This window comes from Paracoccus sp. S1E-3 (assembly GCF_013868135.1).
Lineage (GTDB): Bacteria > Pseudomonadota > Alphaproteobacteria > Rhodobacterales > Rhodobacteraceae > Paracoccus.
Window position 1 is genome coordinate 1 of the sequence record NZ_JACEMU010000007.1, and the last position, 57,671, is coordinate 57,671.

48 protein-coding genes (1 of these 48 running past the window's edge) are annotated in these 57,671 nt (G+C 66.7%); 34 read left to right on the forward strand and 14 right to left on the reverse strand.

The window, feature by feature from the left end; genetic code table 11:
• The first annotated feature begins 13 nt into the window (after positions 1-13).
• The 6 genes from H1S04_RS10980 (at position 14) to H1S04_RS11005 (ending at position 5,462) form a co-directional block, all read left to right on the forward strand.
• Positions 14-1,144 carry an S-(hydroxymethyl)glutathione dehydrogenase/class III alcohol dehydrogenase gene (locus tag H1S04_RS10980; protein WP_181745478.1) on the forward strand — a complete coding sequence of 377 codons (1,131 nt, stop codon included), beginning with the start codon at positions 14-16 and terminating at the stop codon, positions 1,142-1,144.
• Between the two features lie 26 nt (positions 1,145-1,170).
• Complete coding sequence (locus tag H1S04_RS10985) at positions 1,171-1,677, forward strand: N-acetyltransferase family protein (protein ID WP_370470440.1); 507 nt, start codon at positions 1,171-1,173, stop codon at positions 1,675-1,677.
• Positions 1,667-2,506: an S-formylglutathione hydrolase gene (fghA, locus tag H1S04_RS10990; RefSeq protein ID WP_220185201.1), complete on the forward strand. Its 840-nt coding sequence runs from the start codon at positions 1,667-1,669 to the stop codon at positions 2,504-2,506. The genes H1S04_RS10985 and fghA overlap by 11 nt, the downstream gene beginning before the upstream one ends.
• Positions 2,507-2,617: 111 nt before the next feature.
• Entirely contained in the window at positions 2,618-3,613 is a 996-nt protein-coding gene (locus tag H1S04_RS10995; RefSeq protein WP_181745638.1) for a DctP family TRAP transporter solute-binding subunit, read from the forward strand.
• Between the two features lie 42 nt (positions 3,614-3,655).
• A complete protein-coding gene (locus H1S04_RS11000; protein WP_181745639.1) occupies positions 3,656-4,141 on the forward strand; it encodes a TRAP transporter small permease in 486 nt (161 codons plus the stop codon).
• The gene (locus H1S04_RS11005; protein ID WP_181745640.1) at positions 4,134-5,462 is read left to right on the forward strand and encodes a TRAP transporter large permease; all 1,329 of its coding nucleotides are present in this window, start codon (positions 4,134-4,136) and stop codon (positions 5,460-5,462) included. The genes H1S04_RS11000 and H1S04_RS11005 overlap by 8 nt, the downstream gene beginning before the upstream one ends.
• 90 nt (positions 5,463-5,552) lie before the next feature.
• Here H1S04_RS11005 and H1S04_RS11010 read toward each other — a convergent pair whose 3' ends face one another.
• Positions 5,553-6,446 (reverse strand): glycosyltransferase family 2 protein, encoded by an 894-nt coding sequence (locus tag H1S04_RS11010; protein WP_181745641.1) that lies wholly within the window; start codon positions 6,444-6,446, stop codon positions 5,553-5,555.
• Between the two features lie 173 nt (positions 6,447-6,619).
• Here H1S04_RS11010 and H1S04_RS11015 point away from each other — a divergent pair, with 173 nt between their 5' ends.
• The 18 genes from H1S04_RS11015 to H1S04_RS11100 all read left to right on the forward strand — a co-directional run bounded on the left by H1S04_RS11015 (position 6,620) and on the right by H1S04_RS11100 (position 26,542).
• Positions 6,620-7,639, forward strand: a complete 1,020-nt coding sequence (locus H1S04_RS11015) for a tripartite tricarboxylate transporter substrate binding protein (RefSeq protein ID WP_181745642.1) — start codon at positions 6,620-6,622, stop codon at positions 7,637-7,639.
• 9 nt (positions 7,640-7,648) lie between these two features.
• Positions 7,649-8,095 carry a tripartite tricarboxylate transporter TctB family protein gene (locus tag H1S04_RS11020; protein WP_181745643.1) on the forward strand — a complete coding sequence of 149 codons (447 nt, stop codon included), beginning with the start codon at positions 7,649-7,651 and terminating at the stop codon, positions 8,093-8,095.
• Between the two features lie 139 nt (positions 8,096-8,234).
• A complete protein-coding gene (locus tag H1S04_RS11025; RefSeq protein WP_181745644.1) occupies positions 8,235-9,716 on the forward strand; it encodes a tripartite tricarboxylate transporter permease in 1,482 nt (493 codons plus the stop codon).
• 83 nt (positions 9,717-9,799) lie between these two features.
• On the forward strand, positions 9,800-10,801 hold the full coding sequence (locus tag H1S04_RS11030) for a Gfo/Idh/MocA family protein (protein WP_181745645.1): 1,002 nt from the start codon (positions 9,800-9,802) through the stop codon (positions 10,799-10,801).
• Positions 10,801-12,372: an acyl CoA:acetate/3-ketoacid CoA transferase gene (locus H1S04_RS11035; RefSeq protein WP_181745646.1), complete on the forward strand. Its 1,572-nt coding sequence runs from the start codon at positions 10,801-10,803 to the stop codon at positions 12,370-12,372. Before H1S04_RS11030 ends, H1S04_RS11035 begins: the two co-directional genes overlap by 1 nt.
• On the forward strand, positions 12,372-13,139 hold the full coding sequence (locus H1S04_RS11040) for an enoyl-CoA hydratase/isomerase family protein (protein ID WP_181745647.1): 768 nt from the start codon (positions 12,372-12,374) through the stop codon (positions 13,137-13,139). Before H1S04_RS11035 ends, H1S04_RS11040 begins: the two co-directional genes overlap by 1 nt.
• Before the next feature lies 1 nt (position 13,140).
• Entirely contained in the window at positions 13,141-14,664 is a 1,524-nt protein-coding gene (locus tag H1S04_RS11045; RefSeq protein WP_181745648.1) for an aldehyde dehydrogenase family protein, read from the forward strand.
• 41 nt (positions 14,665-14,705) lie between these two features.
• On the forward strand, positions 14,706-15,962 hold the full coding sequence (locus tag H1S04_RS11050; RefSeq protein ID WP_181745649.1) for an ABC transporter substrate-binding protein: 1,257 nt from the start codon (positions 14,706-14,708) through the stop codon (positions 15,960-15,962).
• Positions 15,963-16,045: 83 nt separating this feature from the next.
• On the forward strand, positions 16,046-16,945 hold the full coding sequence (locus H1S04_RS11055) for a carbohydrate ABC transporter permease (RefSeq protein ID WP_181745650.1): 900 nt from the start codon (positions 16,046-16,048) through the stop codon (positions 16,943-16,945).
• On the forward strand, positions 16,945-17,826 hold the full coding sequence (locus tag H1S04_RS11060; protein WP_181745651.1) for a carbohydrate ABC transporter permease: 882 nt from the start codon (positions 16,945-16,947) through the stop codon (positions 17,824-17,826). The genes H1S04_RS11055 and H1S04_RS11060 overlap by 1 nt, the downstream gene beginning before the upstream one ends.
• A gap of 3 nt (positions 17,827-17,829) precedes the next feature.
• Complete coding sequence (locus H1S04_RS11065; RefSeq protein ID WP_181745652.1) at positions 17,830-18,948, forward strand: ABC transporter ATP-binding protein; 1,119 nt, start codon at positions 17,830-17,832, stop codon at positions 18,946-18,948.
• A gap of 2 nt (positions 18,949-18,950) precedes the next feature.
• Positions 18,951-20,444, forward strand: a complete 1,494-nt coding sequence (locus tag H1S04_RS11070; RefSeq protein ID WP_181745653.1) for a GMC oxidoreductase — start codon at positions 18,951-18,953, stop codon at positions 20,442-20,444.
• Positions 20,441-21,196 (forward strand): 3-ketoacyl-ACP reductase, encoded by a 756-nt coding sequence (locus tag H1S04_RS11075; RefSeq protein WP_181745654.1) that lies wholly within the window; start codon positions 20,441-20,443, stop codon positions 21,194-21,196. Before H1S04_RS11070 ends, H1S04_RS11075 begins: the two co-directional genes overlap by 4 nt.
• A gap of 11 nt (positions 21,197-21,207) precedes the next feature.
• Positions 21,208-22,803, forward strand: a complete 1,596-nt coding sequence (locus H1S04_RS11080) for a GMC family oxidoreductase (RefSeq protein ID WP_181745655.1) — start codon at positions 21,208-21,210, stop codon at positions 22,801-22,803.
• Between the two features lies 1 nt (position 22,804).
• Positions 22,805-23,119, forward strand: coding sequence for a Dabb family protein (locus H1S04_RS11085; protein WP_181745656.1), 315 nt, complete (start codon positions 22,805-22,807; stop codon positions 23,117-23,119).
• Between the two features lie 3 nt (positions 23,120-23,122).
• On the forward strand, positions 23,123-24,289 hold the full coding sequence (locus tag H1S04_RS11090) for a dihydrodipicolinate synthase family protein (RefSeq protein ID WP_181745657.1): 1,167 nt from the start codon (positions 23,123-23,125) through the stop codon (positions 24,287-24,289).
• Complete coding sequence (locus H1S04_RS11095) at positions 24,286-25,293, forward strand: LacI family DNA-binding transcriptional regulator (RefSeq protein ID WP_181745658.1); 1,008 nt, start codon at positions 24,286-24,288, stop codon at positions 25,291-25,293. The genes H1S04_RS11090 and H1S04_RS11095 overlap by 4 nt, the downstream gene beginning before the upstream one ends.
• Positions 25,286-26,542 carry a glycerate kinase gene (locus tag H1S04_RS11100; protein WP_181745659.1) on the forward strand — a complete coding sequence of 419 codons (1,257 nt, stop codon included), beginning with the start codon at positions 25,286-25,288 and terminating at the stop codon, positions 26,540-26,542. Before H1S04_RS11095 ends, H1S04_RS11100 begins: the two co-directional genes overlap by 8 nt.
• On the opposite strand, the gene H1S04_RS11105 is transcribed toward H1S04_RS11100, so the two are convergent.
• From H1S04_RS11105 to H1S04_RS11125, 5 genes are all read right to left on the reverse strand, one after another.
• Positions 26,526-29,660: a multidrug efflux RND transporter permease subunit gene (locus tag H1S04_RS11105; RefSeq protein WP_181745660.1), complete on the reverse strand. Its 3,135-nt coding sequence runs from the start codon at positions 29,658-29,660 to the stop codon at positions 26,526-26,528. The genes H1S04_RS11100 and H1S04_RS11105 overlap by 17 nt on opposite strands.
• Before the next feature lies 1 nt (position 29,661).
• Entirely contained in the window at positions 29,662-30,882 is a 1,221-nt protein-coding gene (locus H1S04_RS11110) for an efflux RND transporter periplasmic adaptor subunit (RefSeq protein ID WP_255435583.1), read from the reverse strand.
• Positions 30,883-31,043: 161 nt separating this feature from the next.
• Complete coding sequence (locus H1S04_RS11115) at positions 31,044-32,339, reverse strand: cytochrome c (protein ID WP_181745662.1); 1,296 nt, start codon at positions 32,337-32,339, stop codon at positions 31,044-31,046.
• On the reverse strand, positions 32,336-32,911 hold the full coding sequence (locus H1S04_RS11120; RefSeq protein WP_181745663.1) for a (2Fe-2S)-binding protein: 576 nt from the start codon (positions 32,909-32,911) through the stop codon (positions 32,336-32,338). The genes H1S04_RS11115 and H1S04_RS11120 overlap by 4 nt, the downstream gene beginning before the upstream one ends.
• Positions 32,911-35,706: a xanthine dehydrogenase family protein molybdopterin-binding subunit gene (locus tag H1S04_RS11125; protein WP_220185203.1), complete on the reverse strand. Its 2,796-nt coding sequence runs from the start codon at positions 35,704-35,706 to the stop codon at positions 32,911-32,913. Before H1S04_RS11125 ends, H1S04_RS11120 begins: the two co-directional genes overlap by 1 nt.
• A gap of 222 nt (positions 35,707-35,928) precedes the next feature.
• On the opposite strand from H1S04_RS11125, the gene H1S04_RS11130 reads away from it, so the two are divergent.
• From H1S04_RS11130 to H1S04_RS11175, 10 genes are all read left to right on the forward strand, one after another.
• On the forward strand, positions 35,929-36,387 hold the full coding sequence (locus tag H1S04_RS11130) for a (2Fe-2S)-binding protein (RefSeq protein ID WP_181745665.1): 459 nt from the start codon (positions 35,929-35,931) through the stop codon (positions 36,385-36,387).
• Between the two features lie 3 nt (positions 36,388-36,390).
• Positions 36,391-38,637, forward strand: a complete 2,247-nt coding sequence (locus tag H1S04_RS11135; protein WP_181745666.1) for a xanthine dehydrogenase family protein molybdopterin-binding subunit — start codon at positions 36,391-36,393, stop codon at positions 38,635-38,637.
• A 123-nt stretch (positions 38,638-38,760) separates the two neighbouring features.
• On the forward strand, positions 38,761-41,034 hold the full coding sequence (locus tag H1S04_RS11140) for an NADP-dependent malic enzyme (RefSeq protein ID WP_181745667.1): 2,274 nt from the start codon (positions 38,761-38,763) through the stop codon (positions 41,032-41,034).
• Between the two features lie 136 nt (positions 41,035-41,170).
• Entirely contained in the window at positions 41,171-42,430 is a 1,260-nt protein-coding gene (locus H1S04_RS11145; RefSeq protein WP_181745668.1) for a urate hydroxylase PuuD, read from the forward strand.
• 66 nt (positions 42,431-42,496) lie between these two features.
• On the forward strand, positions 42,497-42,883 hold the full coding sequence (locus tag H1S04_RS11150; protein ID WP_181745669.1) for a YkvA family protein: 387 nt from the start codon (positions 42,497-42,499) through the stop codon (positions 42,881-42,883).
• Between the two features lie 394 nt (positions 42,884-43,277).
• Positions 43,278-44,747 (forward strand): mannose-1-phosphate guanylyltransferase/mannose-6-phosphate isomerase, encoded by a 1,470-nt coding sequence (locus H1S04_RS11155; RefSeq protein ID WP_181745670.1) that lies wholly within the window; start codon positions 43,278-43,280, stop codon positions 44,745-44,747.
• A complete protein-coding gene (locus H1S04_RS11160) occupies positions 44,747-46,111 on the forward strand; it encodes a phosphomannomutase (RefSeq protein WP_181745671.1) in 1,365 nt (454 codons plus the stop codon). The genes H1S04_RS11155 and H1S04_RS11160 overlap by 1 nt, the downstream gene beginning before the upstream one ends.
• Before the next feature lie 938 nt (positions 46,112-47,049).
• Positions 47,050-47,484 carry a MarR family winged helix-turn-helix transcriptional regulator gene (locus tag H1S04_RS11165; protein WP_181745672.1) on the forward strand — a complete coding sequence of 145 codons (435 nt, stop codon included), beginning with the start codon at positions 47,050-47,052 and terminating at the stop codon, positions 47,482-47,484.
• Positions 47,481-49,130 (forward strand): MFS transporter, encoded by a 1,650-nt coding sequence (locus H1S04_RS11170; RefSeq protein ID WP_181745673.1) that lies wholly within the window; start codon positions 47,481-47,483, stop codon positions 49,128-49,130. The genes H1S04_RS11165 and H1S04_RS11170 overlap by 4 nt, the downstream gene beginning before the upstream one ends.
• Positions 49,130-50,206, forward strand: coding sequence for an HlyD family secretion protein (locus H1S04_RS11175; RefSeq protein WP_181745674.1), 1,077 nt, complete (start codon positions 49,130-49,132; stop codon positions 50,204-50,206). Before H1S04_RS11170 ends, H1S04_RS11175 begins: the two co-directional genes overlap by 1 nt.
• A gap of 69 nt (positions 50,207-50,275) precedes the next feature.
• Here the strand turns inward: H1S04_RS11175 and gndA are convergent, their stop codons facing one another.
• The 8 genes from gndA to H1S04_RS11215 all read right to left on the reverse strand — a co-directional run.
• Entirely contained in the window at positions 50,276-51,691 is a 1,416-nt protein-coding gene (gene gndA, locus H1S04_RS11180) for an NADP-dependent phosphogluconate dehydrogenase (RefSeq protein WP_181745675.1), read from the reverse strand.
• Positions 51,692-51,952: 261 nt separating this feature from the next.
• A complete protein-coding gene (locus H1S04_RS11185) occupies positions 51,953-52,372 on the reverse strand; it encodes a VOC family protein (RefSeq protein WP_181745676.1) in 420 nt (139 codons plus the stop codon).
• A gap of 88 nt (positions 52,373-52,460) precedes the next feature.
• A complete protein-coding gene (locus H1S04_RS11190; RefSeq protein ID WP_181745677.1) occupies positions 52,461-53,123 on the reverse strand; it encodes a dihydrofolate reductase family protein in 663 nt (220 codons plus the stop codon).
• Between the two features lie 93 nt (positions 53,124-53,216).
• Complete coding sequence (locus H1S04_RS11195; RefSeq protein WP_181745678.1) at positions 53,217-54,455, reverse strand: RNA polymerase sigma factor; 1,239 nt, start codon at positions 54,453-54,455, stop codon at positions 53,217-53,219.
• Entirely contained in the window at positions 54,439-54,816 is a 378-nt protein-coding gene (locus tag H1S04_RS11200) for a YciI family protein (RefSeq protein ID WP_181745679.1), read from the reverse strand. The genes H1S04_RS11195 and H1S04_RS11200 overlap by 17 nt, the downstream gene beginning before the upstream one ends.
• Before the next feature lie 56 nt (positions 54,817-54,872).
• Positions 54,873-55,295, reverse strand: a complete 423-nt coding sequence (locus H1S04_RS11205; protein WP_181745680.1) for a YciI family protein — start codon at positions 55,293-55,295, stop codon at positions 54,873-54,875.
• Between the two features lie 106 nt (positions 55,296-55,401).
• Positions 55,402-55,806, reverse strand: coding sequence for a hypothetical protein (locus tag H1S04_RS11210; protein WP_181745681.1), 405 nt, complete (start codon positions 55,804-55,806; stop codon positions 55,402-55,404).
• 86 nt (positions 55,807-55,892) lie between these two features.
• Positions 55,893-57,671 carry the 3' portion of a M10 family metallopeptidase C-terminal domain-containing protein gene (locus H1S04_RS11215; protein ID WP_370470457.1) on the reverse strand. It continues 1,527 nt past the right edge of the window, so only the last 1,779 of its 3,306 coding nucleotides appear in the window; its start codon lies beyond the right edge, outside the window — the gene reads right to left on this strand; the stop codon is at positions 55,893-55,895.

A 57,671-nucleotide genomic window follows, 5' to 3' on the forward strand; every position in this document is an offset into this window, starting at 1 on the left:
AAGGAGAATCCAGATGAGAACCCGCGCCGCAGTCGCCCTGGAGCCCGGCAAGCCGCTGACCGTCATGGAGGTGAACCTCGAGGGCCCGAAGAAGGGCGAGGTTCTGGTCGAGATCAAGGCGACGGGCATCTGCCACACCGATGAATTCACCCTGTCCGGCGCCGATCCCGAGGGCATCTTCCCCTCGATCCTCGGGCATGAGGGCGCGGGCGTGGTGCTGGAGGTGGGCGAGGGCGTCACCTCGCTGAAGCCGGGCGATCACGTGATCCCGCTTTATACGCCCGAATGCCGGCAATGCCCGTCCTGCCTGTCGCGCAAGACCAACCTGTGCACGGCGATCCGGTCGACCCAGGGCCAGGGGCTGATGCCCGACGGCACGACGCGGTTCTCGATGCTGGATGGCACGCCGATCTATCACTACATGGGCTGCTCGACCTTCGCCAACCACACGGTGATGCCGGAAATCGCGCTGGCCAAGGTGCGCGACGACGCGCCTTTCGACAAGATCTTCTATATCGGCTGCGGCGTCACCACCGGCATTGGGGCGGTCATCAACACCGCCAAGGTCGAGATCGGCGCCAAGGCGGTGGTCTTCGGTCTGGGCGGCATCGGGCTGAACGTCATTCAAGGGCTGAAGATGGCCGGGGCCGACATGATCATCGGCGTGGACCTGAACAACGACAAGAAGGAATGGGGCGAGCGTTTCGGCATGACCCATTTCATCAATCCCAAGGAAATCGAGGGCTCGGTCGTGCAGGCGATCGTCGATCTGACCAAGACGCCCTTCGACCAGATCGGTGGCGCGGATTACAGCTTCGACTGCACCGGCAACGTGAAGGTGATGCGCGACGCGCTGGAATGCACCCATCGCGGCTGGGGGGTCTCGGTGGTGATCGGTGTGGCGCCGGCGGGGGCCGAGATCAGCACCCGGCCGTTCCAGCTGGTCACCGGCCGGGTGTGGAAAGGCACCGCCTTCGGCGGCGCGCGCGGCCGCACCGATGTGCCGACGCTGGTCGACTGGTATATGGACCACAAGATCGAGATCGACCCGATGATCACCCACACGCTGAAGCTGGAAGACATCAACAAGGGCTTCGACCTGATGCATTCGGGCGAATCCATCCGCTCGGTGGTGGTGTATTGATGGCGGCTGACGCGAAGCCTGCGTCCGTGCGCATCCGTCCTGCCGAATCGCGCGATCACGACGCGATATGGTCCATTCTGGAGCCCGTCTACCGCGCCGGCGAGACCTATGCCGTCGATCGCGACATCACCCGCGAGGCGGCGCTCGCCGACTGGTTTGCCGCGCCTTTCAGCAGCTTCGTGGCCGAGCTCGAAGACCGGGTTCTGGGGGTCAGCCATGTCGGCGCGAACCGGCCCGGCGGCGGCAACCATATTGCCAATGCCAGTTTCGCGACCCTGCCGGCCGCGCGCGGGCAGGGGGTGGCGGGGGCACTGATCGGCCATGCCAAGGCCTGGGCGCGCGAGCAGGGCTTTCGCGGCATGCAGTTCAATTTCGTGGTCGCGACCAATGACGACGCCGTGCATTCATGGAAGAAGGCCGGGTTCGCGGTGGTCGGCCGCCTGCCCGGCGTGTTCCTTCATCCCACGCACGGCTATGTCGACGCGCTGGTGATGTATCACGACCTGACCAAAGGAGATATCAATGAGCCTTGAAACCCTCAGTCAGAACCGCAGCTTCGGCGGTATGCAGGGCGTCTATCGTCACGCCTCGGATGCGACGGGCACCGACATGACCTTCGCGCTCTATCTGCCGCCGGCGGCGGAAAAGGGGCCGGTGCCGGTGCTGTGGTATCTGTCGGGGCTGACCTGCACCCATGAAAACGCGATGACCAAATCGGGCGCGCAGGAACATGCCGCGCGAGAAGGGATCGCGCTGATCTTTCCCGACACCTCGCCGCGTGGCGAGGGCGTGGCCGACGATCCGGCCTATGATCTGGGGCAGGGGGCCGGCTTCTATGTCGATGCGACCGAAAGTCCATGGGCGCCGCATTTCCGCATGTGGGACTACATAACCCGCGACCTGCCCGGGGTGGTCTTTGACGCCTTCCCGCTGAACCGGGACGCGCAAGGCATCACCGGCCATTCGATGGGCGGCCATGGTGCGCTGACCATCGCCATGACCATCCCCGAGACCTATCGCAGCCTTTCGGCCTTCGCGCCCATCGCCAACCCGAGCGAATCCGACTGGGGCCGCAAGCAACTCGGCGCCTATCTCGGGTCGGACCCGGAAAAATGGGCGCCCCATGATGCGACCCTTCTGATGCGCGACAGGGGGTATCCGGGCGAGGTGCTGATCGATCAGGGCACGTCCGACCAATTTCTCGATCTGCTGCGCCCCGAGGCGCTGTCGGCGGCAATGGCGGCGCGGCGCCAGCCTTCGGTGATGCGGATGCAGCCCGGCTACGATCACAGCTATTTCTTCATCCAGACCTTCATGGGCGATCACATCCGCTGGCATGCCGAGCGGTTGCATCAGGTCTGACCTGTCGGGAAATACGCCTTGTATACAGGCGCCGCTTCGGTCCATCTTCCGTGTCGGATGGACGGGCCGGAACGCAGATCCGGCCCGCCAAGCGGATCAAGGGAGGAAAACATGACCATCACCCGCATCAGCCTTGCAGCACTCGCGGCGTCGGCCATCATGGCGATCGCGGCGCAGGCGGAAACGCTGCGCCTGTCCCACAACGTCGGCGACACCACGACATGGCAGCAGGGGGCCGAGAAATTCGGCGAGCTTCTGTCCGAAAAGACCGGCGGCGCTTACGATGTGCGCGTCTTTCCGAATGCGCAGCTGTCGGGCGGCGACCAGATGAAACAGGCCGAGATGGTCGGCCGCGGGGCGCTGGATCTGGTGGTCACCTCGGCCATCAACGTGACCCCGCTGGTGCCCGAAATGGCCGTGTTTTCGCTGCCCTACATGTATAGCGACTATGCGCAGGTCGATGCCACCACCCAAGGGCAGGCGGTCAAGCCGCTGGAGGCGATCCTCGATCAGAAGGGCATCAAGGTGCTGGCCTGGGGCGAAAACGGCTTTCGCGAGCTGACCAACAACAGCCGCCCGGTGAAATCGCCCGCCGACATGAAGGGCCTGAATATCCGCGTGGCCGGGCCGATGTATATCGATGTGATGAACGCGCTCGGCGCTAATCCGCAGCAGATGCAATGGTCGGAAACCCTGACCGCGCTTCAGCAGGGCGTGGTGGATGGTCAGGAAAACCCGATCGGCGCGGTGATCATCCCGCAGCAGGTCTATGAGATGCAGAAATATCTGACCACCTGGCATTATTCCTATGACCCGCTGTTCCTGGGGATCTCAAAGGCGAAATGGGACAGCCTCGACGCCGAGACGCAGGCGAAATTCCAGGAAGCCGCAACCGAGGCGATGGCCTTCCAGCGCCAGATCAGCCGCGAGGGGACCGACAAGGGCGTGGCCTTCCTGAAGGAAAAGGGCATGGAGGTTTACGAACCCACGCCTGAAGAGCTGGCCGCCTTCCGCGAAGCGACCAAGCCCGCCTTCGACACCTGGGCCGCCAAGGTCGGGCCGGATCTGGTGAAATCCTTCCAGGACGCGGTGGCCTCGGCCCAGTAATCGGCAGGGCGGGGCGCAGGCCCCGCCATCACGGGGAACGCCATGCGCTTCATCTTCAACGAGGCCGAAAAGATCATCTGCGCGGTGATCTTTCTGGGCATGACCGGCATCGGCTTTGCCAATGTCTGCGTGCGCTATCTGACCCATTACTCGCTGGCCTCGACCGAGGAACTGCTGACCAACGGCTTTCTGTTGCTGACCGTGTTCGGCGCCGCCATCGCCGCGCGCCGGGGCGAGCATCTGGCAGTCACCCTGCTGGCCGACCGGCTGCCCCGCCCGCTGCGGCGCGCCGTGTTCCTGCTGGCGGTGGCGCTGTCGGTGCTGCTGCTGGCGATGTCGGCCTGGTTTTCGTGGCAGGCGCTGGTGAACCTGTGGGGCAATGGCATGAAGTCCTATGCCCTGCAAATCCCGGCCTGGTATTATCAGGCCGCCGTTCCCTTCGGTTTCGCGCTGATCATCCTGCGCTATCTGCAATATGCCGACGACGTGCTGCGGGGGCACGCGCCCCACGAGGTCCCCGATGTTTGAGGCGCTGTCCCAGATCCCCGCCGGGACGCAGATGATCCTTGCCTTCTTCCTGCTGATGGCGATCGGGATGCCGGTGGCTTTCGCGCTGGGGCTGTCGGCGCTTTATGCGATGTGGGTGATCGGCTTCGGCTTCGATCTGGCCGGCGATCTCATCGCGGCGGGCATCGCCAAATATTCGCTGCTGGCGATCCCGTTCTTCATCCTCGCCGGATCGCTGATGGGATCGCTGGGCATCGCCGAGCGGATGATCCGCTTCTTCCGGGTGCTGATCGGCGACCTGCCGGGCGGCATGGGCGTGGTGGGCACTGTGGTCTGCCTGTTCTGGGGCGCGGTGTCGGGGTCCGGCCCGGCATCTGTCGCCGCCATCGGCCCGATGCTGATCCGCGCGATGGAGGAGGACGGCTATTCCCGCCCCTTCGCCGCCGGGCTGGTCAGCACGGGCGCGGCCTTTTCCATCGTCATCCCGCCCTCGATCGGGCTGGTGATCTATGGGGTGATCGCCGAGACCTCGATTTCGGATCTGTTCATCGCCGCGATCATTCCCGGCATTTTCATGGGGCTGATGATGCTGGCGGTGCTGCCTTTCGCGAAACGCGGGCAGGGGCGGGCGGCGCTGGATCGGCTCAGCCCCGATCCCCTTGCGGGGCTGCCTTACGGGGCGCGGCTGTGGCAGAGCTTCAAGGCCAGTTTCTGGGGGCTGATGACGCCCGCGGTGATTCTCGGCGGGATCTATTCGGGCATCTTCACCCCGACCGAGGCCGCATTGGTCGCCACCGTCTATGCGCTGCTGGTGGGCGGGCTGATCTATCGCACGCTGACCGTGCGGGGCCTGTATGAATCACTGGCCGATGCGGCGGCGTCTTCTGCCGTGGTGATGCTGGTCGTGGCCTATGCCAGCCTGTTCGGCTGGGTGGTCACGGTCGAGGATCTGGTCGGCAGCTATTCTGCCGCCCTGCTGGGCCTGTCCGATAATGGCGCGGTGATCCTGATCGTCATCATGCTGATCCTGCTGATCGCGGGCATGTTCATGGATGCGGTGACGGTGATGTTCATCTCGCTGCCGATCTTCATGCCGGTGGTGCACGAACTGGGCTGGAACCCGGTCTGGTTCGGGGTGCTGCTGATGGTCAACCTGGCGATCGGGCTGATCACCCCGCCGGTCGGCATCAACCTTTACGTCGCGGCGAATGTGACCCGGCTGTCGATCGAACGCGTCGCGCGCGGCGCGTTGCCGTTTCTGCTCGCCAGCCTCGTCGGGCTGGTGGTGGTCGCCATCTTCCCCGAGATGTCGCTGTGGCTGATGCGGAAGCTGGGCGGATAGGCGAGGACAGGAAAGCCCGGACGGGGCGCGCGCAAGCGCCGGGCCGGCCATCCCGCCGCACTTGCCACGCCGGGCGATTTCGCGGTCGGGCTAATGCCCGGCATCCTCGGGCGGGAAACGGCGGATCATACCCTGTTCCGCCGCCTCCTGCAGCGTTGCGGGATCGAGGCAGAACATCCGTTCATAGATCGGCCGCAGCCCCGCGGCGCCGTCGGCTGCGTATGCGTTCCTGAGCAGCCGCGCGATCTGGCGCCGCTCGCGCCCCATCCGGGGCGTCTTCACGCTGCCATCGATTCTGCCGACATGTTTGCGGTGCCAACTGTCCAGCACTCGGCAGTCGTAATGCCGAAGCCACAGACCCGGCACCCTTACCGGGGCGAAGGGGCTGCGGCCGGCATGATTGTGCAGCGGCATCTCGGTCAATTCGGGGGTGCCATGGACGCGTGTGAAGGATTTGCCATGCGTGTGGCCCCAATAGCCCGCAACGCTCAGCCCGGCCAGATCGCCGAGCTTGCCGCCCCAGAAGGCGGCGCGGGCGTCCGCATCGCGGTCCTGCGTCTTGAACCAGGGGGTGGCGACGATGTCGGTCTCGCTTTCGGGCGGGCGATCATAGACGGCCTCGATCGGGGGGACCGAGACCGAAAGGACCTGGTCGGGCAGCGCCGCCAACAGCGCGGATACCGGGGTTTCGGACCACAGATGCTCGTCGATGTCGCAGCTGAAGATCCAGTCCGCCGCCGAACGGGCGCGGGCCTGCGTGGCGTTCCATTTCTGCCGCAGCTCCAGCCCTTCGGGCCGTGCGCCGGCCCAGTAGGCCGGATTGCAGACCGTGATCTCGACCGCATCATCGTCGAACAGGTGAACATCGGCGGGATCATCGTAATACAGGAAGATCCGCGACGCCCCCATGGCCTTGTAGCGGCGGATGAACAGGCTGATGGCCTCGCGCGTGTCCTTGGCGGTCACCACCACATCCCAAGTCATCTTGGCTTTCCCTTTCAATTGGTCCGCGCAGGGGTCGCCGATCTCTGCCGCGAATTGCCCGCGGGTTCAACCGCATATGCTGCGGGGGTGAAATCGCGCAATCGCGTTGACCGAATCGCCGCGCCCCTCTACTCGGTTGGACCGGTCCAAATGACGGTCAGGGAGGAACAGGGATGAAGCGGGATTTGATCGGGGTCAGCAACAGCGCCAGCGGTGGATTGGCCTTCACGCGCCGTGCGGCGCTTGCCGCGGCCGCCGCTTTCGCCCTTGCCGCCCCCGCATTCGCGCAGGATTGGCCGACCGGGCCGGTCCATGTCTATGTTGGCTTTCCGGCGGGCTCCTCGCCCGATCTGCTGGCACGCATCATCACCGAGCCGTTGTCGCAGAAGCTGGGCCAGCCGGTCGTGGTCGAAAACAAGCCCGGCGCGGGCGGGGTGATCGGCGTCCAGCAGATGCTGGCGGCAGGCCCGGACGGCCACGCTTTCGGCACCACCATCAACGGCCCGCTGACCACCGCCGGACGGCTGATGCCCGATCTCGGCTATGATGTCGCCAAGGACATTCAGCCGGTGGCGCTGATCGCGACCTCGCCGCTGGTGCTGGCGGTGGCCGGCGATGCCGAGGCCACCGATCTGGCGGGCTTCATCGAACTGGCCAAGGCCGAGCCGGGCGCGCTCAGCTACGGATCGGTCGGGCAGGGATCGGGCGCGCATCTGACGGCCGAGCTGTTCAACGAAGCCGCCGGGATCGAGATGCTGCATGTTCCTTTCACCGCCTATGCCGAGGTCACCACCTCGATCATCGGGCGCGAGATCGACGCCGGCTTCATGGCCCCCTCGGCGGCGCTGCCGCATGTGGCCTCGGGCAAGCTGAAGATGCTGGGCGTGACCTCGGCCGAACCTTTCGCCCAGATCCCCGATGTGCCAGTGATCGCCGGGAACGCCGGGATGCCCGCCGATTTCCAGGCCGAGCTGTGGAACGCCTTCATCGCCCCCGCCGGCACCGATCCGAACGTGGTCGCGCGGCTGAACACCGAAATCAACGCCATCCTTGCCGATCCCGAGGTGCAGAAGAAACTGCTGGATATGGGCTGGCAGGCGGCAGGCGGCACGCCCGAGGATCTGGCCAAACGCATCACCGACGACACCCGGATGTGGGGCGCGGTGATCGACAAGGTCGGCACCGCCAAGTAAGGCCGGGGGATGCACAGGGATTGGGCGGATATCTGGGGCGGCGGCGTGCTGGCCCTGCTGGGTGCGGGCGTTGCCGTTCATGCCGGGCTGACCCTCGATTTCGGCACCCTGCGCGCCATGGGGCCGGGCTTCTTCCCGACCGTGCTGGGCGCGCTGCTGGCGGTCCTGGGCGCGGCGGTGGCGATCCCTGCATGGGGTCGCATGGCCGAAACGCCGCACATCGCCTGGGGCGACGCGGCGGCAGTGATCGCCGCAATTCTGATCTTCGGCCTCGGCATGAATCGGCTGGGCATCCTTCTGGCCTGTTTCGCCGCCGTTCTGATCGCCAGCGTTCCGGCCCCGCACTCGGGCTGGCGCTGGCGCATCCTGCTGGCGGCCTGCGTCACCGGGCTGGTCTGGCTGGTCTTCATCGCCGGTCTGCGGATGACCATCCCCATCCTCCCGAGGTTGCCATGACTCCCGCCAACCTTCGCCCCACCGCGCAAGCTGCCCTTCCAGCCGCGCCCCGTCACCGCGGCCGCTGGCGAAGGATCCGTATCGGCGCAGCCTTGCAATTGGCCGTCTGCGGCCAGCTTTCCACCTGCCGGAGCGTGCCATGACAGCGTGGGAGGGCCTCGCGCATGGCTTCAATGTGGCCCTGCAGCCCGACGTGCTGGCCTATTGCCTGCTCGGGGTGACGCTTGGCACCTTCATCGGCGTGCTGCCGGGGATCGGGGCGATGGCGGCGATCTCGTTGCTGCTGCCGATCACCTTCTATATCAGCCCCGAGGCCGCGCTGGTGATGCTGGCGGGGGTGTATTACGGGGCGCAATATGGGGGGGCGGTGGCGTCCATCCTGCTGCGGCTGCCGGGCACGCCGCAATCGGCCGTCACCACGCTGGACGGCTATCCCATGGCGCAGCAGGGGCGTGCGGGCGTCGCGCTGTTCGTGTCGATGGTGTCCTCCTTCGCGGGCTCCATGCTGGGCATCGTGGTGCTGGTGGTGCTGGCCGGCTGGCTGAGCGAGGCCGCCACCGCCTTCCGCTCGGCCGAATATGCGGCGATGATGGTCCTGGGGCTGGTCGCGGCGTCGACCATCGGGTCGGACCGGCCGGCCAAGGCCTTCGCCATGGTCACGCTGGGGCTGATCCTCGGCTGCGTGGGCACGGATGTGAATTCCGGGGCGCAGCGTTTCACCTTCGGCATCCCCGAGCTGATGGACGGCATCAACCTTGTCGCGCTGGCAATGGGTCTGTTCGGCGTGGCCGAGGTGATCGGCAATATCCGCAATGCAGAACGCCATGCCGCGCCCGAGCGTGTGACCTTCCGCCAGATGATGCCCAGCCGCGACGACCTGAAGCGCATGCCTGCCGCCACCCTGCGCGGCACCGCGCTCGGCAGTTTCTTCGGCGCGCTGCCCGGCACCGGATCGACGCTGTCGTCCTTCCTGTCCTACGCGGTCGAGCGCCGCGTGGCCCGCCACCCCGAGCGTTTCGGCAAGGGCGCTGTCGAGGGCGTCGCAGGTCCCGAGGCCGCCAATAACGCCGCCGCCATCACCGCCTTCGTGCCCACACTGACGCTGGGGATTCCCGGCGATCCGATCATGGCGCTGATGCTGGGGGCGCTGGTGATCCATGGCATCCAGCCCGGTCCCGAAATGCTGACCGCGCGCCCTGACATGTTCTGGGGGCTGGTCGTCAGCTTCGGGATCGGCAACCTGCTGCTGCTGATCCTGAACCTGCCGCTGATCGGGATCTGGGTGTCGATGCTGCGCATCCCCTTCCGCTATCTGTATCCGGCGATCCTGATTTTCGTCTGCCTTGGCGTTTATTCGGTGCGTGGATCGGCCTTCGACATCGCCACCGTGGCGGTCGTGGGGCTCTGCGGCTATCTGCTGGCGCTGGCGCGTTTCAGCCCGGCGCTGCTGCTGCTGGGCTTTGTCCTCGGCCCGCTGATCGAGACGCATCTGCGCCGCGCCATGCTGATCTCGCGCGGGGATCCGATGGTGTTTCTGGAACGCCCCATCGCCTGCGCCTTCGTCATCGCGAGCGTGCTGCTGATTGGGCTTTCCATCTTCCAAAACCTGCGCCGCCGCTGAACCTCATCTCGGCGCTTGACCGAATCGCGGCGCTTCCTTATCGAATTGGAACGGTCCAAAGATCGGTGAGGGGGAGTTTTGCGATGAAATGGGGTCTGATCGGGGCGAGCGCGATTGCCGAGGGGCGGATGATCGGCGCTTTGCGCGGCAACGGGGATGAGGTCGTGGCGGTCCAAAGCTCTGGCCAGACCCATGCCCACCGTTTCGCGGCCGAGAACGACATCGCTTTCGCCACCACCGGGATCGAGGATCTGCTGGCCCAGCCGGGGCTGGATGCGGTCTATATCTCGTCGACCAACGAAAAGCATTTCCCGCAGGCCATGGCGGCGATCGCGGCGGGCAAGCATGTGCTGTGCGAGAAGCCGCTGGCGATGACCGTGGCGGATGCCGTCACCATGGTGCGCGCGGCGGAAGAAGCCGGTATCACCTTTGCCACCAATCACCACCTGCGCAACGCCGCCAGCCACCGCGCCATCCGCGATCTGCTGAAGGACGGCGCGATCGGCGAGGTGCTGAGCGCGCGGGTTTTCCACGCCGTGAACCTGCCGCAGGCGCTGCAGGGCTGGCGCGTCGACAATGCCGGCGCTGGCGGCGGCGTCATTCTGGACATCGTCGTCCATGATGCCGATACGGTGCGCTTCCATCTCGACGAAAACCCCGTGGATGTGGTGGCCATGACCACCGCGCACCGCATGGGGCAGGGCGTGGAAGACAGCGTGATGTCGGTCTGGTCCATGCCCTCGGGCGTGCAGGTGCAGGCGCATGAAAGCTTCACCCACGCCCATGCCGGGACCGGCATCGAGTTCCACGGCACCGAGGGCTCGATCTTCGCGCGCGATGTGATGACCCAGCAGCCGATCGGAGAGATACTGATCCGCCGGGGTCTGGATTATACCCCCGTCAGCTTCGAACCCGAGGATCTCTATGCCCGCTCCGTCCGGCTGTTCGGGCAGGCGGTTGCGGGCCAGGGCCGCCCGGCGGCGGATGGGCGCGACGGGGTGGCCTCGCTCGCGGTGGCCGAGGCGGTGGCGCAAGCGGCGCGCACGGGCACGCGCACGGCGGTGAATTATGGGGGATTGCTGTAATGTCGAAAGTCGTGTCCGGCGCGGAAGCCGCCGCCCGCATTCCCGATGACGCGGTGATCAGCGTCAGTTCGTCCTCGGGGCTGGGCTGCCCGGATGCGGTTCTGGCCGCCATCGGCGCCCGCTTCGATGCCGAGGGCCATCCGCGCAACCTGACCACGCTGCACCCGATTGCGGCGGGCGATATGTATGGCGTCAAGGGCGTCGATCACATCGCCAAGGACGGGCTGCTTTCGAAAATCGTGGCGGGGTCCTATCCCTCGGGGCCGTCCTCGCTGCCGATGCCGGAAATATGGCGCATGGTGGTCGAAAACCGGGTGGCCGCCTATAACGTGCCCTCGGGGATCATGTTCGACATGAACCGCGACGCCGGCGCGCGCCGGCCCGGCGTGCTGACGCAGGTGGGCCTTGAAACCTTCGCGGACCCGATCCGCGAGGGCTGCGCCATGAACGAGAGGGCTGCGGCCGAACCCATCGTGTTCCGGCGCGAGTTCAACGGCGAGACCTGGCTGCATTTCCCCAATATCATCCCCGACGTCGCCATCATCCGCGCCACCACCGCCGATGAGCATGGCAACCTGACCTATGAACACGAGGGCGCCTATCTGGGCGGCATGGAACAGGCGATCACCGCGAAGAACCATGGCGGGCTGGTCATTGCCCAGGTCAAGCGCGTCACCGCGCGCGGTTCGCTGCGCCCCCATGACGTGCATGTGCCGGGCCATCTGGTCGATCTGATCGTGGTCGATCCCGATCAGCGCCAGACGACTGAAACCCCCTATGATCCGGCGATCTCGGGCCAGATCATGCGGCCCTGGGACAGCTTTACACTGGCCGAATACGGGGTCGAGAAGGTCATTGCCCGCCGCGCCGCGATGGAGCTGAAGCGCGGCCAGACGGCCAATCTGGGCTTTGGCATTTCCGCCATGGTGCCGCGCATCCTGCTGGAGGCGGGCCACCCCGAGGCGGTGACATGGGCCATCGAGCAGGGTGCGGTGGGCGGCATGCCCCTGACCGGCTTTGCCTTCGGCTGCGCGTCGAACGCCGATGCCTTCGTGCCCTCGCCGCAGCAATTCACCTATTTTCAGGGCGGCGGCTTTGATCTGTCCTTCCTGTCTTTTCTGGAGGTGGACGTGGAGGGCAATGTCAACGTCTCGAAGCTGGGCAAGAAGCCTTACCTGACAGCAGGTTGCGGCGGGTTCGTCGACATCACAGCCAATGCGCCCGAAATCGTCTTCTCGGGTTTTTTCGAAGCCGGCGCCGATCTGGACCTGACCGAGGAAGGGCTTCGCGTCCGCACCCCCGGTAAATTCACCAAGATGGTCGAGGCCGTCGAGCATGTCACCTTCGCCGGTCAGCGCGCGCTGCGGCGTGGCCAGAAGGTGCTTTATATCACCGAGCGCTGCGTGATGCGGCTGACCGATCAGGGCCTTGTCGCCACCGAAATCATGCCGGGGATCGAGGCCGAGCGTGATATCGTGCAAGCCTCGCAAGGCCGGGTGAAGGTGGCCGATAACGCGGTGGTGATGCCCAAGGCGCTGCTGTCGACCTCGGCCATGGGGCTGGATCTGTGATGGCCTCGCTGGATCTGACCGTCGATGGCGGCATCGCCAAACTGATGCTGAACAACCCGGCGCGGTTGAATGCCTTCACGCCCGACATGCTGGCGCAGCTGGAAAGCCATTGCGCCGCGCTGGAACGCGACCCGGACGTGCGCTGCGTGATCGTCGCGGGCGAGGGCGAGCGCGCCTTTTGCGCCGGTGCCGACATCACCGCCTGGGCGCCCCTGTCGCCCTTCGATTTCGCGCGGCACTGGGTCAGGGACGGGCACCGGATCTTCGACCGGCTGGCGCGGCTGTCCAAGCCCACCATCGCGGTGATCCATGCCCATGCCTTCGGCGGCGGGCTGGAACTGGCTGCCTGCTGCGACATCCGGGTGATGGGAAGCGCGGCGACGCTGGCGCTGCCGGAAAGCCAGGTCGGGATCGTGCCGGGCTGGTCGGGCACGCAGCGGCTGGCGCGCCTGCTGCCGGAACCGATGCTGAAGGAAATGGCGCTGTTCGGCCGCCGGATCAGCGCCGAGCGCGCGCTGTCCTGCGGTTTCGTGGCTGAGGTGGCCGAGATGCCCTTCGCCGCCGCGCTGGAGATTGCCGGGAAGCTGCTGACCACCTCGCCCCGCGCCACCGAGGTCGCCAAATACATGATCCACGCCGCGGCCGGCGAGGATCGCGACGCGATGATCGAGGCGCTTGGCTCGGGCATGATCGCCGCCAGCGCCGACAAGGCCGAAGGCGTCACCGCCTTCACTGAAAAACGCAAACCCGTCTTTCCGGGGAAATGACATGACCGACATGACCGTAATCGCCGCCTCTGGCGCGCAACTTCCCGAATCCTTCGCCGGACGCCATCTGATCGACGGGGCGTGGCTGGACAGCGCGGACGGCGCCAGTTTCGAGCGCATCTCGCCCTCGCACAGGGTGGTGGTCAGCCGCTCCGCCAAGGGCGGCGAGGCCGAGGTGCTGGCCGCCATCGCCGCCGCCCGCGCGGCTTTCGATCAGGGCGACTGGCCGATGCTGGCTGGCAAGGACCGTGCGGCGCTGCTGAACCGGGTGGCCGATCTGATCGACCGCGACCGCGAACGCATCGCGCTGATCGAGGTGCTGGAATCGGGCAAACCCATCGCGCAGGCGCGTGGCGAGATCGAGGGTGCCGCCGATCTGTGGCGCTATGCCGCGGCGCTGGCGCGCACCGTTCATGGCGACAGCCACAACAGCCTCGGCCCCGATATGCTGGGGGTGGTGCTGAAGGAACCGATCGGGGTCGCATCCATCATCACGCCGTGGAATTTCCCCTTCCTGATTGTCAGCCAGAAGCTGCCCTTCGCATTGGCGGCGGGCTGCACGGCGGTGGTCAAGCCGTCGGAAATGACACCCTCGACTACGGTCATCCTTGGCGAATTGCTGATCGAGGCCGGGTTGCCGGCGGGGGTGGTCAATATCGTGCTGGGCTATGGCGATCCGGTGGGGGCGATCATGTCTTCGGACCCGCGTGTCGATATGGTCAGCTTCACCGGCTCGACCGCCGTGGGCAAGCGGATCGTGGCGGCGGCCTCGGCCACGCTGAAGAAGGTCTCGCTGGAACTGGGCGGCAAGAACCCGCAGGTGATCTTCCCCGATGCCGATCTGGATGCGGCGGCCGATGCCATCGCCTTTGGCGTCTATTTCAATGCCGGCGAATGCTGCAATTCGGGCAGCCGCATCATTGTGCATCAGGATGTGGCCGAGGATCTGCTGGACCGGGTGGCGAAGCTGTCGGCGAAGGTGCCCTTCGGCGATCCGCTGAACGAGGCGACGCAGGTCGGCGCCATCATCTCGGATGCGCATCTGCAGAAGATCGACGGCTATGTGCAGCAGGCCAAAGCTGATGGCGCGCGGGTGCTGACCGGCGGCGAAGCCCTCGCGGTGCCGGGTCTCGGCGGCCAGTTCTATGGTCCGACCGTTGTCGCGGGCGTCACCCCCGACATGGCGATCGCGCGCGAGGAGGTCTTCGGCCCGGTCCTGTCGGTGCTGACCTTCCGCGACGAGGACGAGGCGATTCGTCTGGCCAATGGCGCCGCCTATGGCCTGTCAGCCGGGGTCTGGAGCCGCGACATCCACACCTGTCTGAATTTCGCCCGCAAGGTGCAGGCCGGGACCGTCTGGACGAACACATGGATGGACGGCTTTGCGGAAATGCCGTTTGGTGGGGTCAAGGAAAGCGGCCTCGGGCGCGAGCTGGGCCGCTATGGGCTGGAGGAATACCTGGAGGTCAAGACGGTCCAGATGCGCGTGGCGCGGGGCCGCAGCCCTTGGGTGAACGACGGCTGACGGGCCAACCGTCGGCACAAAACGCAAAAGGGGAGGATACCATGCGTTTGAAACTGAAACTGGCGACCACCGCGGCAATGGCGCTTGGCCTGACGGCCGGGATGGCCGTGGCTGAGGATGTGGAAGTCCTTCACTGGTGGACCGCCGGGGGCGAGGCCGCGGCGCTGAACGTCCTGAAGGAGGATCTGGCCGGCAAGGGCATCGGCTGGAAGGACATGCCGGTCGCCGGTGGCGGCGGCGAGGCCGCAATGACCGCGCTGCGTGCCCGCGTGACCGCCGGCAACCCACCGACCGCCGTGCAGATGCTGGGCTTCGACATCCTCGACTGGGCCAATCAGGGCGACGTGCTGGCCAACCTCGACGAGGCCGCGGCGGCCGAGGGCTGGGACGCGGTGATCCCGGCGGCGATCCAGAAATTCGCCAAGCCGAACGGCCACTGGATCGCGGCCCCGGTCAATGTCCATTCGACCAACTGGGTCTGGGCCAACAAGGCGGTTCTGGACGAACTGGGCATCGCCCAGCCGACCACCTGGGACGAATTCATCGCCGCCCTTCAGAAGGTGAAGGATTCGGGCAAGGTTGCGCTCGCCCATGGCGGTCAGCCCTGGCAGGAAGCGACGATCTTCGACAGCGCCGTGCTGGCCTCGGGCGGCCCGGAATTCTATCAGAAAGCGATGATCGATCTCGATCCCGAGGCGCTGAACTCGCCCGAGATGGTCGCCGCCTTCGACAAGATGGCGCAGCTGCGCGGTTTCGTCGACGACAACTTCTCGGGCCGGGACTGGAACCTCGCCTCGGCCATGGTCATCAATGGCGAGGCCGCCTTCCAGATCATGGGCGACTGGGCCAAGGGTGAGTTCCTGCGCGCGGGCAAGAAACCGGGCACCGATTTCCTGTGCTTCCGCGTGCCGGGGACCGAAGGCGTCGTGACCTTCAACAGCGACGAATTCGTCATGTTCAAGCAGAAGGATCCGGCCGCACAGGCCGCGCAGATGGAAATGGCCAAGGCGGTGGAATCCCCCGGCTTCCAGTCGGCCTTCAATATCGTCAAGGGCTCGGTCCCGGCGCGCACCGACGTGTCGGACGAAGGCTTCGACGATTGCGGCAAGCAGGGCATCAAGGACCTGAAAGCCGCGTCCGAGGCCGGCACGCTGCTGGGCTCGATGGGCCATGGCCACGCCAACCCGGCGGCGGTGAAAAACGCGATGTATGATGTCATCACCGCGCATTTCAACGGCGAATACGACAGCGCGCAGGCCGCCGAGGAACTGGCCGCCGCCGTCGAGGGCGCCCAGTAATCGCATCGGCTGGCGGCGGCCCCCGCGGGTCGCCGCCAGCGCGGGCCGCGCCCGCATGTCACGTCAAGGGGGAGGGGGGAAACATGGCCCGGTCAGTCCGCGCGCCAAGGGATCTGCGCACCGTTCTGCAGGATATCCTGCCGAAACTGGTGCTGTCGCCGTCATTGGCGGCGATGCTGGTCTTCGTCTACGGCTTCATCATCTACACGGTCTTTCTGTCCTTCACGAACAGCAAGATGCTGCCCAGTTACGACCTGATCGGGCTGGACAATTATGTCCGCCTGTTCGGCCTGTCGGCCTGGACCACGGCGCTGATCAACCTGGCGATCTTTGCCAGCCTGTATATCACCATCTGCATCGCCATCGGGCTGCTGCTGGCGATTTTCCTCGACCAGAAGATCCGGGGCGAGGGGGTGCTGCGCCCGATCTACCTCTATCCCATGGCGCTTTCCTTCATTGTTACCGGGACGGCGTGGAAATGGCTGCTGGATCCGGGCATCGGGCTGGAAAACACCATGCACCTGTGGGGTTGGGACAGCTTCAAGTTCGGCTGGATCAAGGACCGCAATTACGCGATCTATACGCTGGTGATCGCGGCCGTCTGGCAATCCTCCGGCTTCGTGATGGCGATGTTCCTCGCCGGCCTGCGCGGCATCGACAACGAGATGCTGAAGGCCGCGCAGATCGACGGCGCGTCGAACTGGCAGCTGTATCGCCGCATCGTCATTCCGCTGCTGCGTCCCGCCTTTCTGTCGGCCTTCGTGATCCTCGCCCATCTCGCGATCAAGTCCTATGACCTGGTGATCGCGCTGACCGGCGGCGGTCCGGGACGTGCGACCGAGCTGCCCGCGACCTTCATGTATTCCTATACCTTCACCCGCAACCAGATGGGCGTTGGGGCTGCCTCGGCGGTCATCATGCTGATGGGGGTGGCCGCGATCATGATCCCCTACATCTATGCCGAACTGAAGGAGCAGAAGTGATGTCAGGTGGCGCACAGGACCAGGCCGTCCGCACCGGCCGCATCGCCCGCACCTTCATCTATGTGGTGCTGATCTATTTCGCGCTGTTCTATCTGCTGCCGCTGTTCATCATGGCGATCAACTCGATCAAGCCGCTGTCGGAAATCACCGGCGGCAACATGATGTCGCTGCCGGCGGAACCCACGCTGGCGCCGTGGAAATCGGCCTGGTCGACGGCGCAGATCGGGGTCGAGGCGACGGGGCTGAAGCCCTATTTCATGAACTCGATCCTGATGGTGGTGCCGGCGGTGGCGATTTCCACCATCATCGGCGCGCTGAACGGCTATATCCTGACCAAGTGGCAGTTCCGCGGGTCGAACATCATCTTCGGGCTGATGCTGTTTTCCTGCTTCATCCCTTTCCAGATCGTGCTGATCCCGATGGCGCGGCTGCTGGGGCTGATGGGGCTGGCGGGGACGACCTGGGGGCTGATCCTCGTTCATGTGGTCTACGGGATCGGCTTTTCAACGCTGTATTTCCGCAACTATTATGCCGCCTTCCCGACCGAGCTGGTGCGCGCGGCGATGATGGACGGGGCGGGGTTCTTCCGCATCTTCTGGCGGATCATGCTGCCGGTATCAGGGCCGATCGCGGTGGTCTGCATCATCTGGCAATTCACCAATATCTGGAACGACTTCCTGTTCGGCGCCTCGTTCGCCGATCTGGATTCCATGCCGATGACCGTGGCGCTGAACAACCTTGTGAACAGCTCGACCGGGGTCAAGGAATACAACGTCCACTTCGCTGGCGCCATTCTGGCCGCGCTGCCGACGCTGCTCGTCTATATCGTGGCGGGGCGGTATTTCGTGCGCGGTCTCATGGCTGGCTCTGTGAAAGGCTGAGAGATGACTTTTCTGAACATCGACAATGTCACCAAATCCTATGGCGCCGTCGAGGTGCTGCACCGCGTCGATATCGCCGTGCAGGAGGGTGAGTTCCTGGTCCTCGTCGGCCCCTCGGGCTGCGGCAAGTCCACGCTTCTGAACATGATCGCCGGGCTGGAAAACATCACCGGCGGCGAAATCTCGATCAAGAACCGGGTCGTCAACGACGTCCACCCCTCGAAGCGCAACATCGCCATGGTGTTCCAGAGCTACGCGCTCTACCCCAACATGACGGTGGGCCAGAACATCACCTTCGGGATGGAGATGCACGGCATCCCGAAGCCCGAACGCGAAAAGAAGCTGGCCGAGGTCGCGAAGCTTCTGCAGATCGACCACCTGCTGGACCGCAAGCCGGGCCAGCTGTCGGGCGGTCAGCGCCAGCGCGTCGCCATGGGCCGGGCGCTTGTCCGCGACCCGGATGTGTTCCTGTTCGACGAGCCCTTGTCGAACCTCGACGCCAAGCTGCGCGTGGACATGCGGACCGAGATCAAGAAGCTGCATCAGCGGCTGAAAAGCACCATCGTCTATGTCACCCATGACCAGATCGAGGCACTGACGCTGTCGACGCGCATCGCGGTGATGAACAAGGGCTATGTCCAGCAGCTGGGCACCCCGAAGGAGATCTACGACACGCCGGCGAACATGTTCGTGGCCAGCTTCATGGGCAGCCCGTCGATGAACCTGCTGCCGGCGACCCTGCGGGCTTCGAACGGCGGTCTCGCGGCCGAGCTGACCGGGTCGGACGGGGGCAAGTTGCTGCTGAATCTCAGTCAGGACGGCCCGAACCTGCGCGCCTATCTGGACAAGCCGGTGGTGCTTGGCATCCGCCCCGAAGCGATCACCGATCCCGACGGCGTCGACCGCAACGCGAAGAACACCCAGCCCCTGCGCAACATGGTGCATGTCACCGAACCGGCGGGCTCGGACACCTTCGTGGAGACGACCCTCTCGGGCAAGGCCTGTATCGCGCGGATGCGGGCGGATGTGGATGTCCAGCCCGGCCAGCCCTTCGACTTCATCGTCAATATGGACAAGGCGGTGATCTTCGACCCAGCCAGCGAAGACCGGATCACGGGCTGATCATGGACGCGGATCTGGTCATCATCGGCTCGGGGATGGGGGGGGCGACGCTGGCGGCGGCGCTCGCCCCCTCGGGCAAGCGCATCGTGATCGTCGAGGCGGGCGAGCGGATCGAGGACACGCCCGAGGCCATCGACGGCTACGCCATCCATGGCCGGGGCGTCTTCCGGCCGGACGAGACCTGGCTGGACGGGCAGGACCAGCCCTTCAGTCCCGGCAATTTCTACTATGTCGGCGGCAATTCCAAATTCTACGGCGCGGTGCTGCTGCGCTATCGCGAAAGCGATTTCAGCCCGATTCGCCATATGGGTGGCACCACGCCCGGCTGGCCGATCACCTATGCCGAGATGGCGCCCTGGTATCAGGCCGCCGAGGAGATGTATCAGGTGCGCGGCCAATTGGGCGACGACCCGAGCGAGCCGCCCCATGCCGCCCCCTATCCCTTCCCGCCGGTTCCCGACGAACCCGAAATCGCCGATCTGCGCCGCCGTCTGTCCGGCATCGGCCTGCACCCGTCCCATCTGCCTTTGGGGGTGGACATCGAACGCTGGTTGGAACGTGCCAAAATCGGCTGGGACGGCTATCCGAACACGGTGGGCGGCAAGATGGATGCCGAAACCATCGGCATTGCCGAGGCGCTGAAACACCCCAATGTCATCCTGTTGACCGGCACGCGCGCGACCCGGCTGGAATGCGGTGACGATGGTCGCATCGTGGCGCTGCATGTGAAAGGCGCGCGGGGGCCGGCCCGGATCGAGGCCGGGCATTTCGCCCTTGCCGCGGGTGCGGTGAATTCGGCGGCCCTGCTGCTGCGCTCGGCGGATGGGGCGCATCCGCAGGGATTGGCCAACAGGTCGGATCAGCTTGGCCGCAATTTCATGAACCATAACTGTTCCGCCGTGCTGGCCGTTCACCCTTTCCGGCGCAACCGCTCGGTCTATCAGAAGACCCTGATGGTGAATGATTTCTACGAAACCGGCGGTCCCAAGGGCGAGCCGCTGGGCAATATCCAGATGCTGGGCCGGGTGACGGGGCCGATCCTTGCCGCCGGGGCCGGCCTGCCGCTGATGCTGGCCAATCTGATCTCGGACCGCGCGCTGGATCTTTATGCCATGTCCGAGGATCTGCCCGATCCCGAAAGCCGGGTCAGCCTGCATAACGGTCAGATCAGGCTGGACTGGAAGCGCTCGAACTGGGAAGCGCATGAGGCGCTGGTGGCACGGCTGAAGAAGGAACTGCGTCGGGCGGGCTATCCCATCGTGCTGTCGAAACCTTTCGACCGCCGCACCCCCTCGCATCAATGCGGGACGGCGCGGATGGGGCGCGATCCGGGCAGCAGCGTGGTCGATATTCACGGCCGTGCCCATGACCACCCGAACCTGTTCATCACCGATGCCAGCGTGCTGCCGACCTCGGCGGCGGTGAACCCGGCGCTGACCATCGCGGCGCTGTCCTTGCGCGCGGCCGACCATATCCGCAAGGGGGACTGGGCATGAGCATGGCGCTGATCACCGGTGGCCAGCAGGGCATCGGGCTTGGCATTGCCAGCGCCTTGCGCGAGGCGGGCTTTCAGATCGCCATCGCCGCCGAACAGCCCGAGGACTCCGCCCCGGTGCAGGAGGCGCTGGCGGCACTCGGCCCGCAGGCGCGGTATTATTGTCACGACCTGTCGCAGGTCGGGGAGGTGCCGGCGCTTCTGGATGCCGTCGAACGCGATCTCGGCCCGGTCACCACGCTGATCGCCAATGCCGGGGTGCCCGCGCGCATCCGCGGCGACCTGCTGGATCTGATGCCGGAAAACTTTGACTGGACCATGGGCATCAATCTGCGCGGCAATTTCTTTCTGGCGCAGGCGGTGGCGCGGCGAATGCTGGCGCTGCCGGAGGATGCCTATCGCAGCATGCTCTTCGTCACCTCGGTCAGCGCCGAGATGGTCTCGCCCGAGCGGGCCGAATATTGCATCTCCAAGGCCGGGGCCTCGATGATGGTCAAGCTGTTCGCGGCGCGGCTGGCCGCCGCCAATATCGGCGTGTTCGAGATCCGCCCCGGCATCATCCAGACCCCGATGACGGCGGGCGTGTCGGGCAAATACGAAGCCCTGATCGCGGGCGGGCTGGTGCCCGCGAACCGCTGGGGCCATCCGGGCGACATTGGCCGCGCTGTCCTGCCGCTCGTGCAGGGCGCGATGGCCTTTTCAACGGGCAGCGTGATCGCCGTCGATGGCGGGCTGTCGATTCCAAGATTGTGAGGAGGCCGGGCATGGCCAGTGATTATGACTTCATCATCGTCGGCGGCGGCAGCGCCGGCTGCGTGCTGGCCAACCGGCTGACCGAGAATCCCGACACCCGCGTGCTGCTGGTCGAGGCCGGCGGCCGCCCGCGCCATCCCTTCTACGCCATGCCGGCCGGTTTTGCGAAAATGACCAAGGGCATCGGCAGCTGGGGCTGGGAAACCGTGCCGCAGCGCCACATGAAGAACCGCGTCATCCGCTTCACCCAGGCCCGCGTGCTGGGCGGCGGCTCCAGCATTAACGCCCAGATCTATACGCGCGGCAATGCGTTGGATTACGACGAATGGCGCCAGCTTGGCTGCGACGGCTGGAGCTATGAGGACATTCTGCCCTATTTCCGCAAATCCGAGGATAACGACACCTATAACGACCGCTGGCACGGGCAGGGCGGTCCCCTGGGCGTGTCCCAGCCCGCCGCGCCCTTGCCGATCTGCGAGGCCTATTTCCGCGCCGCGGGCGAGATCGGCATCCCCCATAACGAGGATATGACCGGGGCCACGCAGGACGGCGTGGGCTATTACCAGTTGACCCAGAAACATGCGCGGCGGTCCTCGACCTCGGTGGCGTTTCTGGACCCGGCGAGGTCGCGGCCGAACCTGACGGTGATGTCGGGCGCGCAGGTGCTGGCGATCGAGGTGGAAGGCGGCCGCGCCGTGGGCATCCGGGTTGCCGAGGGCAGCACCAGCCGCAGCCTGCGCGCGACGGCCGAGGTGATCCTGTCCTCGGGCGCCATCGGTTCGCCACGCCTGCTGATGCTGTCGGGGATCGGCCCCGCCGATCACCTGCGCGATCTGGGCATCGATGTGGTGCTGGACCAGCCGGGGGTGGGGTCGGACCTGCAGGACCATCTCGACCTGTTCGTGATCGCCGAATGCACCGGCCCCCATACCTATGACCGCTACGCCAAGCCGTGGTGGTCGGCGGTGGCCGGCCTTCAATATCTGCTGACCCGCAAGGGGCCGGTCGCCTCCAGCCTGTTTGAAACCGGGGGCTTCTGGTATGCCGATGCTGATGCACGTTCGCCCGATATCCAGTTCCATCTCGGCCTCGGTTCGGGGATCGAGGCGGGGGTGGCCGCGATGCCGAATGGCGGCGTGACGCTGAACTCGGCCTATCTGCGCCCGCGGTCGCGCGGCACGGTACGGCTGGCCAGCAGCGATCCCAAGGCCGCGCCGCTGATCGACCCGAATTACTGGGCCGATCCCCATGACCGCGAAATGTCGATCCGGGGCCTGAAGCTGGCGCAGGAGATCATGGCCCAGAGCGCCCTGAAACCCTATGTCCTGCGCGAGGTGCTGCCGGGACCGCAGGTCCGGACCGACGAGGATTACCTCGATTACGCCGTCGCCAATGCCAAGACCGACCACCACCCGGCCGGCACCTGCCGGATGGGCAGCGATAGGGCGGCGGTGGTCGATACCCGGCTGCGCCTCAACGGCATCGCCGGGCTGCGCGTCGTCGATGCCTCGATCATGCCGCGGCTGATTTCGTCGAACACCAACGCCCCCACGATCATGATCGCGGAAAAGGCCGCCGACATGATCCGCGCCGATCATGGGGCCTGAGATGATCCGCCATATCGTCCTGATCCGCTTTCGCGACGACCTGCCCGAGGCCGCCATCGACGCCATTTTCGCCGATCTGCACGCCATCCGCGCCGTGCTGCCGGGGGTGATCGCCATCACCGCGGGGCGCAGCGAAAGCCCCGAGCAGATCGAGCGCGGCTATCTGCACGGCTTCGTCCCCGATTTCACCGATTGGGATGCGCTTGCCGCCTATCAGGCCCATCCCGACCACCGCCGCGTCAGCGAGGCGCTGATCGCGAACGCGGTTGGCGGACTCGACGGCATTCTGGTTTTCGATCTTGCTGTGAAGGACTGACCCATGCTCAACCTGCCCACCTATGACGGCACGCTGCAAACCTTCGCCAGCACCCGCGAGCCGCTGGTGCCGCGCGCGCCGACCCGTCCCTGGACCCGCGTGGCCTTCGCCGCCGCCCATGTCGTCAGCGATCCCCTGGCCGAACGGGCGCCCTGGACCGACCGCCCGGCGGTCGACTGGGAGGCGACGCTGAACTTCCGCCGTGGCCTCTGGGATCAGGGTCTCGGGCTGGCCGAGGCGATGGATACCGCCCAACGCGGCATGGGCGTCGACTGGGACACCGCGCGCGAGTTGATCGCGCGCACCATGAAGGAGGCGAAGGCCCATCCGCTGAAGCCGCGCGTGGCCTGCGGGGCGGGCACCGATCACAGGACGCTGGCGGAGCTGCCGGATCTGGACAGCATCGTCGCGGCCTATGAACATCAGATGGACGCGATCGAGGCCGAGGGCGGCCAGTTGATCCTGATGGCGACGCGGGCGTTGCCGGCGATCAATGCGGCGCCTGCCGATTACCGGCGCGTCTACGACCGGCTGATCGCGCAGGCGAAGGAGCCGGTGATCCTGCACTGGCTGGGTGATATGTTCGACCCGGCGCTGAAAGGCTATTGGGGGCATGACAGCATCGCCGCCGCCTCGGATGCGGTGCTGGATCTGATCGCGGCTCATCCTGGCCGCGTCGACGGCATCAAGATCTCGCTGCTGGATCAGGCGCATGAGGAAGATTTCCGCGCCCGCCTGCCCGAGGGGGTGAAGCTCTATACCGGCGACGATTTCAACTATGCGGCGCTGATCGCGGGCGACGGAAAGCACCATTCCCACGCGCTGCTGGGGGCGTTCACCGCCATCGCCCCCGCCGCCGCGCAGGCGCTGGATGCGCTGGCGGCGGGCGACCGCGCGGGCTATGACGCGCTGATGGAGCCGACCGTGCCGCTTTCGCGCGAATTGTTCCGCGCGCCGACGCAATTCTACAAGGCGGGGATTGCCTTTCTGTCATGGCTGAACGGGATGCAGCCGGGCTTCATCATGCCGGCGGGCTTTCAGTCCACGCGCGGCATTACCCATTATGCCGAGCTTTACCGGCTGGCCGCCAATGCCGGGCTGCTGCAGAATCCCGATCTGGCCGAGGCGCGGATGCGCCACCTGCTGGCCGTCCACGGCATCGGGGCATGACGCGCAGGCCGACCATTCTGGACGTGGCGAGGGCGGCGGGGGTGTCGAAATCCACCGTCTCGCTGGTGCTGCAGGGCAGCCCGCTTGTGCGCGAGGAAACCGCGCTTGCCGTGCGCGAGGCGATGGCGCGGGTGGGTTACGTCTATAACCGGGCGGCGGCCAATCTGCGCTCGGCCTCGACCGGGCTGATCGGGCTGGTCATAAACGACTTGCGCAACCCGTTCTTCACCGAATTCGCGACCTCGATGCAGATGGCGTTGGCGGAACAGGGCTATGCCACGGTGATCGGCAATTCGGACGAGGACCCGGCCCGACAGGCGCAACTGGTGCAGTCGATGATTGAACACGGGGTCGCGGGGCTGGTGATCTCGCCCACCTTCGGCGATCCCGGCGCGATCATGGACCAGATCGCGGCGGCGCAGATCCCGGCCATGCAGGTGCTGCGCAAGCTGGATGGCAGCGCGGGGCGCATCCCCTTCGCCTCGTTCGATTACGCCACCGGCGGCGCGGTCGCCACCCGGCACCTGCTGGATCAGGGGCTGACCCGCATCGCTTTTCTGGGCGGTCGGCCCGAGCGGCAGATCACCGCCGAACGCGCCTCGGGCTATCTCGCGGAAATGGCCGCCGCCGGGCTGGAGCCGCTGATGCTGCCCGGCGCCATCACCCGCCACGGCGGCCATGAAGCGGCGCTGAGCCTGCCCGAAGACACCCAGGCCGTCCTGTGCTTCAACGATCTGGTGGCGCTGGGGCTGATGAACGGGCTGGCCCGGCAGCGGCGCCGCGTGGGCGAGGACATCCGCCTTGTCGGCTTCGACAATATCGAAGAATGCGCCGAAGTCTGGCCCGCCCTGTCCTCGGTCAGTTGCGATATTGCCCGCTTCGGGCATGACACCGCGGTGCGGCTGCTGGGCTGGCTGAATGGCGGTCTGGTGCCGCCCGCTGAAACCCGCGCGCCGGTCGGGCTGATCGCGCGCGCATCCTCGCTGGGGGTTGACCATGGATGATGTGGCTTTCCTGCGAAGCCTGTTCGACCGCGCCGTCGCGGTCGCCGATCCGATGCGCTTCATCTCCGGGAACCTGCCGCCGCGCCCGGCGGGGCGGGTGGTCGTGGTCGGCGCCGGCAAGGCATCCGCCCGCATGGCTGAGGCGGTCGAGGCCGCCTGGGGCCCGGTCGAGGGGCTGGTGATCACCCGCTACGGCTATGGCCGTCCGACGCAAGGGATCGAGATCGCGCTTGCCGCCCATCCGGTGCCTGATCAGGCCGGGGTCGCGGCGACGGCGCGGATGCTGGATCTGCTGGCGGGACTGGGCGCGGAGGATCTGGTGGTCATGCTGATCTCTGGCGGGGCCTCGGCGCTGCTTTGCGCGCCGGCGGGAGCGATGACGCTGGCGGAAAAGCAGGCGGTGAATGCGGCGCTGCTGGCCTCGGGCGCGCCGATCGACCAGATGAACGTGCTGCGCAAGCATCTCAGCCGGGTGAAGGGCGGCCAACTGGCCGCCGCCGCCGCGCCCGCGCGGGTGCTGGCGCTGATGATTTCGGACGTGCCGGGCGATGATCCGGCGATGATCGGATCGGGGCCGACGGTGGGCGATGCCTCGACCGCTGCGGAGGCGCGCGCGATTGCGGCGCGTTGGGGGATCGCGCTGCCCGACAGCGCGCAGGCTGTGCTGGCAGGCCAGACCGGGGTGATCCCGCCCGGTGATCCGCGCCTCGCCGGGGTCGAGAACCGCGTGGTGGCCGCGCCCGCGCAGTCGCTGGCGGCGGCAGCCGAGATGGCGCGCGAGGCCGGTTTCGAGGTGCGGATCCTCGGCGACGATCTGGGCGGCGAGGCGCGCGAGGTTGCTGCCGAACATGCAGCCTTGGCGCTGGCTGCGCAGGCCGGGCGCAACGCCGGAATGCCCCCCTTGCTGCTCCTCTCGGGCGGAGAGTTGACAGTGACCCGAACGGGCAATGGCGTGGGCGGTCCCAATGCAGAATATGCGCTGGCGCTGGCACTGGCGCTGGATGGCGCGCCGGGCATCCGCGCGATCGCCTGCGACACCGACGGCGTCGATGGCGCGGCGGAAATCGCCGGCGCGCAGATCGGGCCTGATACGCTGACCCGCGCCATGTTCGCGCGGCGCGACCCTGCCCAGGCGCTGGCGAATAACGACGCGCACAGCTTCTTCGGCACGCTCGGCGATCAGGTGGTGACCGGGCCGACGCTGACCAATGTGAACGACTTCCGCGCCATCCTCATTCGCCCGGCATAGGCGCGGACGCGCCGCGTTTCGGCGGCGGGGCGCGCAGCGGGCCGGACAGGCGGCGGATGGCGACATAGAAGCTGGGCACCAGGAAGATGCCGATGAAGGTGGCCGCGATCATGCCGCCCATCACCCCGATCCCGATGGAGTTCTGCGCCGCCGCCCCCGCGCCCCGCGCCGTGGCCAGCGGCAGCACCCCGAGGATGAAGGCCAGCGAGGTCATCAGGATCGGGCGCAGGCGCAGCTTGGCGGCCTCGGTCGCGGCGGCGATGGTGCTGCGTCCCTCAAGCTCCAGCACGCGGGCGAATTCGACGATCAGAATGGCGTTCTTGGCCGCCAGCCCGATGGTGGTCAGGATGCCGACCTTGAAATAGACATCGTTCGACTGTCCGAAGATCAGCGCCGCCACCACCGCGCCCAGAATGCCGACGGGCACCGCCAGCATCACCGAAAACGGCACCGACCAGCTTTCATAGATCGCCGCGAGTGACAGGAACACCACCAGCGCCGACAGTGCATAAAGCCAGGGGGCCTGATTGCCCGACTGCTGTTCCTGATAGGACAGGCCGGTCCATGCGACGCCGAACCCGCCGGGCAGATCGGCGACCATCTGTTCCATCGCCTCCATCGCCTGACCCGAGCTTGCGCCCTCGGCCTCGGTGCCCGACATGGAAATCGCATCGGTGCCGTCAAAGCGCTGCAGCCGCGGTGCCACCGGCTCCCACCGATAGGAGGAGAAGGCGCTGAACGGCACCATCTCGCCCGCCGAATTGCGGGCATACCACGCCTCCAGATCCTCGGGCTGCATGCGGAAACCGGACGCGCCCTGCACGATCACCGGGCGCAGGGTCGCCCCCATGGCGAAATCATTGACCTCGCGCCCCGAGAAGATCACCGAGAGCATCCCGTTCACTTCGCTGACATTCAGGCCAAGCGCCTCGGCCCGTTGGGCATCGATGTCGAGATGCAGCGCGGCATCATCCTCGTCGCCCCGGCCCTCGACATTGGTGACGAGGGTGCTGGTCTCGCTGGCGGTTTCCAGCGTGGCCGAGGCCTCGCGCAGTTTGTCGGTGCCCTGCGCGGTCTGATCGATCAGGAACATGCTGAAACCTGCCTGATTGCCCAGACCCTGAATGGGCGGCGGCTGGTTGAAGCTGATGCGGCCCGCGCGGTTCTTGCCGAAGCGGTCATTGGCGCGCTGCGCCACCGCGCGGGCGGATTGCTCGGGCGTGTCGCGCAGGTCGAAATCCTTCAGCTTCACGAACAGCATGGCCCGGCTTTGCGAGCTGCCGGACCAGCCCCAGCCAAGGGCGCCGAAGACGGATTCGACCGCCGGTTCGTCGTTCAGCAGATATTGCTCGATTTCCTCGACCACGGCGCGGGTCTGCTGCGCGGTCGAGCCTTCCGACAGTGTGATCTGTGCCATCAGCACGCCCTGATCCTCGGTCGGCAGGAAGGTCGAGTTCATCCGTGTGAACAGCTGCCAGGTGCCGAGCGAGATCAGCGCCAGCACCAGAAGCGCCATGAAGGGGCGGCGCAGAAGCCGGGCGATGATCGCGGCATAGCCATCGGCCAGGCGGTCGAACTGGCGATTGAACCAGCGGGCGGCGGCGAAGCGGGCATCGCCGTGATGTGGGCGCAGGATGGACGCCGTCTGCGAGGGTGTCAGGATCAGCGCCGCTGCCAGCGACAGCCCCATGGCGGTGATGATGGTGACGGAAAACTGCCGGTAGACCACCCCGGTCGATCCCGCCATGAAGGCCATGGGCAGAAACACCGCCGACAGCACGGCGGCGATGCCGATCAGCGCGCCCGAGATCTGCCGCATCGACTTTTCCGTCGCCTGCACCGGGCCGAGGCCGTCCTCGCGCATGACCCGTTCGACGTTTTCGACCACCACGATGGCATCATCGACCAGCAGACCGATGGCCAGCACCATGGCGAACATGGTCAGGGTATTGATGGAATATCCCAGCGCCGCAAGCACCGCGAAAGTGCCCAGCAGCACCACCGGCACCACGATCACCGGGATGATGGTCGCGCGCCAGGTCTGCAGGAAGATCAGAATGACCGCGACCACCAGCACGATCGCCTCGATGAGCGTGCTGTAGACCTTCTCGATCGACAGCTCCACGAAAGGCGAGGTGTCATAGGCCACCCGCAGGTCCACACCTTCGGGCAGGCTGCGGCCGAGGTTGTCCAGCACCTCGCGCACGCCCTCGGCGGTCTCGACGGCATTGGCACCGGTTTCCAGGTTCACCCCGAAGCCGGCCGCGTTCAACCCGTCGAACCGGCTGTCCGAGCCGTAGCGCTGCTGGCCGATCTCGATATCGGCCACGTCGCCCAGCCAGACATTCCCCCCGTCTTCATCTGTTTTCAACAGGATGCGGCGGAATTCCTCGATACTGGTCAGCTGGCTTTGGGCGGTGATGGTCGAGGTGAACTGCTGCCCCGGCAGCACCGGCTGCGACCCCAGCGAGCCGACCGAAACGGTCGAGTTTTGCGCCGCCACCGCCGCCGTGATGTCCGTGGGCAGCAGGTTGTATTGCGCCAGCCGGAATGGGTCCAGCCAGATCCGCATCGCATAACCCGAGCCGAAGATGTTGATCCCACCCACGCCCTGCACCCGCTTGACCGGGCCCTCGACGATCTCCTCGAGCATGTTGCCCAGCTCGACCGTGGTGAAGCGCCCGTCGGTCGACACCAGCGAGCCGACCATCAGGATCGAGGAAGTGGAGCGCGTGACGCTGACCCCATCGTCCTGCACCGGCGTCGGCAGGCGCGATTCGACGCTGCGGACCTTGGATTGCACATCGTTCAGCGCATCGGTTGGATCGACGCTGTCATCGAAGGTGAGGGTGAGGCTGGACCGGCCAAGCGAGGAGCTGCTTTCGAAATACAGCAGGCCCTCGATCCCGGTCAGCGCGTCCTCAATGGGCGTGGTAACGGAATTCTGCACCGCCTCGGCGGTCGCGCCGGAATAGCTGGCGCTGATCCGCACCGTGGTCGGTGCGATGTCGGGATATTGCGAGACCGGCAGACCCAGCAACCCGTAGACCCCGGCCAGCATGGTCACGATGGCCAGCACCCAGGCGAAGACGGGTCGGTGGATGAAGAACTGGCCCATCTCAGTTGCTGCTGGTGGGGGTGGCCGCGGCCGCGGCCGCGGCGGTCGAGGTCGGGCCGGGCGTGTCGCGCTGCGCCGAAGTGGCGGCGGCGTCTTCCTGGGCCGGTTCATTATCGGGGGCGGCATCGCGCACCACGCCCTCGGCGTCGATCGTGACAGGGACGGTGGTGATTTCGGCCCCGTCGCGCAGATTGTCCAGCCCGTCGAGGATCAGGCTGTCGCCCTCGGCCAGGCCATCGGTCACGATCCAGGCATTTTCATGCGTGCCCTGTTCGGTCAGCTGGACCTGCACCGCCTTGTTGTCGCGCGCGACGAAGGCGGTCAGCTGGCCCGCGGCCGAGCGGCTGGTGGCGCGTTGCGGCACCAGGATGGCGTTGATCTGGCCGATGGTCAGGGTGACGCGAACGAACTGGCCGGGCAGGATCATCCGGTCCGGATTGGGAAATTGCAGGCGGATCGGGATGGTCCCGGTGGTCGCCGACACCGCCGTGCCGGGGCTGAGGACGCGGCCCGGCTGGGCATAGACCTCGCCTGTTTCCAGCGTCATCCGGGCGTCGATGGGGACGCCGGGGCGCTGCATGTTGCCGTCATCGATGCTTTGCCGATGGCGCAGGATGCGGGCGCGCGATTCCGAGACATCGACATAGATCGGATCGACCTGCGCCACCTCGGTCAGCTGTTCGGACTGGTTGGCACTGACGATATCGCCGACGCTGAAGGGGGTGACGGCGACGATGCCGGGGATCGGGCTGGTGATCGCCGTCCGCTCCAGCGCCAGCCGGGCCAGTTGCAGACGCGAGCGGGTGGCCCCCGCCGCGGCCTCGGCCTGCGCCAGCGCCACCACCGCAGATTGCACATCGGTCAGACTCACGCCCGAACCGCTGAGCTTGCGGTAGCGTTCCACCGTGTCGCGCGCCCAGTCCAGTGCCGCCTCGGCCGAGGTGACGGCGATTTCCTCGGCCGCCAGCTCGGCCTCCAGGCTTTCGTCCTCCAGCCGGAACAGCACGGTGCCGGCCTCGACCTCGGCGCCGGCCTGATAGGGGATTTCGGTGATCTCGCCGCCGACCTTGGGGCGAATCGCGGCCAGTTGATAGGCCACAGCACGGCCGGGCAGTTCCACCGTCACCGGCACCTCGCTGCGGGTCACGGGCATGATGCCGACCTCGGTCGGGCCTTGCGGGCCGCGACCCTGCTGGGCTTGTGCCGGGACAAGCGAAACCATGAGGGCCACGGCCAAAGCCAGGACCACGGCAGAGGCGCGCGCAGGGGGTAACGGGCGGGATGGGGTCAGCAGCATGCGCACAATGTTGCCGCAGCGGCCAGCGGGCGCAAATAGCAAACCCGTGACCGGCCAAAATTCCCGGCCCGGCGGGGCGGAGTGCCTTAATGTGCGGCTTCGACGCCGTCCACCCGGCGGATGATCTCGGCGATGCGGTCGGCGGCGACCGGATCGGCATGGCCGCCCCAACGCTGCCGCAGATAGCTGACCAGTTGCGCCATCTGCGTGTCGTCCAGCCGATCGGCAAAGCCAGGCATCGCCTGCATGCGCTCGCCTTGCGCCAGATCACGTGCCTCGACGCCCTCACGGATGATGCGCACCAGATTGATCGGGTCGTCGAACATTGCCGTGGTATTGGTGTTCAGCGGCACCGAGCTGTGCGGCTGGCCGGTCCCGTTTGGTCCGTGGCAGCCGGCGCAGAGGCCAAGGTAAAGCTGATGGCCGGCCGCGTCCGGCGTGCCGGCGACCGGGCGCGGCACCGGGCCGGGGGCAGAGCGTCCGGCCAGAAGGTGGCTGGTAATGGCCTTGATATCCTCGGGCGGCATATGGCTGGTGGAATGGGACAGCACTGGGAACATGCGGAAGGTCATCACCCCTTGCGGCGCCAGCCCGCTGGCCAGAAAGCGCTCCAGATCTCCGGCGGTCCAGCCCCGCTGGACAAGCGCATCGGGGGTCAGGTTCGGCGCCAGCGCCCCCTCGATCACATTGCCGGCCAGCGGCTGGCCGGTCATGGCATAGGCAAGATTGCGCGGGGTGTGGCATTCGCCGCAATGCCCCAGCACGTCGACCAGATAGCGCCCGCGCGCGGCTTCGGGCGTCTCGTCCGTCGCCGGCTGGAAGGGGGCGGCGTCGGGCCGAAAGACGGCGTTCCACAGGCTGACGCCGAAACGCAGATTGAAGGGCGGAATCAGCCGGTTCGGGGTATTGGGTTTCTCGACCGGGGGCTGCGCCATCAGCCAGGCATAAAGCGCATCGGAATCCGCCCTGGTGATGGCGTGATAGCTGACATAGGGCATCGCCGGATAAAGGTTGCGTCCCCCCGGCGCCACCCCCCAGGCAATGGCGGTATAAAGGTCGTCCGCGCTCCACCCTCCGATGCCGTGGGTTTCGGAGGGCGAGATATTGGTGCCGTAGATCGTGCCCATCGGCGTGACCATCGGCATCCCGCCGGCAAGGTCGGAGCCGCCATCGGGATCGGTGTGGCAGGCGGCGCAATCACCCGCCCGCGCCACCTGTTCGCCGCGCGCGATCAGATCGGCGCGGGCGGGGCCGTCGAGGCTGGCCAGATCGACCGAGGCCGGCGGGATCGGTCCCGCGCCCCAGCCCTTCCACATCAGCAGCCCGGCCGCAACGGCCCCGAGGACGACCAGCAGGCACAGCACCCGCAGCACCCGGATCATGCCTTCACCGTAGCGTTGGCGGTTTGGGCCGGGCCGTCAACGGTCAGGCCGGGGGTGCTCAGGATCACCTCGCGCACGGCCTGATAATAGCGGACATAACCGGTGCAGCGGCACAGATTGGCATCCAGCGCCGTCAGGATGCGGCCCTCGACCTCGGCCACCGGGATCGGGGCCTTGGCGAGCGATTCGACCAGCACGGTGGCGGCATTGACGAAGCCCGGCGTGCAATAGCTGCACTGGAAAGAGAAATGTTTCAGAAAGGCCTGCTGCACCGGCGAGGGGACAGGCCGGCCATCGGTGTCCTTCCCGGCGATGCCCTCGATCGTGCGAATGCTGCGCCCGTTCAGCCAGGCGATGCCGGTGATGCAGGCAGGCACCGTGCGCGAGCCCTCCTCGCCATCGACGATGATCGTGCAGGCCCGGCAGACGCCCTGCCCACAGGTCAGGCGGGTGCCGGTCAGGTTCAGATATTCCTGCAGCAGCTCGACCGCCATCAGGTCCTCGGGCAGGTCGACCGGGCCGATCTTCTGGCCGTTGATGGTGGCGGAGAAGCTGATCTTCGGGATGGCCATCACAGCACCTCCTGAATGCGGGTGGCGGTGATCGGGAAGCGGTCGAAGCGGTGGCCGGTCGCTTGGGCGATGGCATTGGCGCAGGCGGCGGCAACGGGGATCATCACCACCTCGGCCATGCCTTTGGGCGGGTCATTATCCGACAGCGCCGGCAGCACATGGCCTTCCTGCGTCCAGACCGCCACATCCGAGGCGCGCGGAATCCGGTAACGGCTGAGGTTCCAGGTCCCGTTGCCCGGCCCGTCGGCGCCCACCGGCAGGTCTTCGTAAAGCGCGTGGCCGATGCCCATGGCGACGCCCCCCTCCAATTGCCCCGAGACCAGTTCCGGCACGATCTGCGTCCCGCATTCCAGCCAGGTCTTGTGCGACAGAATGCGCACCTCGCCCGAGCCGGAGGAGACCGCCAGTTCCACCATCGTCGCGCAGGGCGCGTAATAGACCGTGCCCGCATTGTTGCGCTGCACCGGGGGGTAATAGGCCTTGACGCGCGGGACGAAGGCATAGCCGCCATCGCTCATCCGTGCCCGTTTCGCCGCGTCGGCGCCGGTCCCCCATTTGACCGAGATCGCGTCGATGGGGGCGCGGAACTGCTGACCGTCGATATCGAAATCGGCTTCGGCCCAGGCCCAGCGGTTGAAAGTATGGACGCAGGCCCCAGTCACCAGCCCGTCGCGATGCGCGCGTTCGGCCAGCCGTTCCAGCGACAGCGGTTCCAGCGACCGCGCGGTCAGCATCCCGTTCTGCCAGCGCGCATCGGCGATGGTCACCGGTTCGGGCAGCAACTGGCCGCCATCGGGACCGCCGCCCCAGATCGACAGCGCCGCCGGCCACAGTCCAAGCCGCAGCAGCATCTGTGCTGCCTGCTGGCTGGCATGGGTGAAGTAATAGGCCGAATTCGAGGCCGAGCGCGGCGAGGTGAAGCGGGGCACCCAGAACGGGTTCAGCGCCAGCTGGTCCTCCTCCTCCTGCGGGGTGGTATAGGGCTGATCCTCGGTCACAAGCGGCATCTGCGGCCAGTCCTGAACGGAAAACTCGACCTCGTCGGCGGGGCGCCCGACGAAGGGCTCGACCACCAGCATCTGGGCGGTGGTGGCGCCGGCGCCGATTTCATTTGCGACATGGCGCATGGCGAGCCGGCCCTCGGGCGTGACTTCCAGCGAGACGACGGCTGCCTCGGCCCCGGTGCCGAAATCCTTCTGGACCGCGCCGAAACCAACGCCATAGAGCATGCCGGGATTGGCGGCTTCGTATTCGGCCTTCTTCGCCGCCCGCCCGGTCCAGAGCGGGTCCTGTTCCGCCAGCGCCAGAATCTCGTCGATGCGCATCTGCCCCGAGGGCACCGCGCCCTGGGTATTCTTCATGCCGCTGCCGATCACATTGATGCGGCGCAGCGCAATCGGGTCCATGCCGATTTCGGCGGCGATGTCGTCGACCAGCATTTCGGTCGCGGCCATGGATTGCAGGGTGCCGTAGCCACGCATCGACCCCGCCGTGACCCCGATCGAGGGCCAGACCTCGACCTTCAGATCGCTTTTCGGGAAGTAATAGACCGACTGCGCCGCCGTCACCGCCACGGTGCCGACTGAGGGGCTGAAATTCATCACGCCCCCACCATCGCCGATCATGTCGCAGGTGAACGCCTGAAAGCGGCCCTCTGCATCGACGGCGATGGCCATGTCGGTCTCGAACGGGTGGCGCTTCAGCGCGAACTGGAAATGCTGCCAGCGGTCCAGAACCAGCCGCACCGGCCGCCCTTCGCCATAGAGGGCGGCAAGGGCCACGTAATTCGGGAAGGACTGATGTTCTTTCTGGCCGTAGCCGACGGTATAGCCGGTGACGAAATCCAGCCTGTTCAGCGTGAAGCGGCTTTCGGTGACCAGATGCAGGATATGTTCGGCCGCCGAATAGGGCGATTGCGAGGCGCCGATCACATGCAGCGTGCCGGTGGCGGCATCATACCAGGCATTGCCGTTCTCCGGCTCCATCGTCACGTGTTCGATCGACTGGCTGGAATAGTGTCGGCGAAACACGCGCAGGCCCTCGGGCGGGCTGTCGAATTCGGTGCGGATGGCGGCAGCGTGGCGGACGGCGGCGCCGAACGCCGCGTCATCCGGGCCGGGCCATGTGACGCCCTGCGGGCTGGTGGCGGGCCAGACGACATAGTCCTTCATGGCCGAGAAGACATCGGCCCCGCGCGGGTCGGAACCGCCGATGCGGACATATTGGGCGGCGCCGTAAGGGGCGCGCGCGGGCTGCGCGGCCTCGGCCCCCCAGCGGAAGATGTCATTGTTGAAGCGGATCAGCGCGCGCGCGGCCCGGAAGCGTTCGTAATCGTGCCAGATGCCGATGGCGACCGGCTGGCCCAGCATCGGCGGCAGCTGGCCAGCCGGCAGGAAGAACTCGCCGTAAAAATCCGGGTCCGGCATCGACAGCCCGTCCGCCTGCGCCGTCGCCGCGTCGACCAGCACATCGGGCATCAGCCCGTCGGGTTCCAGCACCGACAGGTCCAGCCCCTCATAGATGCGGTCGGCGCGGGGAATGTGGATGGTCATGGCGTGGGACTGTTCGTCCGGCCACCCCTCCAGATCGCGGGCGCGGATGTCGACGGCAAAGACCTTCGACCCCGTCACCTTGGCCATGCCATCCCGGCGGTAACGCAGCTTGCCATCGGCAAACCAGCCCCGGTCCTGGCCCACGGGCGACGGCATCATCGCCGCCTGTGCCGGGCGCATCGGCCGGACCGCAGCAATGACCCCGAGGGCTGCGGCCGAGGCAAGAAATTGACGGCGAGACACGTCGATGGGTCGCATGGGGCTACCTGATTTCGTCCTGGTTTCCTGTCATGTTCCGACCTGCAAGGGGGCAAGTCAACCGGCTTCGGCTGCGGATCGCGCTGACATTTCAGCGGCAATCCGCCCGTTTCTGCGCCCCTGCCGCGATCTGACGCAGCGGCCTGCTGGCCATGCCGGGGACGGGCTGGCTAGACTGCGATCATGACCAGCCAGCGGGGGAACGCCATGTCATTCACCGTCAACGGGGCGCTGCACGACCCCGAGCTTGATCCTGACATGCCGCTGCTTTGGGTCCTGCGCGAGGTGCTGGGCCTGCCCGGCACCAAATATGGCTGCGGCATTGGCGCCTGCGGGGCCTGCACCGTGCATCTGAACGGTGAGGCCGTGCGCGCATGTCAGGTGCTGGCAGGCGATCTGGATGGGGCCGAAATCGTCACCATCGAGGGGCTCGGCACGCCCGAAGCGCCCCATCCCGTGCAGGCCGCGTGGATCGAGACGCAGGTCGCCCAATGCGGTTATTGCCAGTCGGGCCAGATCATGCAGGCCGCCGCCCTGCTGGCCGCGACGCCGGCGCCGACGGATGCCGAGATCGACGAAGCGATGTCGGGCAACCTGTGCCGCTGCGGCACCTATCCCCGCATCCGCGCCGCGATCCGCCGCGCCGCCCATACCGCCGAGGGCTGAGCCATGTCGCTGCGCAAATTCACCCGCCGCGCCTTTCTGGTCGGATCGGCCGTCATCGCCGGGGGCGTGGCCTTCGGCGTCTATACCGTCCGCCGCGACCCCGAAAACCCGCTGGCCGAGGACCTGCCGGAGGGGGCGGCGACCTTCAACCCCTGGGTGCTGATCGACGCGCAGAAGGTGACGCTGATCGCGCCCCATGCCGACAAGGGGCAGGGGGTGATGTCGGTGCAGGCGGCGCTGCTGGCCGAGGAAATGGACCTCGACTGGGGCGGGTTCGAAGTCAGCTTCGGCAGCCCGGCCAAGGCCTATTGGAACACCGCGCTGGGGGACGACTCGGTCCCGTTCCGCGCCAGCGACGACAGCCGGCTGGCCCGCGTCGCGCGGGGCGGCGCCGATATCGCCTTCAAGCTGTTGGGGATGCAGGTCACCGGCGGCTCGACCACGGTGCCCGACAGTTTCGACAAGCTGCGCGAAGCCGGCGCCATGGCGCGCGAGACGCTGAAGGCCGCCGCCGCGCGCCGCAGCGGGCTGGCGGTCGCCGATCTCGGCACCGAAAGCGGGGCGGTGCTGCTGCCTGATGGCACCCGCATCCCCTATACCGAACTGGCGGCCGAGGCCGCAGCGATCACCCCGGTGGCCGCCCCGGCGTTGCGCGATCCCAGTGCATGGCGGCTGCTGGGCCAGCCCATGCAGCGGCTGGACATCGTCGAAAAATCCACCGGCACGGCGCGTTACGGCATCGATCTGGCGGTCGAGGGCATGGTCCATGCGGCCGTCCGGCTCAGCCCGCATCGCGGCGTTGTCCTGTCCTATGACGACAGCGCCGCCCGTGCGCTGCCTTACGTCCGGCAGGTGCTGCAGATCCCCGGCGGGCTTGCGGTCATCGCCGATAACAGCTGGCACGCCATGCAGGGCGCCGAGGCGCTGGAGGTCGAATGGGCCCCCGCCGCCTATCCACCCGAGCAGGCCGGGCACTGGCAGCGCCTCGCCGACAGTTTCACGGAAGATGCGCTCGACCGGACCTGGCGCAACGACGGCGATGTGCAGGCGGCGCTGCCAGCCGATGCGCCCGCGGCCGAGGTGCTGGCCGCCGAATACCGCTCTCCCTATGTGGCCCATGCGCCGCTCGAGCCGCTGTCGGCCATCGTCCGCGTCGACGATGCGGGTGTCGAGATCTGGTCGGGCCATCAGATGCCGCGCGAGGTGCAGAAAGCCGCCGCCCGCGCCACTGGGATCGAGCCGGAACAGGTGCGCTTCCACAACCATCTGATCGGTGGCAGCTTCGGCCACCGGCTGGAACCCGAGTTCATCAGCCATGCCAGCGCCATCGCCAACCAGCTGCGCGGCACCCCGGTCAAGCTGATCTATCGGCGCGAGGAGGACTTCGCCACCGATTTCCCCCGCCATATCGCCATGGGACGCGGGCGCGGCGCGGTGCGGGACGGGCAGGTGGTGGCGCTGGATCTGCAGATCGCCGCGCCCTCGGTCACCCGCTCGCAGATGGGTCGGCTGGGCATTCCGGCGGCCGGCCCGGATAACCAGATCCCTGCCGGAGCATGGAATGCCCCCTATGCCATTCCCGATTTCCGCGTCCGCGCCTATGCGGCCGAGGGACTGGCGCCGGTCTCCAGCTGGCGGGCGGTGGGGGCGAACGGTGCGGGCTTCATTCTGGAGGGCTTTCTGGACGAACTGATCCTGCAGGCCGGGGCCGATCCGCTGGCCGAGCGTATCCGCCTCGCCTCGGACCCGGTGGCGCGCGGCGTGCTGGAAGCCGTGGGCAAGATGTCGGGCTGGGACGGCGTGCTGCCGAAGGGGCGGGGGCGCGGCGTGGCTCTGGTCGAAAGTTTCGGCGTGCCGGTCGCCGAAGTGGTCGAGGTGACCGCGACCGAAGGCGGCATCCGCATCGACAAGGTGTTCGTGGCCTGCGACGTGGGCCCGGTGCTGGACCCGGTGAATTTCGAGAACCTCGTGCAGGGCGGCGTGGTCTTCGGCCTTGGTGCGGCGATGAATTGCGAAATCACCTATGCCGGCGGCGCGGCCGAGCAGACGAATTTCGACAGCCACGAGGGCATGCGCCTGTACCAATGCCCGGAAATCCACGTCCAGTCGCTCGGGCAGGCGGCAAAGATCCGCGGCATCGGCGAGCCGCCGGTGCCCCCGACCGCGCCCGCCCTTGCCAACGCCATCTTTGCCGCCACCGGCCAGCGGATCCGCGAATTGCCGCTGTATCGTCACATCGACTTCGCCTGAGATGCCCCCGCTGCGGCTGCACAGGGATCCGTGCAGCCGCAGCGAGAAAGGGCCATTGCAAATCCCGCCGTGAAGGTGCCGAATTGACCTGAGGATAGGTTAACGAGGCCGGGGAGGATCCATATGCCAACCGATGACATCGCCAATGACCGCCGCCAGGAGGCGCTTGACTATCACGAGTTTCCTCAGCCCGGTAAACTGGAGATCCGCGCCACCAAACCGATGGATACCGGGCGTGACCTGTCGAACGCTTATTCGCCCGGTGTCGCCGAAGCCTGTCTGGAGATCGAAAAGAATCCTCTGGCTGCAATGCGCTATACCGCGAAATCAAACCTTGTCGCGGTGATTTCGAACGGCACGGCGGTGCTGGGCCTCGGCAATATCGGGCCGCAGGCCTCGAAACCGGTGATGGAGGGCAAGGCGGTCCTGTTCAAGAAATTCGCCGGGGTCGATTGCTTCGACATCGAGGTGAACGAGACCGATCCCGAAAAGCTGGCCGATCTGGTCTGCCGGCTGGAGCCGACCTTCGGCGCGGTCAACCTCGAAGACATCAAGGCGCCAGAATGCTTTCTGGTCGAACGCCTGTGCAAGGAACGCATGAACATCCCCGTCTTCCATGACGACCAGCACGGCACCGCCATCGTGGCGGCCGCCGCCGCGACCAATGCCGTTCGGCTGGCGGGAAAGAAGTTCGAAGATATTCAGGTGGTTGCCCTGGGGGCCGGGGCTGCGGGCATCGCCTGTCTGAAGATGCTGATGGTGATGGGGGTCAGGAAGGACCACATCACCATGCTGGACAGCAAGGGCGTGGTTCATACGGGCCGCAACGACCTGAATCCCGAAAAGCAGGAATTTGCCCGCGATACCGACAAGCGCACCACGCTCGAGGCGATGGAGGGCGCGGACCTGTTCCTGGGTGTCTCAGGCCCCGGCCTGCTGACCGCCGAGATGGTCGGGAAGATGGCGCCGAAGCCGATCATCTTCGCGCTGGCGAACCCGACGCCCGAGATCATGCCCGAAGAAGCCCGCGCCGCTGCGCCCGATGCGCTGATCGCCACCGGGCGCAGCGATTATCCCAATCAGGTCAATAATGTGCTGTGCTTTCCCTTCATCTTCCGCGGGGCGCTGGATACCGGCGCCACGCAGATCAATGATGAGATGAAGGTCGCCTGTGTGGAGGCGATCGCGGCGCTGGCCCGCGAAACCGCCTCGGCCGAGGTGGGGCAGGCCTATCGCGGCGAAAGGCTGACCTTCGGGCCGGAATATCTGATCCCGAAGCCCTTCGATCCGCGCCTGCTGCCGACCATCGCCACCGCCGTCGCCAAGGCCGCGATGGAATCGGGCGTGGCCACGCGACAGCTGGATCTGGACGATTACCGCCGCAAGCTGCAGGGCAGGGTCTATCGCAGCTATAACATCATGCGCGACGTGTTCGAGGCCGACAAGCTGGCCAACCGCCGCATCGTCTTTGCCGAGGGCGAGGACGAGCGCGTCCTGCACGCCGCGCGCCAGCTGATGGAGGACGGCCACGACACCCCGATCCTGATCGGCCGCCCCGAGGTGATCGAGGCCCGTCTGGAACGCGAGGGCATCCGCATGGATCTGTCCGCGATCGAGATCATCAACCCCGAAAGCGATGTGCGTTACCGCGATTATTGGACCGCCTATCACCAGCTGATGCGCCGCCGCGGGGTCACGCCCGATCTGGCTCGCGCCATCCTGCGCACCAACACCACGGTGATCGCGGCGATGATGGTCCATCTGGGCGATGCCGATGCGATGATCTGCGGCACTTTCGGCGAATATCGCTGGCACCTGAAATATGTGGACGAGATCCTCGCCGGGCCTGATGCCCGTCCCATCGGGGCGCTGTCGCTGATCATCCTCGACCGCGGGCCGCTGTTTCTGGCCGACAGTCAGGTGAACCTGAACCCGACGCCCCGGCAGATTGCCGATACGGTGATCGGCGCGGCGCGGCATATGCGCCGCTTCGGTGTGCAGCCCCGGATCGCGCTGTGTTCCAGTTCGCAATTCGGCAATCTCGAGACCGAATCGGCGCGCAACATGCGCGCCGCGATGGAGATTCTGGACGGCATGGACCTCGATTTCCAGTATGAGGGCGAGATGCCTGCCGATGTGGCGCTGGATCCCCAGCTGCGCGAAAGGCTGTTCCCCGATGGGCGTCTGACCGGGGCGGCGAACGGGCTGATCTATCCCAATGCCGAAATGGCGGGGGCCGCGCGCAATATGCTGCGCTCGGTCGCGGGCGGGCTGGAGGTCGGGCCGATCCTCATGGGCATGGGCAACCGCGCCCATATCGTCACGCCCGGCATCACCGTGCGAGGCCTGATGAACATCGCCGCCCTCGCCGGCACCAATGTGTCGAGCTACAGCTGAGCGCCGGGCGCAACCGGCGGGGCGCCTGCCGGTTGCGCGATCTTTCGGCTTCATTTGAAGCTTCTTGGCGAAAATCGGCCTTACCCGGCCGCCCTCAACTCGGTTAGCTTGCGAAAAAACCTGCAGGGAGCGCCGCATGACCGATTTCGCCATCATCTGGGACTGGCTGGGCTTTGCCGTGCGCTGGGTGCATGTCATCACCGCCATCGCCTGGATCGGGTCGAGCTTCTATTTCATCGCGCTCGACCTTTCCCTGCGCAAGGCGCCGCATCTGCCGCCGGGCGCGCATGGCGAGGAATGGCAGGTCCATGGCGGCGGGTTCTATCACATCAACAAATACCTCGTCGCGCCCGAGCACATGCCCGAGCATCTGACCTGGTTCAAATGGGAAAGCTATTCGACCTGGCTGTCCGGCGCGGCGCTGTTGATGATCGTCTATTGGGTCGGGGGCGAGCTGTTCCTGATCGACCCCGCCAAGGCCGATCTGGCGCTGTGGCAGGGGATCGTGATCTCGGCCCTGTCGCTGTCCATCGGCTGGCTGGTCTATGACCGGCTGTGCAAATCGCCGCTGGGGGAACATCCGACCGCGCTGATGCTCCTGCTGTTCGCGCTGCTGGTGGTGATGGGCTATGCCTATAACCAGATCTTCACCGGGCGGGCGACGCTGCTGCATCTGGGGGCCTTCACCGCCACCATCATGACCGCCAACGTATTCTTCATCATCATGCCCAACCAGCGCATCGTGGTGAAGGACCTGCAGGAGGGCCGCAAGCCCGATCCGAAATACGGCAAGATCGCCAAGCTGCGCTCGACCCATAACAACTATCTGACGCTGCCGGTCATCTTCCTGATGCTGTCGAACCACTACCCGCTGGCCTTCGCCACCGAATACAACTGGCTGATCGCGGCGCTGATCTTCCTGATGGGGGTCACCATCCGTCATTTCTTCAACACCATGCATGCGGGCGGCGGGATGAAATGGTGGACATGGGCTGTTACCGTCATCCTGTTCATCGGCGCCATGTGGCTGTCGACCGCGCCGCTGTTCCAGCCCAGCTACGAGGAATCCGAGGCCCGTGTGCTGACCCCCGCGCAGCAGAAATTCGCCGATGCAGCGGGTTTCGATCAGGTGATGAACATCGTTCCCGGCCGCTGCGCCATGTGCCACGCGCGCGAGCCGGGCTTTGAAGGCATCCACATCGCCCCCAAGGGCCTGCTGCTGGAAACCCCCGATGACGTGACCCGCGCGGCGCGTCTGATCTATATCCAGGCCGGGCTGACCCATGCCATGCCCCCCGCAAATGTCAGCTTCATGGAAGCCCCCGAGCGGCAGGCCATCGTCGACTGGTATCGCGCCGCCACCGGGCAGGCGCCGCGCCAGCTGGCCGTGAATTGAACGCAAACACCGCTTTTCCCGCCGCCCCGGTCACGGCGCCTTTCCCTCATGTTGGCGGCGAGGGCGATGGCGTTTGAACGGTTGAAGCAATGGGCCCGCGCCCTCAAGCGCGAGGTGGTGGCGCTGTGGATCGCCGCGCGCGATCCGCGCACCCCGCTGGGCGCGCGGATCGTGGCGGCGCTGGTGGCGGCCTATGCGCTCAGCCCGATCGACCTGATCCCCGATTTCATTCCCGTGCTCGGGCTGCTGGATGACCTGCTGATCGTACCGTTGGGCATCCTGCTGGCGGTCAGGCTGATTCCGCCCGCCTTGATGGCCGCGTTCCGCCGCCGCGCCGGGGGCTTGCAGGACCGCCCGCGCAGCCTTGCCGCTGCCGGGATCATCGTGGCGATCTGGGTGCTGGCGCTGCTGCTGGCCGGCGCGGCGTTTCTGCGCAGGGGGGCGGCCGGGTAACGGCATTGTACCGGCGCGTCGGGATTGGTCGCGCCGGTTGGCGGCGCTGGGGATATCGGTCAGATCGTGACGCACAGCCCCAATCCGCGCCGCCGGCCGCCGCGTCACCCTTTTTCCTGCGGCCGGCGGCATCGTGTTCGCTCGGGCGGGCACGGGCCGGGGCAACCGGACGCACTGGCCAGACCCGTCGATCGAAGGCGCAGGGGCGTGTTGCCGCCGGTGTTCGGAGGTGCTGATGACGGCGCCGACCCGCGCGGCAGTTCGGTCGGTCACGGGTGCCGCGTCGGTTGCAATTCGCCCCTGACTGCACGATTGCTTAACCATCGGATGATACGTAATCATGCCGGGGAAGATGCCGCAGCCGCGGCCGGATCATGAAGAAATCGCAGGTAACATGCCGCCAGATAACGCTTTAATTGTTCCCGTTCTGCTGAGCGGCGGTTCCGGCACCCGGCTTTGGCCGCTGTCGCGCAAATCCTATCCCAAGCAGTTCGCGCCGCTTCTGGGGGAGGAGACCCTGTTCCAGCAGGCGGCGCTGCGCTTCGCGCCCGAAACCGCGCCCGAGGGGCAGCGCTTCACCGCGCCGCTGGTGGTGACCGGAGCGGATTTCCGCTTCATCGTGGTCGAGCAATTGCAGCAGGTGGGCGTCGATCCGGGCGCCGTCATGATCGAACCCGAAGGCCGCAACACCGCCCCCGCAGTGCTGTCGGCGGCGCTCTATCTGATGGCCCATCAGCCCGATGCGATCATGCTGATCGCGCCCTCGGACCATGCGATCCCCGACGCGGATGCCTTCCGCGCCGCGGTCGTGCGCGGGCTGCCTGCGGTGGCGCAGGGCAAGATCGTGACCTTCGGCATCACCCCTGACCGGCCGGAAACCGGCTACGGCTATCTGGAGCTGACCGCCCCGCCCGATGCCGACGACGACCCCGTCGATCTGGTCCGCTTCGTCGAAAAGCCGGACGCGGCGAAGGCGGCCGAAATGCTCGCCTCGGGCAAGTATCTCTGGAATGCGGGGATCTTTCTGGCCCGCGCCGCCGATATGGTCGAGGCGTTCCGCAAATACGCCCCCGATGTCGTCGAACCGGTCGCGGCAGCGTTGAAAGGGGCGACGGCGGATCTGGGCTTCCTGCGGCTGGAGGGCGAGGCCTACCGGCAGGCTCCCTCGATTTCCATCGACTATGCGGTCATGGAAAAGGCCGAGAATCTGGCGGTCGTGCCGTTTTCGCAAGGCTGGTCGGATCTGGGCGGCTGGGATGCGGTCTGGCGCGCGCAGGGACCGGATGCCGACGGCGTGGCGCTGTCCGGCCCTGCCGAGGCGATCGGCTGCCATGATGCCCTGCTGCGCGCCGAAAGCGATGCGCAGGTGCTGGTGGGGATCGGCCTCGACAATATCATCGCGGTTGCGATGCCCGATGCCGTTCTGGTTGCGCCCAAGGATCGCGCGCAGGACGTGAAACTGGCGGTCGAGTTGCTGAAGAAACGTGGCCGCGCCCAGGCCGAGACGCTGCCGCGCGATTATCGCCCCTGGGGTTGGTACGAAACACTGGTGCTGGGCCCGCGCTTTCAGGTCAAGCGCATCGTCGTCCATCCCGGCGCGCAGCTGAGCCTGCAAAGCCATCACCACCGCGCCGAACACTGGATCGTGGTGGAAGGCACCGCCCGCGTGACCATCGATGATGATGTCCGGCTGGTCACCGAAAACCAGTCCGTCTACATTCCGCTGGGCGCCGTCCACCGGATGGAAAACCCCGGCAAGGTCCCGATGGTGCTGATCGAGGTCCAGACCGGTACCTATCTGGGCGAAGACGACATCATCCGCTACGACGATCTCTATGCGCGCGGGCAGGGGGCGAAGGGCTGATGCTGAACGCCTTCAAGGCCTACGACATTCGCGGCCGTCTGGGCGTCGATCTGGACGCTGGGGTCGCGCGCCGCATCGGGCGCGGTTTCGCGCGCGCGCTCGGGGCGAAGACGGTGGTGCTGGGGCGTGATATCCGTGCCTCCAGCGCCGAACTGGCCGAGGCGGTGGCGCAAGCGCTGGTGGATGAGGGGGTCACGGTGCTGGATCTCGGCCTCGCCGGCACCGAGGAGATGTATTTCGCGGTCAGCCATTTCGGCGCCGATGGCGGGATCGAGGTCACGGCCTCGCATAACCCGATGGATTATAACGGCATGAAGATGGTGGGCGCGGGCTCGGCGCCGCTGGCTGGGGCGACCGGGCTGGGGGCGATCCGCGCCCTCGCCGAAGCGGATGATTTCGGGCCCGCGCGTCCGGGCGGCGCGCTGCGTGATGTGGCGGCCGAGGCGCGCGCGGCCTATGTCGCGCGGGTGATGGCGTTTGTCGATGTGACGGCGTTGCGCCCGCTGAAGGTGGTGGTCAATGCGGGCAATGGCGCCGCCGGTCCGACCTTCGATGCCATCGCTGCCGCACTGGCGTCGCAGGGCGCGCCACTGGACTTCATCCGCCTCCATCACCAGCCCGACGGCAGCTTTCCGAACGGCATTCCCAATCCGCTGCTGCCGGAAAACCAGCCGGTGACGGCCGATGCCGTCCGGGTCGCGGGCGCCGATCTCGGCATTGCCTTCGACGGCGATTTTGACCGCTGCTTCTTCTTCGACGAAACCGGCGCCTTCATTGACGGGGAATATATCGTGGGTCTGCTGGCGGCGGCCTTTCTGGCGCGCGAGCCCGGCGCGCGCATCGTCCATGATCCCCGCGTGATCTGGAATACCCGTGATATCGTCGAAAAAGCCGGGGGAACCGCGATCCAGTCGCGCACCGGGCATGCCTTCCTGAAGGCGGCGCTGCGCGAATATGACGCCGTTTACGGCGGCGAGATGTCGGCACATCACTATTTCCGCGATTTTGTCTTCTGCGACAGCGGCATGATCCCCTGGCTGCTGGTGGTCGAGTTGATGGGCCGGTCCGGGATGCCGCTCTCGGCCATGGTGGCCGAGCGGCGCGCCGCCTTTCCGTCCTCGGGAGAGATCAATTTCACCGTGGCCGATGTCGCCGCCGCCCGCGCGCGGGTCGAGGCCGAATTCGGCCCCCACGCCCGCGGCAGGGACGAGACTGACGGGCTGTCGCTGGACATGGGGGATTGGCGGTTCAACCTGCGCGCCTCGAATACCGAGCCGCTGCTGCGCCTGAACGCCGAATCGCGCGGCGACCGGGCGTTGCTGGACGCCCAGGTGGCGCGGCTGCAGGAGCTGATCGCAGGCTAGATTCACGCCGGGATCGTATCGGCGCGGGGATAGCTGGCTGGCGTAGCGATGCTGCGCCGCGCGGCGCTGACCGCTGGTCTGCAAGGGGCGCTCCACCGTGGTAGCTCCGGGGCCACGACCGTTGCGCAACCTGCAGGCATTCGGCGGTCAGAGATATTCTGGCCCTCCGATTGCCAGCTTGCGAAGACGTTTGATTGTCGGGACCCGGCTCGCTGGCCTGATCCAGGCGTTGCTGTCCCGGCCCGGTTGGCAGCGCGGCGGCGGTCCGCTTGGGGTTCCGGAACCAACGGAACCTTTACCGCGTCAGATGAACCGGCGCGATGAGGGGAACCGCAGCATCGCACTGGCGCGGACCGCGAACGTCTGTGCCACAGCGCTTTTTGCACCGGGCAAGCGGGTATTGGCGGTGAACCAGATGTTTCCTGCGGCATGGGTTGCGGCGCATTTGCGAGCGCCGGGGCGAGCGGTGAGGCGGCACCGCGCCGCCCCCGCAAGCCCCCCCCGCACGCCGCGATGTTGGGTTGCCCGGCGCAATCGTGGGCAGGTGAGGATATTCCAGCGTCCCATCGCCAGCTGCGGCCATGTGGGCGTCGGGACCGGGGCAAAACTCTGGGGCGCCTCGCTGACGCCGATGCCTTCCGGTGCAGCCAGGCGCCAAGGATTGCGGGGAAGCCGACGCGACCTGCGTAACGAAACGCCTGCGGATCAGGGCCGCAAGGCGCGCAGCGGAACAGCCCGGCTCGTGCGTCGGGATCGACGGGCCGGGGAAGATCGCGGCCTCTCTCCGTCACGCGGATCCCCGGCGCGCGGAGCCACCTGCCGGATGCGGCCCGGATATCGGCGGCTGGCGACCGCTTCGGCTGAATCTTCCGCAGGCCCTTGACGTTCCGTCGCAGGATCGCTAGCTGGCTAATGAAATTCATTAGCCAGCTAATAACATGCCCGACAGCTCGATTCGCATCTATGAAACCATCCTGCGCCTGACCCGCTCGGTCCGGGCGGCGTTCGAGCAGCGCGTTCAGCAGGCGCCCGGATTGACCTATGCCCGTGCCCGCCTGTTGCTGATGATCGGCCATAACGAGGGCGCCAGTCAGGCCGAACTCGCCTGCCTGCTGGGGATCGAGACCCCCACGCTCAAGCGCCAGCTGGACGCGTTGGAAGCTCAGGGTCTGGCCGAGCGCCGCCCGCTGGCCGAAGATGCCCGCAAATATGCCATCCACCTGACCAATGCCGCGCGGATCGAACCGCTGCTGGGCTTTCGCGCCGAGGTGGGCGTGGCCCTGGCCGAGGGCGTCTCGGCCGAGGATCTGGCCACCACCCAGCGGGTCCTGGACCGGATGGCCGCCAATGCCGCGAAGCTGAAACGGTCATGAGCGAAAATCCCCATAATAACGCGCCCGCTGCACCGGCGGCTGCGGGGCCTTCGGCGCCGCCCTTCGTGCCGAAAAGCCTGCCGCTGACGCTGGGCTATATCGGGGCGTCGATGGTGATCGGGCTGACGCAGGGGCTGGCGCAGGGCTTCGTCAGCACCAATATCCCGCAGATCGCCGGCGATCTGGGCGTGACCACCACACAGGCGACCTGGCTGATGGCGGCCTTTCTGATCCCACGCGCGTCGATGCCGCTGCTGCTGATCAAGCTGCGAACCCAATACGGGCTGCGCCGCTTCGCCGAATGGGCGACGATTGCCTATCTGGTGGTGGCGCTGGCGGGTCTGGCGATTTCGGATCTGCGCTCGGCGCTGGTGATGCAGTTCCTGGCCGGAATGGTGTCGGCGCCGCTGTCGACCCTGGCCTTCCTGTATATGCTCGAGCCGCTGTCGCCGCCCTGGAAGATGCGGTTGGGCCTGCCGATGGTGATGGCCACGATCTCGGCCGGCCCGATGCTGGCGCGGGTGGTTTCGCCGGGGTTGATGAGCGACATGGGCTGGATGCCCTTGCACCTGATGACGCTGGGGCTGGCGGCGGTATCGCTGGCGCTTGTCTATGCGTTGCCGCTGACCTCGCCGCCGCGGATCAAGGTGATCGCGGTCATGGATCTGGTCAGCTGGGGGCTGATCGCTGCGGGATTCGGCGGCCTCACCGTGGCTTTCATCACCGGCGCGGTCTATTGGTGGACCGAGGCGCCGTGGCTCGGCTGGACGCTGGCAGGGGCGATCCTGACGCTGACGGCGGCGGTGGTGATCGAGCTGCACCGCAAGGCGCCGCTGCTGGACATCCGCTGGCTGTCCACCCCTGCCATGGCCCATCTGACCGTCACCCTGCTGCTGTTCCGGCTGATCCTGTCCGAGCAGAGCGCCGGCGCCCCGCGCATGTTCCAGCTCATGGGGATCACCCAAGGCCAGCTGGTGCCGCTGTTCGCGGTCATCTGCATCGCGACCCTGCTGGGCGGTCTGGCGCTGATCCCGATCATCCGGCCCGACCGTGTGCCCGCGATCCATGTCGTCGCGCTGACGCTGATCGCGGCGGCCGCGTGGATGGACAGCCGCGCGACGCTGGACACGCGGCCGGCGCAGATGATGCTCAGCCAGGGGATGATCGCCTTTGCCGGTGTGCTGTTTCTGGCCCCGGCGATGATGCGGGGCCTCGTCTCGGCGCTGGCGCGGGGGCCGAACTATATCCTGTCCTTCGTGATCGTCTTTCTGTCCACGCAGAGCCTTGGCGGCGCCATGGGGTCGGGGCTGTTCACCACCTTCATCAACCACCGGCAGGCTGTTCATCTGCAGATCCTGCGCGAGCAGCTGACCGCCTCGGATGCGCAGATGCTTCAGGAAATCCTGCGCCGCGCCGCGATCCTTGCCCCGCAGATCACCGATGCCGCCGCCCGCAAGGCGCAGGCTGTCGCCCTGATCGCGCAGGACGTTTCCAACGAGGCCTATGTCATGGCCTATAACGACGCCTATCTCCTGACCGCCATGGTGGCGCTGGCAGCCCTTGCCGCGTTGATCCTGCATATTTTCCGCGACTGGCTTGCCGTTCGGCCGACCAGCCCGGCCACGCCCAGCCCCGAGTCCGCATGATGTCGAAAAACCACCTGATCCCCACTGTCGTTGCCCTGATCGCCGGTCTGGCCGGTCTGCTGCTGGTGCTGTTCGCCTGGCACCTGCCGCCCTTCCAATCCGCCCATCCCCAGACCGAGAATGCCTATGTCCGCGGCAAGGTCACCACGCTGGCGCCGCAGCTTTCGGGTTATGTCGCTGCGGTCGAGGTGGTCGATTTCCAGCAGGTCGAGGAAGGCCAGGTCATCGCCCGCATCGATGACCGCCAATATCGCCAGAAACAGGCCCAGGCCGAGGCGGCGCTGGCGGGGGCCGAGGCAGCGCTGAAGATCCAGGAACAGAACATCAATTCGGCCCGCGCCCAGCAGCAATCGGCGGAAGCGGCCCTGCGCTCGGCCGAGGCGGCGCGCGACACTGCCCGGCAAAGCTGGGATCGCGTCAGCGCGCTGAACGCGCGCGGGGTGACGGCGCAAAGCTCTGCCGATCAGACCGAACTGGCGCTGCGCCAGGCCGAGGCGGCCGTCACCCAGGCCGAAAGCGCCATCGCGGTCGCGCGTGAGAACGTCAACGGCGCCGAGATCGGGCTGGCGGCGAAACGGGCCGATATCGCCTCGGCCACGGCGGCGGTGGAACTGGCACGCATCGATCTGGCGAATACGGTGATCCGCGCGCCGCAGGCGGGCAAGCTGGGTCAGATCGGCGTGCGCGCCGGCCAATATGTCACCCCCGGCACCGCGCTTGTCAGCCTGGTCGGCGCTGACGTCTGGGTGATCGCGAATTTCCGCGAGAACCAGCTGCACGGCATGCAGGTCGGCGACCGCGCCGAATTCACAGTCGATGCTATGGAAGGGCGGCGCTTCACCGGCCGGGTCGAGTCCTTCTCGCCCGCCACCGCATCGGAATTCAGCCTGCTGTCGCCCACCAACGCGACCGGCAATTTCACCAAAGTCGCGCAGCGCTTGCCTGTGCGCATCAGCATCGGGCCCGGTCAGCAGATGGCCGAACATCTGGAGCCGGGACTGTCGGTGGTGGTCACCGTGACCGAGGGCTCGGCCGGGCAGGGAGCGATGGCGCAGGCGGTGATGGTGGGGGGGTGAAGCAGCGCCGCAAGGGTTCGCAGGAAAAAGGCCGGCGCGAAGCCGGCCTTTCCATGTTCTGCAGGCGGCTCAGCCGTGGGCGCCCCAGGGGCCATGCGGGGCGTCCTTGCCGTCCAGCCGTTCGAAGCCATGGGCGCCGAAGAAGTCGCGCTGTGCCTGGATCATGTTGGCCGCGCCGCGCGGGCTGCGCATGGTGTCGAACCAGGACAGGCCCGCCGCCAGCGCCGGGACCGCGATGCCCGCGCCGGTGGCGGCGATGACGGTCTTGCGCAGCGCGCTTTCGTTTTCGCGCAGCATGCTGGTGAAGGGCTCGGCGAAGATCAGGCTTTCGCCCGGATTCGCCGCCAGCGCCGAGGCCATGTCGTTCAGCATCTCCGACCGGATGATGCAGCCGTTGCGCCAGATCTTGGCGATGGTCGGCATCGGCAGGTTCCAGCCGAATTCGGCCGAAGCGCGGGCCAGCATCTCGAAGCCCTGTGCATAGCACAGGATCTTGCCCGCGATCAGGGCCTGTTCCAGCGTCTCGGTGTCCAGCAGACCTTGCGGCAGCGGCTGGGGCATGGCGCCGAAAACCTCGGCCCCCTTCTTGCGATCTGCCAGCCGGGCCGAGAGGTTGCGCGCCGTCACCGCCGCCTCGATCACCGGGATCGCCACGGCCAGCTGCTGCGCCTCGATCACCGTCCAGCGGCCGGTGCCTTTCTGGCCGGCCTTGTCCAGAATCACGTCCAGCATCGGCGCGCCGGTGATCGGGTCGGTGGCGCGGGCGACCTTGCCCGAAATCTCGATCAGATAGGAGGCCAGCCTGCCCTTGTCCCATGTCTCGAAGGTCTGGGCGACTTCGGCGGCGTCGAAGCCCATGCCGTCGCGCATCAGCGCATAGGTTTCGGCGATCATCTCCATATCGGCATATTCGATGCCGTTATGCACCATCTTGACGAAATGACCGGCGCCGCCGGGCCCCATCAGCGCTGCACAGGGCTCGCCCTGATATTTCGCGGAAATGGCTTCCAGCACGTCGCGCACCCGGTCCCATTGCGCGGCATCGCCGCCGACCATGATCGAGGGGCCGTGACGCGCGCCGTCCTCGCCGCCCGACACGCCGATGCCCATGAAGTCGAAGGCGTCATTGGCGGTTTCGCGGCTGCGCCGTTCGGTGTCGGTGTAATTGGCGTTGCCCGCGTCGATGATCAGATCGCCCGGCCCCAGCAGCGGGCGCAGCGCGGCGATCTGGTCGTCGACCACAGGACCGGCCGGGACCATCAGGATGATCGTGCGCGGCGGCATGATCGCGGCGACGAAATCCTGCAGCGTGCTGGCGGGTGTCAGCTTCGCCGCAAGATCGCCCGCGCCGGCAATGAAGGCGTCGGTGACGGCCGGCGTGCGGTTATAGACGGCAATCGGATAGCCATGATCGGCGATATTCAGCGCCAGCGCAGCACCCATGGTGCCAAGGCCGATCAGGCCGAGATGGGGGGAAGTATCCATGATGTCTCCTGCAATGGGGCGCACGCCACGGGGGTTGCCACGGGAGTTAACGCTATCATCCGTTAATGCCGGTGTCGGCCGCAGATGCCAATGGCGAAACGACATGCCGCGGCAGCAGGCGAAGAATGCGCCATCGCGTCCCGAAGGTCCATGTCGTTGATGCAGAAGGCAGGCGCAGGGGCGACACCTATGCGCCCGAGGCATGATGGGGGACCGGGCGCCCGCAATCCGGTATCGGGCACCCGTTTTCGCGGTCGGGAGTCAGGCTGCGCCCTGTTCCTCCATCGCCTTCATGTCCATCCAGACCAGTTCCAGCACATGGCCGTCGGGGTCCTGAAGCTGACGGTTATACATCCAGCCCATATCCATGACGGGCCGACCGTCGGGGGTGCCTCCGGCGGCCGCGCCGGCCTCGGTTGTGGCATCGATATCGGCGCGGCTGTCCATGCTCAGCGCATACATGGCCGCACAGGCCTTGCTGGCATCGGCGAGCGGCATGGAGGTGAAGGTCTGGAAATAGGCGCGTGTCAGCAGCTGAAAGGTGATCGTGTCCGACCAGACCATGCTGGCGGCGTTTTCGTCGCTGAACTGGTCGTTCTTCTGGCAGCCGATGGCCGTGTAGAAACGGGAGGCGGCGGCAAGATCGGCCACCGGCAGGTTCACGAAGATCATTCTGGGCATTGCCGTTCCTTTCGGGGTTATCCTGCCACAAGGACGTGGTGGCCGCGGCCGTTCCGACAATCCGTCGATTTTTTTCTGGGGGCGCGACCTAGCGGGCCTCGGCGGCCAGTCGCGCCCGTCGCGCGCGCTCGGCATCCGAGGGCACCTGCCCGAAATCGCCGGGCCGCACGGCGCCTTCGACCCGGTATCGGCAGGCCGTCACCCCGGTGGTCGAGGTTTCGCTGTCCAGCAGCTGCAATGCACGCGGGGGCGTTCCATCCGCGAACAGCCGCTTCCCCCGGCCCAGGATCAGCGGATAGGTGCGGATCACATATTCATCGACCAGCCCGGCACTGGCCATCTGGTGCAGCAGGCTGCTGCTGCCGTAAAGCTGGATCTCGGGCCCGTCGCCGGTTTTCAATGCCCGGATGGCGGAAATGGCATCGCCCCGCAGGACCTCGGTATTGACCCAATCGAGCGGCAGCGCTCCCCGCGTCGCCACGTATTTGGTGGCGCGATTGAAGGCCTCGGTGATCGGGTTCGGATCGGCATGCGGCCAATAGGCGGCCAGCATTTCATAGCTGCGCCGGCCCAGCAGCAGGTCGATCCTGCCCGCGACCGAGTCGGTCAGCGCGGCCCCCATCTCGGCCGTCCAATAGGGCACGATCCAGCCCCCGAGGGTGAAGCCGTCACGCGGGTCTTCCTGCGCGTGGCCGGGCGATTGCATGATGCCGTCCAGCGACACATGATTGATGGCGATGATCTTGCGCATGTCAGGTCCTTTCCGTTCGCAGCCTGTCCATCAAGGACGGCGCCGCTGCGCCGATTCCGACATTCCGGCGCAATCAGGGGATGCCTGGTGGCGCTACAGCCGGTCCAGCAGCTGGCGGATATGGGCGGCCTCGGCGGGGGTGTTGGCCAACCCGATGGCGCGGCCGAAAGCCTCGCGGGCTTCGGCATGGCGGCGGAGGTCGCGCAGCAGAATGCCGCGCAGGCCGTGGAAGTAGAAATAGCCGTCAAGTGCCGGGGCGAGCGGTTCGGCAAGATCCAGCGCCGCCCGGGGGCCGTGCAGTTTCGACACCGCAACCGCGCGGTTCAGCGTCACCACCGGCGAGGGCGCGAGCCGTTCCAGCGCCTGATAAAGCTGTTCGATCCCCGCCCAGTCGGTCTCGGCGGGATCGGCGGCGCGGGCATGCAGCGCGGCGATGGCGGCCTGGATCTGATAGGGGCCGGGCTGGCGGTGCAGCATCGCCTTGTCGATGATCGCCAGCGCCTCGGCGATCAGGCGCCGGTTCCACAGCTGCCGGTCCTGATCCTCCAGCAGGATCACCGCGCCATCGGCATCGAAGCGCGCGTGCTGGCGGGAATGCTGGATCAGCATCAGTGCCAGCAGGCCCATCAGTTCCGGCTCGGCCGGAAACATCCGCAGCAGCAGCCGTGCCAGCCGGATCGCCTCGTCACACAAGGCGGCGCGGTCGCTGGCGGGATTGGCGTCGGTATAGCCCTCGTTGAACAGCAGATAGATCATCGCCGCCACGGTCTGCACCCGCGCCAGACGTTCCTCGGGGGTGGGCGTCTCGAAGGGGATGTCGGCGGCGGCGATCCGGGCCTTGGCGCGGGTGATCCGCTGCTCCATCGCCTTTTCCTTGACCAGAAAGGCGGCGGCGATCCGGGCCACCGGCACGCCCGAGACGATCCGCAGCGCCAGCGCCACCTGCTGCGTCGCCGGCAGGTCGGGATGGCAGCAGATGAACAGCAGGCGCAGGATGTCGTCGCGGTAATCGGCGCTGTCCAGCCGCTCGGCCATGTCGGGCGGCTCGGCCACCCGGTCAAAGGCGGCGTCGCCGGGCGGCAGCGTCATCATCCGCCGCTGGCGCCGCACATCGTCAAGCGCGGCATTGCGCCCCACCATGATCAGCCATGCGGCCGCGTCGCGCGGCGGCCCCTTGTCGGGCCAGGTCTTCAGCGCTCGCAGAGAAGCCTCCTGAAAGGCTTCCTCGGCGAGGTCGAGATCGCGGAAATAGCGCAGCAGCGCCGCCATCGCCTGCGGCCGCGCGCCGGTCAGCCGCGGCTCGATCCAGCTGGCGTCAGGGATCGATGTCATCGGCGGCCGCCTGTCCGTCGGGGTAATAGCCGATCAGCGGGCGCAGCTCGTAGGCGCCGCCGGGATTGGCGCGGGCCAGATCGCGGGCGATCGCGAGGCCCTGTGCCAGATCGTCGAGATCGACGATATAGAAGCCCAGCAACTGCTCCTTGGTCTCTGCATAGGGACCATCCAGCACCGCGCCGTCGCTTTTGCGCAGCACCGTGGCCGAGGAGGACGGCATCAGCCGCGCAATCGGCCCGAAGCGGTCGGACCATTTGCCGTGAACCTGTTTCAGCCGCGCGATGACGGCCGCGTCATGTTCGGCCGACCAGTTCGTGGTCACGGTTTCGTCGTGATAACACAGGATCGCATAGAGCATCCGGGTCCCCTTGCCGCAGGCCCGGGATGCACCGGGGACTGCGGCGTCATGCGCGATCAGCTATCGGCCAGATCATCGCGATTGCGGTCGTGGAGCGCGGTGGTCTCGGGCGTCAGAACCTCGGCGAAATCCTCCATCTCGTAAAGCGGACGGATCTCCAGCTCGCTCGGGCCGGGCATCGGGTTGGGGCAGCGCTTGGCCCAGGCCACGGCCTCGTCCATGTCCTTGACGGTCCACAGCCAGAAGCCGGCGACGAGTTCCTTCGTTTCGGCGAAGGGGCCGTCGATCACCAGCCGCGAGGGGCCGTCAAAGGCGACCCGCTTGCCTTGCGAGGACGGCTTCAGCCCGTCGCCGCTCTGCATGATGCCGGCCTTGATGAGTTCGGCATTGAACTGGCCCATGGCCTCCAGCAGGTCGGTCGAGGGCATGTCGCCCCGCTCGCTGTCGGCGGTCGCCTTCACGAATACCATCACGCGCATCAGTCTTCTCCCTTGAATGGTCCGGCCATGATCGACCTTCCGGGTTAAAGACGCACCACACTTCTGCATTCCGACAGCCGATGCGCATTCTTTGGCCGGCCACCGCTCAATACATCGCGGTATAAAGCGTGATGGTGATCGGCGCGCCCGGCGTGAAGGGGGCGCTGCCACGGGCCAGAAGCCAGCCGTCTGCTTCGCGTTCCAGTGTGGCCACGACCTCGACCGGGGTGGCGGCGCGGGCGCCCGCTGCCGGCTGCGGGACGGCGAATTCGACCGAGGTGGCCTTGCCGTTGCTGTCCAGACTGGCCGGCGCGGCGCTGCGGGCGGCGTCGGAACTGCTGCCGCCGTCGAGGCTGATCCGAATCCGGCCCGGCGGGATGGGGGCGCCGCCTTCATAGACGACGGTGCCCAGAATGTCGGCGGATTGGGCGGCCACGGTGCCCGCCATGGCTGCGGCTGCGGTGGTGCCGGCGGCCAGCAGGATGGTGCGGCGATCGGTCAGGCGTTTCATCGCGCTTCCTTACATGGATGCGTGGCCCGGATCGGGGCCACGCAGGAGAAGGGGATGGCGGCGGGGGCCGAAGCCCCCGCCCGTTTTCAGATGACGTAGAAATCGTCGCCGGTCAGGGCGAGATTCCTTGCCAGTTGGGCGAACTGGATCGCCGTCCCCTGGCCCGAGCCGTCGGCATCATAGAAAAGCGCACCGCTGTCGGTGTCATAGATGATGCGGTCATCGGCATCCTGCGCCGTCCCGGCCGCGCTTTTGTGGAAGCTGCCGAAGGTCAGCGGTCCATCGTCGCCCAGCTCGGTGAAGATGCGCTTGTCGAGCAGGATCAGATCCTCGTCCACGTTGAAGTCGGTGATCCGGTCGATATTGTCGGCGCCCAGCTCGGTCGAGAAGCGGAACGAATCCTCGTCCGCGCCGCCGGTCAGGATATCGGCCATCAGCCCGCCATCCAGCAGGTCGGCGCCATTGCCGCCCGACAGCTTGTCGCTGCCAGCGGTGCCCGGCTCGGCCGGGGCGGGCGGGAATTCGACCGACACGTTCAGCTTGTAGGTCGAACCCGCCGGCACCGATTCCGACCAGCCGCTGGGATCGGTCGAATCCGGGTCCCAGCGTCCTTCGAGAATATAGTAGGTGCCGGTTTCCTTGACCACGAAGACGGTGCTGGAATCACGCGTCGTCGTCGATCCGGGATCGCCGCCGCCATCGTCGTTTTCGGCGACGATATTGCCGTTCGCATCCAGCAGCCGTAGCCAGCTGTCATGGACATTTGGATCGGCGATGCCGTCAATGTCGATGGACAGGACCGTGCCCGCGGCCAGTTCGATCTTGTAATAGCCGCCCTGACCGTTGCCGGTGGCATTGACGGTGGTGTGCAGCACGGTGGTCGAATCGAAGATGTCCGGGTCCGCCGTCAGCGAGAAGTTGTTCGAGATATCGAACGCCGTCGCGATCGAGTTGTTGGTCGCATCCGGTCCCAGCGTGGCATAGCCGGTCCCCATGCCGGGCTGCGGCAGCGGTTCGCCCTGATAGGCGAAATCGCCTTGTAGCACGTCATCTCCGTTGCCGCCCTGAAGGTTGTCGTCGCCGCCCTGACCGGTCAGGATATTGGCGGCCGCGTCGCCTTTCAGGGTGTCATTGTAACCCGACCCGGCGAGGTTCTCGATCGAGACATAGGTATCGCCGGCATTCCGGGCGCGTGTCAGATCGAGATTCACGCCCTTGGTCGCATCGGCGTAATCGGCGGTGTCGCTGCCTGCGCCGCCGCGCAGGGTGTCGGCGCCCGCGCCGCCGGTCAGCCGGTCATCGCCCGCACCGCCCCACAACTCGTTGTTCTGCGCATTGCCGATCAGGTGGTCACCGAAGGACGAACCCTCGACATTCTCGAAATTGGCCAGGATGTCATGGCGGATGGTGGTGCCGCGCCCGACGATCTGGACCGGCCCGTCGGCATCCCCGCCGCTGGCGGTGCCGTTGGCGAGATCGACCGTGACCCCGGCCGAGCTGCCGGCATAGACCACGGTGTCGATGCCGGCACCCCCGTCCAGATAATCCTGGCCCGAGCCGCCGACCAGCGTGTCATTACCGGCCTCGCCATACAGGATGTCGCCATCGGCGCCACCGTTGAGGAGGTCGTTGCCGTCACGGCCGTTGAAGACATCGCCGCCGCCCCGGCCCCAGAAATGGTTGTTCGCCGCAGTGCCGATGAAGCGGTCGATGCGGTCATCCGAGCCGATGAGGTTCTCGATGCTGTAGAAGGTGTCACCCGAGCCGGTGCCGCCGCTGGCGATGTTCTTTTCGAGGTTCACCAGCAGCTGGAAGGGGCTTTCCATGCTGTAATCGACGGTATCGACCCCGGCGCCGCCGCGGAA

Excerpts from the sequence above, each read along its gene's own strand:
- H1S04_RS11175 (WP_181745674.1), top strand. The coding sequence starts at position 49,130 with ATGTCGAAAAACCACCTGATCCCCACTGTCGTTGCCCTGATCGCCGGT.
- H1S04_RS11140 (WP_181745667.1), top strand. The coding sequence starts at position 38,761 with ATGCCAACCGATGACATCGCCAATGACCGCCGCCAGGAGGCGCTTGAC.
- H1S04_RS11040 (WP_181745647.1), top strand. The coding sequence starts at position 12,372 with ATGGCCTCGCTGGATCTGACCGTCGATGGCGGCATCGCCAAACTGATG.
- H1S04_RS11000 (WP_181745639.1), top strand. The coding sequence starts at position 3,656 with ATGCGCTTCATCTTCAACGAGGCCGAAAAGATCATCTGCGCGGTGATC.
- H1S04_RS11130 (WP_181745665.1), top strand. The coding sequence starts at position 35,929 with ATGTCATTCACCGTCAACGGGGCGCTGCACGACCCCGAGCTTGATCCT.
- H1S04_RS11015 (WP_181745642.1), top strand. The coding sequence starts at position 6,620 with ATGAAGCGGGATTTGATCGGGGTCAGCAACAGCGCCAGCGGTGGATTG.
- H1S04_RS11115 (WP_181745662.1), bottom strand. The coding sequence starts at position 32,339 with ATGATCCGGGTGCTGCGGGTGCTGTGCCTGCTGGTCGTCCTCGGGGCC.
- H1S04_RS10995 (WP_181745638.1), top strand. The coding sequence starts at position 2,618 with ATGACCATCACCCGCATCAGCCTTGCAGCACTCGCGGCGTCGGCCATC.
- H1S04_RS11035 (WP_181745646.1), top strand. The coding sequence starts at position 10,801 with ATGTCGAAAGTCGTGTCCGGCGCGGAAGCCGCCGCCCGCATTCCCGAT.
- H1S04_RS11210 (WP_181745681.1), bottom strand. The coding sequence starts at position 55,806 with ATGAAACGCCTGACCGATCGCCGCACCATCCTGCTGGCCGCCGGCACC.
- H1S04_RS11120 (WP_181745663.1), bottom strand. The coding sequence starts at position 32,911 with ATGGCCATCCCGAAGATCAGCTTCTCCGCCACCATCAACGGCCAGAAG.
- H1S04_RS11050 (WP_181745649.1), top strand. The coding sequence starts at position 14,706 with ATGCGTTTGAAACTGAAACTGGCGACCACCGCGGCAATGGCGCTTGGC.
- H1S04_RS11010 (WP_181745641.1), bottom strand. The coding sequence starts at position 6,446 with ATGACTTGGGATGTGGTGGTGACCGCCAAGGACACGCGCGAGGCCATC.
- H1S04_RS11185 (WP_181745676.1), bottom strand. The coding sequence starts at position 52,372 with ATGCCCAGAATGATCTTCGTGAACCTGCCGGTGGCCGATCTTGCCGCC.
- H1S04_RS11060 (WP_181745651.1), top strand. The coding sequence starts at position 16,945 with ATGTCAGGTGGCGCACAGGACCAGGCCGTCCGCACCGGCCGCATCGCC.
- H1S04_RS11030 (WP_181745645.1), top strand. The coding sequence starts at position 9,800 with ATGAAATGGGGTCTGATCGGGGCGAGCGCGATTGCCGAGGGGCGGATG.
- H1S04_RS11065 (WP_181745652.1), top strand. The coding sequence starts at position 17,830 with ATGACTTTTCTGAACATCGACAATGTCACCAAATCCTATGGCGCCGTC.
- H1S04_RS11025 (WP_181745644.1), top strand. The coding sequence starts at position 8,235 with ATGACAGCGTGGGAGGGCCTCGCGCATGGCTTCAATGTGGCCCTGCAG.
- H1S04_RS11100 (WP_181745659.1), top strand. The coding sequence starts at position 25,286 with ATGGATGATGTGGCTTTCCTGCGAAGCCTGTTCGACCGCGCCGTCGCG.
- H1S04_RS11145 (WP_181745668.1), top strand. The coding sequence starts at position 41,171 with ATGACCGATTTCGCCATCATCTGGGACTGGCTGGGCTTTGCCGTGCGC.
- H1S04_RS11205 (WP_181745680.1), bottom strand. The coding sequence starts at position 55,295 with ATGCGCGTGATGGTATTCGTGAAGGCGACCGCCGACAGCGAGCGGGGC.
- H1S04_RS10980 (WP_181745478.1), top strand. The coding sequence starts at position 14 with ATGAGAACCCGCGCCGCAGTCGCCCTGGAGCCCGGCAAGCCGCTGACC.
- H1S04_RS11190 (WP_181745677.1), bottom strand. The coding sequence starts at position 53,123 with ATGCGCAAGATCATCGCCATCAATCATGTGTCGCTGGACGGCATCATG.
- fghA (WP_220185201.1), top strand. The coding sequence starts at position 1,667 with ATGAGCCTTGAAACCCTCAGTCAGAACCGCAGCTTCGGCGGTATGCAG.
- H1S04_RS11150 (WP_181745669.1), top strand. The coding sequence starts at position 42,497 with ATGGCGTTTGAACGGTTGAAGCAATGGGCCCGCGCCCTCAAGCGCGAG.
- H1S04_RS11095 (WP_181745658.1), top strand. The coding sequence starts at position 24,286 with ATGACGCGCAGGCCGACCATTCTGGACGTGGCGAGGGCGGCGGGGGTG.
- H1S04_RS11160 (WP_181745671.1), top strand. The coding sequence starts at position 44,747 with ATGCTGAACGCCTTCAAGGCCTACGACATTCGCGGCCGTCTGGGCGTC.
- H1S04_RS11200 (WP_181745679.1), bottom strand. The coding sequence starts at position 54,816 with ATGCTCTATGCGATCCTGTGTTATCACGACGAAACCGTGACCACGAAC.
- H1S04_RS11055 (WP_181745650.1), top strand. The coding sequence starts at position 16,046 with ATGGCCCGGTCAGTCCGCGCGCCAAGGGATCTGCGCACCGTTCTGCAG.
- H1S04_RS11195 (WP_181745678.1), bottom strand. The coding sequence starts at position 54,455 with ATGACATCGATCCCTGACGCCAGCTGGATCGAGCCGCGGCTGACCGGC.
- H1S04_RS11170 (WP_181745673.1), top strand. The coding sequence starts at position 47,481 with ATGAGCGAAAATCCCCATAATAACGCGCCCGCTGCACCGGCGGCTGCG.
- H1S04_RS11045 (WP_181745648.1), top strand. The coding sequence starts at position 13,141 with ATGACCGACATGACCGTAATCGCCGCCTCTGGCGCGCAACTTCCCGAA.
- H1S04_RS11085 (WP_181745656.1), top strand. The coding sequence starts at position 22,805 with ATGATCCGCCATATCGTCCTGATCCGCTTTCGCGACGACCTGCCCGAG.
- H1S04_RS11135 (WP_181745666.1), top strand. The coding sequence starts at position 36,391 with ATGTCGCTGCGCAAATTCACCCGCCGCGCCTTTCTGGTCGGATCGGCC.
- H1S04_RS11110 (WP_255435583.1), bottom strand. The coding sequence starts at position 30,882 with ATGGTTTCGCTTGTCCCGGCACAAGCCCAGCAGGGTCGCGGCCCGCAA.
- H1S04_RS11155 (WP_181745670.1), top strand. The coding sequence starts at position 43,278 with ATGCCGCCAGATAACGCTTTAATTGTTCCCGTTCTGCTGAGCGGCGGT.
- H1S04_RS11075 (WP_181745654.1), top strand. The coding sequence starts at position 20,441 with ATGAGCATGGCGCTGATCACCGGTGGCCAGCAGGGCATCGGGCTTGGC.
- H1S04_RS11070 (WP_181745653.1), top strand. The coding sequence starts at position 18,951 with ATGGACGCGGATCTGGTCATCATCGGCTCGGGGATGGGGGGGGCGACG.
- H1S04_RS11090 (WP_181745657.1), top strand. The coding sequence starts at position 23,123 with ATGCTCAACCTGCCCACCTATGACGGCACGCTGCAAACCTTCGCCAGC.
- H1S04_RS11005 (WP_181745640.1), top strand. The coding sequence starts at position 4,134 with ATGTTTGAGGCGCTGTCCCAGATCCCCGCCGGGACGCAGATGATCCTT.
- H1S04_RS11020 (WP_181745643.1), top strand. The coding sequence starts at position 7,649 with ATGCACAGGGATTGGGCGGATATCTGGGGCGGCGGCGTGCTGGCCCTG.
- H1S04_RS11105 (WP_181745660.1), bottom strand. The coding sequence starts at position 29,660 with ATGGGCCAGTTCTTCATCCACCGACCCGTCTTCGCCTGGGTGCTGGCC.
- H1S04_RS11165 (WP_181745672.1), top strand. The coding sequence starts at position 47,050 with ATGCCCGACAGCTCGATTCGCATCTATGAAACCATCCTGCGCCTGACC.
- H1S04_RS11080 (WP_181745655.1), top strand. The coding sequence starts at position 21,208 with ATGGCCAGTGATTATGACTTCATCATCGTCGGCGGCGGCAGCGCCGGC.
- gndA (WP_181745675.1), bottom strand. The coding sequence starts at position 51,691 with ATGGATACTTCCCCCCATCTCGGCCTGATCGGCCTTGGCACCATGGGT.